A 57395-nucleotide genomic window follows, 5' to 3' on the forward strand; every position below is an offset into this window, starting at 1 on the left:
TTGGCGATAAATCTTTCCCCCGAAGGGCACATACGGTATTACTCTCCGTTTCCAGAGGCTATTCCGTACCAAAGGGTATATTCCCACGCGTTACTAACCCGTCCGCCGCTCACCCCGAAGGGCGCGCTCGACTTGCATGTGTTAGGCCTGCCGCCAGCGTTCGTTCTGAGCCAGGATCAAACTCTCAAGTTGAAAGGCTATTGCTAACCTATCCTTGACGTTCGAACCTCTGCACATCTCATCAGGAGGCTAATCCTGATGAAGTCTTCTGTTTGATGTACACTGGTTTCATCAGAAACCGGTGAACCACTCAAACAGTGAAGCTGACACTAGATCATCGGCCGAAGCCTACTAGCGCGATATACAGACATTCAATCCGTCGAAACGAACCAAACCGCCCACATATCTCTTCAGTTATCCATCAATGTCAAAGAACAAAACACCCAGAGCCAAAAACCAGACCGTTGCGCCAATCCCTCAGCGCGCCCGCCTAAATCCTAACCTCAGATGCCCCCGGTCTCTCCCGAGCGTCTCAACCGTCTTTCCAGTCCGTCAGGCCGTCTCTCCGACCCGTCAGCACCGCCTCAGCAGCGCCGGTGAAGGGGTATTTACGGATTAGGTCTGAGACCTGCAACCCCCATTTTCAAAAAACTTTGCATTTCGCGTCGTTTTCTTGTGTTTGTTAACCAAAACAATAAGTTAACTTAACAAATCAAGAACTCCATGCCGCCTGGAACGTGCGGATATCCCAAGAAGGAACCACAAAACTTGCCCTTGCGGGGGAATCGAGCGGTTCGGCAGACAGAAACGACCTGCAAAACCTATCTGCACCTTTCGTGCAGCCCGGACCCGCCCATCAAGAAAAGGCTGGGTCACGCAAGAAACTGACTTTGGGTCACAGTTGTTTTTTTGCTCCGTTAACGCACTCTCACCGGGAAGGTGGTAACTCTGCCCGACCAGTCAAGAAAACGAAATCGTCGCAAGAGGTGCGCAAGACAGCATGGATTTCGACTATATCATCGTCGGCGGCGGTTCGGCCGGTTCTGTTCTGGCCAATCGCCTGAGCGAAGATCCATCCACACGTGTCTGCCTGCTTGAAGCAGGTGGCAGTGGGAAAAGCCTTTTCGTTAGAATGCCTGCCGCTGTTGTGACCGCACTTCCCGGGCGTCCAAGGATCAACAACTGGGCCTTTGAAACGGTCCCGCAGCCTGGTCTGAACGGGCGCAGAGGATATCAACCTCGCGGCAAGGCACTGGGCGGCTCGAGCGCGATCAACGCCATGTTGTATGTAAGAGGTCAGCGGCAGGACTATGATGGCTGGGCCGATCTGGGCTGCGACGGCTGGGACTGGGACAGCGTATTGCCGTATTTCAAACGGGCCGAGAACAATGAGCTTGGCGCAGACAGCGTGCATGGTGACAGCGGGCCGTTGCAGGTTTCACGGCAAAAAGAGCCTCGTCCAATCACCCATGCGTTCATTCAAGCCGCACAGCAGCTGCAACACCGCCATACCGAAGACTTCAACCGGGGTGATAACGAAGGCGTCGGTCTGTATCAGGTTACCCAGTTTCACGACCCGGCAAAGAATGGGGAACGGTGTTCCGCGGCAGCTGGTTATCTTTTCCCAGTTTCCGGCCGACCGAACCTAACTGTCATCACGCATGCACATGCCAGCAGGCTGCGCTTTGAGGGCAAGCGCGCGACGGGCGTTGTATACCGGGTGAGAGGCAAGGGCGCAGACATCACCGTTCAGGCGAAGCGCGAAGTCCTGCTGTGCGCAGGGGCCTTGAAAACGCCGCAGCTGCTTCAGGTTTCAGGTGTTGGCGCAAAAAGCGACCTTGAACCGCACGGAATCGCGATTCACCACGAACTGCCTGGCGTGGGACGGAACTTGCAGGATCATCTGGATTTCGCGCTGATCTTCAAAACCAAAGACACCGACAATTTTGGTATCGGCCCGACAGGGGCAGCGCGGTTGTTGCGACATATTCAACGGTGGAACAAGACGGGTGTCTCGATGGCGGCTACGCCATTTGCCGAAGGCGCAGCGTTTCTGAAAACCACCCCCGATCTGGAGCGCCCCGACATTCAGCTGCATTTCACCATCGCAATGGTCGATGATCATGCCCGCAAGCTGCACTACGGGTACGGGTACAGTTGCCATGTTTGCAAGCTGCGGCCGGAAAGTCGGGGGACCGTAGGCCTGAACAGCGCAGACCCCACGGCGGCGCCCGCCATCGATCCGGCGTTTCTGTCAGACAAACGCGATCTGCAAACCATGATCAAAGGCGCGCTAATGGCGCGGGATATCCTCAACGCGCCAGCTTTGGCCAAGTACCGGCACAAAGAACTGTTCGGCACCGATACCGCCCAGACCGATCAGGATTGGGAGAAGCACATCCGCGCCCGCGCCGACACGATCTATCACCCCGTGGGCACCTGCAAAATGGGCGTGGACGAAATGGCGGTCGTCGACCCCCAGCTTCGCGTGCGCGGGCTTGAAGGCCTGCGAGTCGTCGATGCCTCGGTGATGCCGACATTGGTGTCGGGCAATACAAACGCGCCCACGATCATGATAGCCGAAAAAGCGGCGGACATGATCAAAGCGGCGGCGATGTAAGGACGCTACTTGCCTTTCATCAGAGCTTCCAGCCCGACACGGTAATTGGGATAGATCAGATCAATACCCAGTTCTTCCTTGATCCGGTCGTTTCGAACCCGCTTGTTTTCGTTGTAGAAACTGCGCGCCATCGGCGTCAGATCGGCGTCGTCGAACCGGACCGCAGGAGGCAGGGGCAAACCCTGCAACTCGGCTGCGTATCCTATGACATCCTGCGGCGGGACCGGTTCGTCGTCACATACATTGTAGATGCTTCCCGGATTCGGCTTCATCATCGAGGCCTTCAAGATCTGCGCGATGTCTTCCACATGAATGCGCGAAAACACCTGCCCCGGTTTGATAATGCGCCGCAATCCACCACGCTTGAGCTTGGAAAACGGACCGCGTCCCGGCCCATAGATACCCGCTAGACGGAAGATGTGAACAGGCAGGCCCGGAATGGCCGACCATTGCTCCTCGGCCAGCATACGCCATCTTCCGCGCTTGGCGGTCGGTGTGGGCGGCGTGTCCTCATCCACCCAACCACCCTGATGGTCGCCATAGACGGCCGTTGTCGACAAGTAGCCCACCCAATCGAACTGACTGGACCGCTTGGCAATTTCATCGCCCAGCGCCGCCAGCACAGGATCACCCGCTTCATCTGGCGCCGTCGAGATCAGCAAATGGGTTACCCCATCAAGGTTCAGTGCATCACCCGGCCAAATCAGCGGCTCGGCGCCAGAGGCCCGGATTGCACCCGTCCCTTCAAGGTCTCGCGTCGTGCCAAAAATTTTCCAGCCCTTAGGGGCAAGTTTTCGGGACAGGGCCTGGGCAGAATAGCCATGGCCGAATGAAAAGAGCGTCTTGGTCATGCCCCTTTGATGATCTGCGTCGTACCGGGATGCAAGCGCCGCATGGACGCACTTGAATCGAATCTTCGATTGCGCCTTTCTGTTGGCCATGAGCAAAAAAACACCTGACCTGCATTCGGCCTATGCGCTGAGTTCTCCGGACGAGAACAGACAGCTCTATGCGGAATGGGCAGGAGATTATGATGACAGTTTCGCCGCGCGCGAAGATTATCAGCTTCACACCCACACGGCACGGGCATTTGTCGGCGCGGGCGGTCAGGGGCCCGTTCTGGATGTCGGAGCAGGAACCGGCCTGTGCGGCGCGGTGTTGTCGGCGCTTGGCGTCGGACCCATTGATGCAACCGACATCAGCGCAGAGATGCTGGATCAGGCGATGAGCAAGGACATTTACCGGGACGTGATCGAAGCGGACCTGACCCGAGGCATTCCGGTGCCCCGTGAAAGCTATTCCGGCATCGTCTCTTCCGGGACCTTCACCCACGGCCATCTCGGCCCCGAGGTCTTTCCCGCGCTTTTGCGTGTCGCACGGCCTGGTGCGCAGTTCGCTCTTTCGATCAATGCCCGTCATTTCAAAAAATTGGGTTTCGCAGAAAAACTGCGTCAATTGGAACAGGGTCAAATTCGAAATCTGACCCTGCCCGAAGTTCGCATTTATGGCGATCTTGCTGCTGGCCCCAACAAAGACGACACGGCGTTCATTGCTTTGTTTGAGCGGGTTTAAACTAAGGCAATCACGCCGAAACCATCAGGTGTACATCTGCTTTTTGTACGCGCGCGTACGCGTTGTCGCCTCAGCCGAGCCATCGTGGTAGGTGCCGAACCACTTGTCGAACGGGATTTCGGACGTGCCGTAGTTGCACTCGAAATACCTGTGATGAAGCTGGTGGAAGAAATCCCCAGCTCGCGCAGCCTCGGTTTCGCCAGCTTTCAGTTTTTCGAACCCTGAATGGGACAGAACCGGGCTGATTTGCTGGAATGAACTGTGAAACAGCAGATGCAGCGGATGAGACGGCACAATCAGGTGGATGAAGTAGGTGGTGAAATACAGCAGGTTTTCATACCAGTGGTTCGAAATCCCAGACCAGGGCCCGATATTGACATTGCGGTGATGCACGGCGTGGACGTGTTTGTAGAGCTTTGGGTGATGCTCTAGCCGGTGCACCCAGTAAAAGTGCAGGCCAGACCACATCGGGATGAACATCATCCAGACCACAAACCAAACCGGAGCTTCAGCCCAGGTGATCGTCGGCGCCCAGCCGTTGGCCATCGCCCAGTAGATGATCCACTGGTAAACAGTGGCAACCGTCATGGCGCTGCCCAGCGTCCACCAGATATTGTCCCAAACCTGATTGCGGAAAGTAAACGTTCCGTTGTTCCGTGTCAGATCCCGGCGGTCGAACTTTTTATACATGCCCTGCCCTTTTCGCATGTAAAGCCACCAATGCAGCCCCCCAGCCACCAGGATTTGCGGCACCATGTTCAACAGCCAGATCCGGAACATCCAGCCGGGGGCAAAGCTCTGCATCGTCTCTAATGCAGGGAAAAAGAAGGCATAGGCAATTATCGCCAGAACCATGCACAAGGTCAGGGACGTGATCTGCAACCACGCGCCGCTGTACCATTTCAGCACTGCCGCGGGGCGCGGTGGCCAGCTGAACAAAGGGTTCAGACCCACGGGACCTTCGGGGTGATAGTGCCAGCGGGCGGTTTCGGGATCCGGGGCGATATCCGTCATGATGCTCTCTTTGGGATGTGCAGTCAGTTTGCGTAGTCTGATTCCTCTGCGTCGAGAATCGCTTTGATCTCACGCAGGTGCGCCTCGGCCTGATCGGGATAGTCATCCAGCTCAAGCGCTGTTTTTTCGGCAATCTCATCCGACAAGACACGCAGGGGCAGCCCGGTCTGCAAGGCACGAATGTAGGTTTCGGCCGCGCGTTCGAAATAATACAGCCTGTTGAAGGTATCCGCAGGGTCGCTGCCGATGACCAGAACACCGTGATTGCCCATGATCATGACCTTCTTCCTGGGATCGGACAGCATCCCTGCGCAGCGCTCACCCTCGCTTTCAAAGGCCAGACCTCCGAATTCTTCATCTACCACGTAGCGGTTGTAAAAGGTCGCCGTGTTCTGATCGATCGGCGGCAATGAACTGTCGGCCAAAGAGGCCAGAACAGTCGCAAAGATCGAATGCACATGCATGACGCAACGCGCATGCGGGCAGTGGCGGTGGATTGAACCGTGCAGCCCCCAGGCCGTCGGGTCCGGCGCGCCAGGTAGTTCCATCACATTCGGGTCATTGGCATCCAGCAACAATAGATCCGAGGCACGAATGCGCGCAAAGTGCACCTGATTGGGGTTCATCAGAAACTGCGTGCCGTCATCATTCACCGCCAGGCTGAAATGGTTGGCAACCGCCTCGTGCATGTTCAACCGGGCCGTCCAGCGGAAGGTGGCAGCCATATCCACGCGCTCGGACCAATGGTCGATATTGGGACGAAGACTGGTGAGGCTCATGCTTGGCTCCTTTCGCGGCTGGTCGTGGCCAAACCTGCATGGGGCCCGGCAGTTTGACCAACGAAAAAAACGCAACTATCCCATTAGCTGAACTTATGCCGAGGTTATGTAGATGCAGAACTCGCTTCCTCCGCTGGGCTGGTTGCGCACTTTCGAAGCCGCCGCACGCCATCTCTCGTTTACCGGCGCGGCACGAGATCTGAACATGACGCAAAGCGCCGTCAGCCAGCAGATTAAATCTCTGGAAGGGCATCTGGGGCAGCCACTGTTTCTGCGCCGCCCCAAAGCTCTGGAACTGACCGAGGCCGGAATCACCTATCTGCCAGTTGTGCGAGAGGCATTCCGGACACTGATGCGCGGAACCCGGGCGGTTACCGGCGCGCAACCAAACGCGGTTCAAGTGCAATGCAACATCAGCTTTGCCGTCAACTGGCTGGCCCCGCGCCTGCCGGCGTTTCGGGCGGAACATCCACATGTTCAATTGAACGTCTTCACCGAGCTTTGGGAACCGCGCGAAATGGCCGAAGGCGCAGCGGTCGAGATTCGGTTCTCGCTCCGCCCGTCCGACACGGTCCGAACTGAAATTCTGCGTACCGAACACTATTATCCGGTCTGCGCACCAGATTATCCGGTATGCTTGGAAAACCTTCAGGAACAGCCACTTTTCGACTGCTCCAACCTGCTGTCCAACTGGCCAAGTTGGGCGGAAGATCAGGGTCTGAATTGGGAAAATCCGCCGATAACCTACGCGACGACCTATCTGGTTTGCCTGACAGCGGTCATGGCTGGCGGTGGTCTTTGCCTGGCACATGACACGATCGCCAGTCATCTGATCAAGCGCGGTCAGCTGGTCGCGCCGTTCAAGCACCGTGCGCGAATGCCCGAGTCCTACTATCTGCTGCTGTCGCCGCAGGCCGAGGACACACCCGGCGCCGTGGCCTTTGCCAACTGGGTGCGGCGTGAGATCGGGTCTGAGGTGTAATGGGAAACGCGCGCGCCAGAACCAAAAGACGTGCCCAACATGTATGAGGAATCCCCAAGACCGAAGAACCGGGGTTGCACCCGCTGGCGCATTCGTGAAAGTTGAGCCATGGAATACACACCTTTCCCAAGCTGGCCCGATGTCGCCCCCAAATTGATCGCAGTTGCAGCCGGACGCGAGGCGGCGGACATGGTCATTCAGGGCGGAATCTGGGTGAACGTACACAGCCGCGAATTGTTGCCCGATCATTCTGTGGCGATTGCTGCCGGGCGCATAGCATTCGTCGGACCGGATGCCTCGCATTGCGTGGGTCCGGATACGGAAATCATCGATGCACAAGGGCGCTACATTTTGCCCGGCTTGTGTGATGCGCATATGCATATCGAATCCGGAATGCTCACCCCAGCCGAATTCGCCCGTGCCGTCATCCCGCATGGAACCACCAGCATGTTCACCGATCCGCATGAGATCGCCAATGTGCTGGGTCTGGACGGCGTGCGCATGATGCATGACGAAGCCATGATGCAACCGGTCAATATTTTCACCCAGATGCCATCCTGCGCGCCATCCGCACCGGGGTTGGAAACGACGGGCTATGAAATCACACCCGAAGACGTGGCCGAGGCAATGAACTGGCCGGGTATCATCGGGCTGGGCGAGATGATGAATTTCCCGGGCGTGATCCACTGCGACCCCAAGATGCTGGCCGAGATTGCAGCCACTCAACGGGCCGGGAAAACGGTCGGAGGGCACTATGCTTCGCCTGATTTAGGGCCTGATTTTGCGGCTTACGTCGCGGGTGGCCCGGCGGATGATCACGAAGGCACATGCGAGGCCGACGCCATTGCACGGGTTCGGCAGGGGATGCGCTCGATGATGCGTCTGGGGTCGGCCTGGTATGATGTGGAAAGCCAGATTACGGCCGTAACAAAAAAAGGGCTGGATCCGCGCAACTTCATTCTGTGCACGGATGACTGTCATTCCGGCACATTGGTGAATGACGGGCATATGAACCGCGTCGTGCACCATGCCATTGCTTGCGGATGTGACCCCCTGGTCGCGCTGCAAATGGCGACGATCAACACGGCGACGCATTTCGGGCTGGAACGCGAGATCGGTTCCGTTACTCCGGGGCGGCGGGCGGATATCATCCTCAGCTCGGATCTGACCGAACTGCCGGTTGAGATCGTGATAGCCCGCGGGCAAGTTGTCGCGGAAAACGGGGCAATCAAAGTGGATTGTCCACATCTGAACTGGCCCGAAAAATCGCGCAATACCGTTCATCTGGGGCATGCGCTGACGTCGGCCGATTTTGAGATCAAGGCACCGGAAGGGGCCAACAAAGTTCAGGCCAACGTCATCGGCGTGGTTGAAAACCAGGCCCCGACCAAGGCGTTGAAGGCCGAATTGCCGATCATTGGCGGGCTCGTCGAGGGCGAAGGCGAAGTGTGCCAGATCGCGCTGGTCGAGCGGCACCAGGCCACCGGGGGCGTCACCAACGCTTTTGTTTCGGGCTTTGGCTATCAGGGAAAAATGGCCATGGCCTCGACCGTGGCGCATGACAGTCATCACATGATCGTCGTGGGTACGGACCGGGATCAGATGGCGCTGGCCGCCAACCGTCTGGCCGAAGTGGGCGGTGGCATCACCTTGTTCCGAGACGGGCAGGAACTGGCACTGGTCGAGCTGCCCATCGCAGGCCTGATGTCCGACAGCCCCGCCGCCGAAGTCGCGGCCAAGGCCGACAGGATGGTGCAGGCGATGCAGGACTGCGGCTGTCATCTGAACAACGCGTACATGCAGCATTCATTGCTGGCGCTGGTCGTGATTCCCGAACTTCGAATATCGGATCTCGGGTTGGTCGACGTACGCACATTCGAAAAAATAGAACTTCTGGAACCATTGGCATGACCACACTCCTGACACCGCAAGCACCCGCGCCAGAACAGTTTACCGATCCCGCCGCCGCTGTTGCACGGTTGGAAGAGCTGTATGTGCAGGCCACCGATTTCCTGTGCGACAGCTTTGCGGACGCCATGGAAAATGGGGCACCTGCCGCACGATTCAGAGCCTATTATCCGGAAATTCGCATCAAAACCTCGACCTATGCCCAAGTCGACAGCCGCCTGAGCTTTGGTCATGTGTCTGAACCTGGTGTTCATGCCACGACAGTGACGCGTCCGGATCTGTTCAGATCCTACCTGACCCAACAGATCGCCCTGTTGATCAAGAACCATGGTCAGCCTGTGACAATTGCGGCGTCGGACACGCCGATTCCGGTGCATTTTGCCGTGGCAAACAATCCCGATCTGGTCGTGCCTCATCAGGGCGCGGCCGACTTCACCCTGCGCGATGTGTTTGATGTTCCGGACCTGACAACCACCAATGATGACATCGTCAATGGCGTGCATGACCATGAAGATGCCGTTGGACCCTTGTCCCTTTTCACCGCCCAGCGCGTGGATTATTCGCTTGCAAGATTGGCACACTACACCGCCACCGACGCTGGTCACTTTCAGAATCACGTGCTGTTTACGAACTACCAGTTCTATGTCTCGGAATTCGAGAACTACGCCCGAGAACAATTGGCGGACCCTGCCAGCGGCTATACCGGCTTTGTTTCAACCGGCAATGCCGAGATCACGGACCCAAAGGCACCTATCGAACAACCGCTGAAACTGCCGCAAATGCCGACCTATCACCTGAAGCGCAAAGATGGTTCGGGAATTACTTTGGTGAACATCGGTGTTGGCCCATCCAATGCAAAAACCGCCACCGACCATATTGCCGTTCTGCGCCCGCACGCGTGGCTGATGGTTGGCCATTGCGCCGGGTTGCGCAATACGCAGGCATTGGGCGATTTCGTTCTGGCCCACGCCTATCTGCGCGAAGACAAGGTCCTGGATGACGATCTGCCTGTCTGGGTGCCGATCCCGCCTCTGGCCGAAGTTCAGGTGGCGCTGGAACACGCCGTGGCCGAGGTGACGAAATTGGAAGGGTATGAGCTGAAACGGATCATGCGGACCGGTACCGTGGCTTCGGTCGACAACCGAAACTGGGAATTGCGCGATCAGTCCGGCCCGGTCCAGCGACTCAGCCAATCCCGGGCAATCGCGCTGGATATGGAAAGTGCCACCATTGCCGCGAACGGCTATCGGTTCCGCGTTCCGTACGGCACTTTGCTGTGCGTGTCGGACAAACCCCTGCACGGAGAATTGAAGCTGCCGGGCATGGCGTCTTCGTTCTATACCACTCAGGTCAGCCGACATCTGGCCATCGGCATCAAGGCGATGGAGCATCTGCGCGGCATGCCGTTGGAGCGTTTGCACAGCCGGAAACTGCGCTCCTTCGACGAAACGGCCTTCCTCTGACGCAAAAAAGCAACGTTTTCCCCATATTTTTAGGGGTTTCAGCGCTACTATTCGTTGTGTTTGGCCACAATATCCCGTTACAGTTACGCGGTGAGGCCCTATAGATCGGGCACGTTAAGGAGACCAAGAAATGGCAAAGCCTATGACAAAGACTCAGCTGGTTGCTGCTCTCGCTGAGGAAATGGGAACCGACAAGAAATCCGCGAACTCCGCGCTGGAGGCCATCACCGGCCTGATCACCCGCGAAGTTTCGGCCGGTGGCGCAGTGACCCTGCCCGGCGTCGGAAAAATCTACTGCCGCGAACGCCCCGAGCGTCAGGTTCGCAACCCGGCCACTGGTGAGACCTTCACCAAAGAAGCCGACAAGGTTGTGAAAATGACCATCGCCAAAGCGCTGAAAGACAGCGTGAACGGCTGATTTCAGCTTTTCGGAACAACGATAAAGGGCCGCCTGTGGGGGGTCCTTTTTCTATCGTCTTGAATATGTTGTGCCTGTCGGGTTTGAACCCGTTTCACACAGCACGTTTCGGCCCGGAATTCACCACCCAAGTGAAAATGCGACTTCAGGGTCAGAGAACTGGCAAAATCTTGCCGTGGCGTTGGCGGGCCTCTTTTCAAAGCTTGTCCGATCACCTTACAACTTCGTCAATCTTCGAACCGGCAATGAAGTATCTTGCAAAACAGCGTCTGTAGAAAGAGAACGACTTGGCCGCGCTTGTCTGGCAGCACCCGTTCCGCGATTGCGGTGGGTCTTATCACTCTTGTCTCTGCCTGCGCGCAAAGCACCACCAATGAAAATCTCGACCCTGAACGTCAGTTGATGGCGCTGCAAGAGGTCTCGAAAAAGCGGGCCAGAGGGCAAAGAGTATGGTGCGTGCCCTACGCCCGAGACCTCAGCGGTATTGAAATTCGCGGCAACGCGAAGGACTGGTGGGGAAGGGCGCAGCAAGTGTTTGAGCGCGGCAAGGAACCGGTTGTTGGTGCGGTTATGTCGTTTCGGGCGACCCGCGGAATGCCCCTGGGCCATGTGGCTGTCGTATCCGATATCCTCACCAACCGGGAAGTCATCGTGAATCATGCCAACTGGCACCGAAACAAGGTGTCGTTGAAGATGGGCGTCAAAGATGTCTCAAAAAACAATGACTGGACGTTGGTTCGGGTTGAAAGCCAACCGGGCCGCTACGGCAATCCCTACCCGGTAAACGGGTTCATCTATCCGGCGGTTGACGAATAGCCTTGCCCAACTTCATTTCACGGGCGGGTTGATTGCAACGCGGGCAACATTCCTTTTGATCGTGCCGTAAAGGCAGCCGCCGTCCGGGTTGGGATGTCGCGTGGTTGAAAAGCCCGCAGATTGTCCAAAGCTGCAATATTGTCGGTAAAAACAGAAACGGGCACCAGAGGTGCCCGTTTCTGTTTTGTGTCTCTGGTCCGGTCAGTGGACCGTTTCAACCTTGTGGAAGTCCAGATCACGATCTTCTGGCATCGAGTCGATGCTCAATACCTCCTGGCGTTTGGTGATCAGGATATAGACGACACAAGCCAGATACAGTCCAACTACGACCGCTCCGATCCACTGGATTTGCAGCCACTGGCTTTGGAACAGCAGGGTCAGGACAAACAGCAGCGCGACGTTGCCCGCCACATAGATCGCCTTTCCGAACCGCTCGACGGTCAGGTTCAGGTTGTCGGTGTACAGACGGATCAGCGAGTCCAGAGAGTTGATCACGAACGTTACACCTACGATCACCATCGCAATGTTGGTGATGCCAGCGGTACTGATGCCGTTCAGGTGGTAATAATAAAGTACAGTGAACCAGATCCCCAGCGGGATCGACGGGAAGATCAACAGCGCGGCCAGCAACTGCCATGTGGTCAGACCACCCACAAAGCGCGACGTAAACTGTCCGATCATGATCGACCATGCAAACCACCAGAACAGGTAGAACGCGTGATAGTCGGTCAATGGCAGGACGAACTTGTGCAGGTTGGCGAAATAGGCGCCGATATTGCTGCCGGTTTCCACGAACCCGGTCACGCCCATACCTGCGGCTGCCCACATGCCCAGAATCAGGGCAAGGAACAGAAAGGTCGAACCGACGGACAGGATGCGAACGTATTTCAGATCGGTCGAGGAATAGGCCGCCGCCAGAATGACGACAAACACGATGATGTAGAAGGTGGTAACGACGGATTCACCATCTCCGACCTCGGGCAGATAGCCGGGCAGGTAGATCAGGAACAGGCTGGCGGTGAAGGCGCATGTGCCAATGATCACCACGTTGTTGATCAGCTTGACCAGCGGGATCTCAAAGAACTTCACGCGGGGTTCTATCACGCAGAAGTAGAAGGCCGTCAGGAAATAGAAGGCCCAGATCAGAAAACCCCAGAATCCGAATTCGATCGCCAGCGGGTTGGCAAAGGCATAGGCCGGGTCCTCGGCGTATCCTCCGAATTCGGTCAGTGGAAACATGATCAGGCCGACATCCAGGCCGGATGTGAACAGAATCGCGATGAACGTGAACAGATGAACCGGTGTCACGCCGACACAGCGCAGGTTCCACCATTTCACGACGAAGAAAGCGACCAGCCCCAATGCCAGCAGGACGCCGAACGATAGAATGTACTCCAGAAGCACCGACAAACCTCCCTTGATATGTCAGGTCCTGCCGCCGATATCTTTAATTGGCCAGTCAATCAATAAAATCATGCGCAAGACTTTTCTTGCATCACGCATGTGTCTTTTTTGACGCGCACCGCTTGCGACCGATCCCAAAATCAGGAACAGTCCGCGCAAAGTGACAGGGGGTCTCCATGGATCTGCGCGCCATAGCCATGGGGCTGACATTTGCCCTGATCTGGTCATCTGCCTTTACCTCGGCGCGTATTATCGTGGCGGATGCGTCCCCTCTGTTTTCGCTGGCCTTGAGGTTTCTGATCTCCGGTGTTCTGGGGGTCATGATAGCTCGCGCGATGGGGCAAAGCTGGCACCTGACCCGAAACCAATGGCGCGCAACGATATTGTTCGGAATCTGCCAAAATGCCCTTTATTTGGGTCTAAATTTCTATGCGATGCAAACGGTCGAGGCTTCGGTCGCGGCCATAATCGCATCCACCATGCCCTTGTTGGTGGCGCTGGCGGGGTGGTTGATTTTCGACGAAAAGCTGCGGCCACTGGGTGTTTTGGGTCTGTTCGCCGGTTTCGCCGGAGTCGCCCTTATCATGAGCAGCCGGATCAGCGCGGGTGTTGATATGTTCGGGGTCGCGCTTTGCGGTTTGGGTGCTCTTGCCTTGACCTTTGCAACCTTGGCCGTTCGCGGTGCAACATCCGGCGGGAACTTCATGATGGTCGTCGGCTTGCAGATGCTGGTTGGTTCAGCCGCGCTGTTTGCGGCTGCTCCGGTCTTTGAAACCATCTACATCCACCCGACGCTGCCACTGGCGCTGGCCTTTACCTACACAACCCTTTTCCCCGGTTTGCTGGCGACACTGATCTGGTTCCTGCTGTTGGACCGGATCGGAGCCGTTCGGGCCGCCACCTTCCACTTTTTGAACCCCGTGTTCGGGGTCACCATCGCGGCGATCCTGCTGGGCGAGAAGCTAGGCGCCATGGATGCGGTTGGCGTCACGGTTACAACCCTTGGCATTCTTGCGGTTCAGCTTTCACGCCAGCCCGCTCAGGGCAGCAGGGCTTCGACCTGAGACAGCAGTTTGCGGGAATCGGGTTTTACATTTGACCCGAAAGTCGCCGCGACTTCACCCTCAGGATCGATCAGGATTTTGTTGAAGTTCCACTTGGGCGTGAACCCGGTCTGCGCGGCAACGGCCTTGTAGAACGGGTGAGCGTCAGCCCCTTTGACCGGAGTGATATCCGTCATCGGCAGGGTCAGCCCATAGTTCATCTCACAGAACTGTTTCACCTCTTCCGCGGACCCAAGTTCCTGATTGAACGAATCCGACGGAACCGCAAGAACGACCAGCCCTTTGCCGGAATAGGCCTCATGTACCTTTTGCAGAGCCTTGTATTGCCCGGTAAACCCACATTGTGACGCGGTGTTGACCACCAGGATGGGTTGGCCGCGCCACTCTTCGATGGCCAATGTGCCTCCGTCGATCGAGTCGAACTCACCGGTCAGCGGTGCCGCCTGAACGGCGCGGCCCAGCAAGATCAGGGCAGTCAAAAGCAGCAATCTCATCATGTCTTGTCCTCCCTTTAATTCAGATACGCGTGACTCTGTTGTTCAGATCACTTGCACGACTGCGAGAGCGGTTTGAAATATCGCTTTGCTTTCCACCCCGCAGCCCCCAGATAATGGCGCAAACACTATTTCAGCCGGAGGATCCATGACTCGCTATACCAAAGACCCCACGGCCATTGCTGCGCTTTCGCCCGAAGAGTTTCACGTCACCCAGCGCAGTGGTACAGAACGTCCGGGCACCGGGAAATACCTGAACAACAAGGAACCCGGTATTTATGTGGATATCGTATCGGGTGAACCGCTGTTTGCCTCGACCCACAAATACGAATCCGGGTGCGGCTGGCCCAGTTTCACCAAGCCGATCGTGCACGAACATGTCGAAGAGTTCCGCGATACCACGCATGGCATGATCCGGACCGAGGTTCGTTCGAAACACGGCGACAGCCATCTGGGGCATGTCTTCCCGGACGGTCCGCGTGAACATGGCGGTTTGCGGTACTGCATCAACTCTGCCTCGCTTCGGTTCATTCATCGGGATGAGATGGAAGCCGAAGGTTATGGCGAATACCTGATTCATGTGGAGGATATTTGATGACCGAGCAACGCGCTGTACTGGCCGGGGGCTGCTTCTGGGGGATGCAGGACCTGATCCGCAAACTGCCGGGCGTGTCACGTACGCGTGTCGGCTATACCGGCGGTGACGTGCCCAACGCGACCTATCGCAATCACGGCACCCACGCGGAAGGGATCGAGATCTGGTTCGATCAGTCTCGGATCAGCTATCGCGACCTGCTGGAATTCTTCTTTCAGATCCATGACCCGACCACGGTCAACCGTCAGGGCAACGATATCGGCATGAGCTATCGATCTGCGATCTACTACGTGGATGACTCGCAGAAACAGGTGGCCCTGGACACCATCGCCGACGTGAATGCCAGCGGCTTGTGGCCCGGAAAAGTCGTGACCGAGGTCGAACCTGTCGGAGAGTTCTGGGAAGCCGAACCAGAGCATCAGGATTATCTGGAGCGGATTCCGAACGGCTATACCTGCCACTTCCCGCGTCAGGATTGGGTCCTGCCCAAACGCTCAAGCGCAGCAGAATAAAGCACCACCTGCCCGGCCCCTCTGAAGCTTTCAGGGGGGCTAGCCCGCGGCCACCCGTGGACGTCCGCTTGCCTCGACCGTGATCAGGGCCTCGACAAAAACGTCCTTTGCCTCGACTCGCGCGGTTTTGATGTCACGATCCACGATCACGCGAATGTCTTCTGCGCCGGCTTCTCGTACTGCACCCTCTGCTTCGGACATCAAAACCTTTTCCAACAGGGCCAGGGCTTCCTCTGACGCGGCGAAGTCCTTCGGGCCATCCTCCAGATGCACACGATATCGCCCTTCCGCCGGGGATGTGACGGTGCCCGAGCGACGCAGGGTCAGCCGCCCCACGACAGCACCAATCGCATTTGCCACGCCCGCATGTTCCGGCAGGATCATTCGGCAGTGCAGCCGTTCACCCACCGCAGGGTAATAGCTGGGGGCCGACGCCCCAAGGCCAACCACATCCACATTCAAAGCAGCGCTCAGCGACAGCAACCCACGGTGTTGTGCCAACCCGCGCTGTGTCAGCACATGACGCGCCAAGTCTTGCGAAGGCAGACCAAAACCAACCTGCTCTTCGTCAAAAGCAGCCTCTAACAAGGTCAAACTGGTCTGTTCCGTCAATTGATCCACGATCATCTGGGCCAACGCTTCGGGAGAGTTTGCCAACATATCCCCTGACCCGACCCGTTTGCGTGCCATCAGTTCCAATGCCTTGCGCGCCGCATCGACATCCCAGGCACGAACCCGCCCCAACACGTGGCTGGCATCAGATGGCGTAACCCCAGACACCTGGATGATTCCGCGATCGACCAGGCGCATCAGCGCCCCGTTCTCCATCCGCGAACGCAGCAAGGAGCTCAGGGGCAGAACGCGATCTCCCAGCCTCTCCAGCAGGCTTTCTTCCCGCGCGCCGACTCCTTCAGCATGGATGCCGGGCACGCGGCGGGCAAAACGCGTATCATGCTCGCCCACGGTCGTGGCCCGCAATTGTTCATCCAGTACAGAATGCACAACGTCGGGCGCTTCTGATGCGATCAGCGAAACGGGCAACACGCGACGCGGGCCCAGGAAAACACCGCCCCGCAACCCTTCGGTCGCAACATGAACCTGACTGTCGCCGCCCAGACCGTGGGTTCGCATCGCCACGGCCTCGACCATGGTGCGAAACCCACCCACCTGCGCCCCGGCCGGGTCGATCGCGGGCTTTCCGTCCCGGATAAGTGCGACATCAGTGGTCGTTCCCCCGATGTCCGAGACCAGCGCATTGTCCGCTCCGGTAAGCCATCGCGCCCCGACGATAGAAGCCGCAGGCCCGCTCAGAATAGTCTCGATCGGTCGTTCCCGGGCCTGTTCCGCGCTCATCAGGGCGCCATCGCCGCGCACCACCATCATCGGCGCCGAAATTCCCAGCGCATGCAGTTGATCCTGTGCACGCCCGATCAATCGGTCGATCATCCCGATCAGCCGCGCATTCAGCACAGCCGTCACCGCGCGTTTCGGACCATTGAGCTTGGCGGACAAGTGATGCGAACAGGTCACCGGCGCCCCGGTTCTTTCCGAGATTATGCGCGCCGCTTCCAACTCGTGCGCCGGGTTGCGGGTGGCGAACTGAGCAGCAACCGCAAAGCCGGAAATTCCGTTATGCGAATCCAAAAAGGCCTCAAGCGCTGCGACATCCAAGGCGGCAGCCTGCCCGCCGGAATGGGTATGCCCACCGGCAATCACCAAGGCCGGATCGCCCTTCAGCGCCTCTTTCAGCCCGTGTTTTTCAAGATCACTGTCCTTGAACCCGATATAGATCAACGCGACACGACCACCCTGCCCCTCGACCAGAGCATTCGTGGCCAGCGTCGTCGACAATGACGCCATCGAGATCTGATCCGGCGTAACCTGCGCCTCTGCCAGCACAGACGAGATCGCCTTGCCCACACCAATCGCCAGATCCGCCCGGGTGGTCAGCGACTTGGCCGAGGCGATGACCTCTTTCTCATCCCTGATCAGCACCGCGTCGGTATAGGTCCCGCCCGTATCTACCCCCAAAGACAACGTCATCGGGTCCTCCTGTCTGTTCGCTGCGGATGGGTTTAGCGGTTATGCACGACACGTCCAGCCTGTTTGCGGCAATTATGACAGTTGTTCCACCGCCCAGCGCGCCGCCTCTGCCACGGTCTCATCCGGGTCTTCCAACAGACGCTGAGCCACTGTTTTCAGTTTCGGCTGTCCCGAGTTTCCAACGGCATACAGAACGTTGCGCACGAACCGGTCCCGGCCGATGCGTTTGATCGGCGAGCCCGAAAACTTTGCACGAAAAGCGGCATCGTCCAGCGCCGCCAATTCTTCCAAACCGGGCGCTTTCAGATCGTCCCGGGCGGCATAGCGCATATCGCTCGCTGCGACGGCAAACTTGTTCCATGGACAGGCCGCCAGACAATCGTCGCAGCCATAGATCCGATTGCCCAACTTTCCGCGCAACTCATGGTCCACCGGGCCTTTATGCTCAATGGTCAGGTATGAAATGCACCGCCGTGCATCCAGTTGATAGGGGGCCGGAAACGCATCGGTCGGGCAGCTGTCCAGACAGGCGCGGCACGATCCGCAATGATCGATCTCTGAATTGTCCGCCGGTAGGTCCAGAGTAGTGAAAACAGACCCTATAAAGGCCCAGTTTCCCCATTCGCGGCTTACAAGATTGGTGTGCTTGCCCTGCCAACCCAGTCCGGCGGCATATCCCAGCGCCTTTTCGGGAACCGGCGCGGTATCGACAAATACCTTTACCTCACCTCCGGCTTCGGCAATCAGCCATCGCGCCAACCGCTTCAGCCGCTTCTTGACAAGATCATGATAGTCCTTGTTCTGCGCATAGACCGAAATTGCACCACGATCCGGGTGTTTCAGGATCTCCGTCGGGTCATGTTCCGGCGTATAGCTTTCGGCCAACATGACCACCGATTGTGCCTCGGGCCAAAGGGCGGCAGGATCGCCGCGCCAATGCGTACGCTCGGCCATCCATCCCATTTGCCCGTGGTACCCGGCGTCCAGATAGGCCCGCAATCGTTTCGGCACCTGTGGAACATCCCAAGGGCGGCACACGCGGCAGGCAACAAACCCCTCTGCCTGGGCTTGTTGCACCAGCTTTTCCTTAAGATCCGATCCGCTCTTCATCTGGCCAAAACATCCTCGGGGGGAATCGCGCCCTTGGCGCGATGGGGGCAGACAGCCCCCCTTGCGCACGCTATCAGAAATCCAGATCAGCGTAATGGGGCGGCGGTCGGAACCCTGGCACCTGATCCGCCAGAATTGACCGAAATGCCGGTCGAGACTTGATCTTGGCATACCAGTCCTTGACCACCTGGCTACGGTTCCAGTCCACGTCCGAGATGTAATCCAGCGAAGACAGATGCGCCGCGGCCGCGAAATCCGCCAATGTCATCTGATCCCCGGCCAACCAACGGCGGTGATCCAGCAGCCACGCCATGTAATCCAGATGGTACTTGATCGCCTTGGCACCCTGTTTGACGTTCTTGCTGTCCGGATACCCCTGTCCTGTCACCTTTTTGTTCACTCGCTCATACAACAGCTTTGATGTCACCTCGTGGTGAAACTTGTCGTCGAACCAACCGACAAGGCGTCTTACTTCAAACCTGGCTTCGGGGGTTTTCGGCATCAAAGCTGGCTCTGGGCGGGTTTCTTCGATGTATTCGCAGATCGCCGCGCTTTCCGACATGATCTGCCCGTCCAGACGCAACACGGGTACTTTTCCCGCCGGGTTGCGCCGCAGAAAATCAGGATCCTGTTCCCAGTATCGCTCTTCTACCAGCTCAACCTCGATCTTCTTCTCCGCCAGCGACAGACGGACCTTGCGACAATACGGAGAGAGGGGAACGTGAAACAGACGCGCCATGGACTTCCATTCGAACCAGTGAATACCCGACAGATTTAGCCTTGGCAGATAGCGGGTTTCAATCCTCGAAACAATCCGCGCGACCATCTGCGCGGATGGTGGCCGCCCCATCGAGGATCGAAGCCGCCCGTCTGCGGGTGCGCGCAGTCGGATCCGTGACCGACCGGTTGCGCGGGGACGGCAGGATTGCGGCAATCCGCGCCGCTTGAACCGAAGTCAGCTTTGCCGCGCTGGTGTTGAAATAGCGTTGCGCCGCAGCTTCGACCCCGAATACGCCATTTCCGGTTTCGGCGACATTCAGATACACCTCAAGAATACGCTGTTTGCTCCAGAATATTTCAACCACCGGCGTGATCGAGGTTTCCAAAGCCTTGCGCACCCAGCTGCGGCCCTGCCAGAGGAACACATTCTTCACCACCTGTTGCGTGATGGTCGAGGCACCACGATTGCCGCCATCCTCAAGCGCGTCGCGGATGGCTTCGACGTCAAAGCCCCAATGCAGGCAGAAATTTGCGTCCTCGGCTGCAACAACTGATCTTGCCATGATCGGTGCCATGTCTTCGATCGGAACCCATTCGCGTTCAACCTTTCCCAGCCGGCGCCATTCCGACCAGATGGTGTGGGTGACAGGAGGGTTCACCACCGAATAAATCAGGACCAGAGCAGCCACAAGGCCCAGAACCGCCATGACCGCTCGCGTTGCCCAGCGGCGAATCTGCCGCGCCACTGGTTCCTTCTTTCTGGATGCCTTGCGTTTTTTACCGCCGGATTTGCGGGCTGCTTTCTTCGCCATGTCTCAGCTATACGACGCAAGGTTCCGGTTTGAAACGGCCTAAATCGCGAAAGCTCGCGCCTCGCGCGGATGAACGATCGGGCGCGCGGTTTTCAGCGACATTGGATCAAGCCCGGTCAACTCGGGAAACAAGTGCAGGACTTCGCTTTGTGTTTCACGATCCGAAGCTGACAACGCGTGCCCGGGATAATAGCTTTCGCTCTTTGCTCCGTTGGCGAAAACGATCTCATGCTGTTTGAACAACAGGTGGAAATATTCAACCTCACCGCCCTCGACCCGTTTCACGGTGTCATCGTTGACCAGAGTATGCGCCGGAACCAGCGCTTCGGTATGGCCGAACAGATAGGACGCCTGCCAGTCTTCGATCAGCATCCGGTGCTGCGGTGAAACCAGCAATGGGCGATCCAGACCAAACACCCCGGCATCGAAACGGATTGGGGCCAATTTGCCTTCGGCTGCGACGGTTGTACACCCGACCCAGATCAAGGGTTGTGGCCCGTGATCCACCGTGATGACCAGATCACCAGCCTTCAAACCCTCAACCGCGCGCTCACCTTCCGGCGTCGCGATCATGGTCCCTGCCGTAAAACACGGCGGTCCCAGATTTCCGACATTCAGGGGGCCTTGTGTGTTGACGAAAGTGGTCGACACCAGCGTTCCGGGCTGAAGCACCTGGCCGTCTGTGGGGGTGAAAGCCCGAGACCCATCGGCCAGGTAGAAAGTGGTTCCTGTATAGGTCACGTTCCCAACGCCTGACACGTTGATCGTTACAGTATCGCCTGGCCAGGAATTTGTAACGTCTTGACCGTTGACCGTGTCACCACTGGGCGCGTCAATAAGATTGTCATCATTCGCATCAGTCAGGGTGAAATTGCTGACCGCGACGGCCGTTCCCGCTGGTGGCGGGCTTGCGGGATCAAAGGTGAAGAACTGATCGCGATATGTCGTTGGCATCCTGTTGCCCCTACTCTGTCACCATTAGAAACCGAAACAGGCAATGGCTATCACTACAAGGTAAAAAAAGCATGGCGAAATTCGGAAGAACAGGCAAGAATCCCACCGAAACCGCACAAAAACTGTGGCCCCGCGTGCTGCAAATGGCACGCGGGGCCGGTTTTTTGGTGGAATTTCGGCTTACTCCGCCGGAACTGCCGTGGCTTCTTCGCTCAGCGGGTGGCTGAGTTTGTTGAGCATTTCTTTGGGACAAACCTGTAAGAAGTTGCCCTTTTCCACATCCCAATGCTGGAGAATATCTGCAGCCTTGCGGCTGTAAGTCTCCTCGGCGTGACGCGTGATCAGGGCTTTCAATTGATCCACCCAATGGTCCACGGTGACCGGGCAGGTAACAAGCGTTTCCTTGTTCATCAACGCTTCGGCCTTGCCTTCAGGATCATACAGATATGCCATGCCACCGGTCATCCCGGCACCGAAATTGGCCCCGATATCACCAAGAATCACGGCCACACCGCCGGTCATGTACTCACACCCGTTCGAGCCACATCCTTCAACCACAACTTTGGCGCCCGAGTTGCGCACGGCAAACCGTTCACCCGCGCGGCCGGCCGCAAACAGATGGCCGTCAGTTGCACCGTAGAGAACCGTGTTGCCGATGATTGTGTTGTCGTCTGCCTTCAGCGGGCTGACCTGCGGCGGGCGCACAACGATCGTGCCGCCAGACAGGCCCTTGCCCACATAGTCATTGGCATCCCCCGACACTTCCAGCTTCAGACCCGGGGCAGCGAAAGCCCCCAGAGACTGACCGGCCGAACCCTGGAGTTTCACGTGCAGGTGGTCATCCTGGAACGTGTTCCGCATGCCGAAGTTCTGCACAATGTGGCTGGAAATACGGGTTCCGACGGTCCGGTGCGTGTTCTGGATGGCATATGACAACTGCATCTTCTCGCCGTCCTTCAGGAACCGCGCCGCATCGCGCACGATCTCGGCATCCAGCGTGTCGGGCACGGCGTTGCGGTCCTTGTCGCGATTGTACACGATGTTATGCGCACCATCGACGGTGATCAGCAGCGGGTTGAGATCCAGATCGTCCAGATGCGCCGAGCCACGGCTGACCTGAGCCAGCAGGTCGGCACGGCCGATGATCTCATCCATCGAGCGGGCACCAAGGCTGGCCAGAAGCTCGCGCACTTCCTGAGCGTAGAAGGTGATCAGGTTCACCACCTTGTCCGCGTTTCCGGTGAACTTGGCGCGCAGGCTTTCGTCTTGCGTGCATACACCAACCGGACAGGTGTTCGATTGGCACTGACGCACCATGATGCAGCCCATCGCAATCAGCGCAGCGGTGCCGATCCCGTATTCTTCGGCCCCCATCATCGCAGCCATGACAACGTCACGTCCGGTCCGCAGACCACCATCGGTGCGCAGAGTCACACGATCACGCAGGTTGTTCATCGCCAGAACCTGATGCGCCTCGGTCAGGCCCATCTCCCATGGCAGACCGGCATATTTGATGCTGGTCGCGGGTGAGGCACCCGTACCGCCATTGTGACCCGAAATCAGGATAATATCCGCTTTCGCCTTGGCCACACCGGCAGCAATCGTGCCAACGCCCGAAGACGCCACCAGTTTAACCGTCACCTTGCAGCGCGGGTTGATCTGTTTCAGGTCATAGATCAGCTGCGCTAGATCCTCGATCGAGTAGATGTCATGATGCGGCGGCGGAGAAATCAGCGTCACGCCCTTGGTCGAATGCCGCAAACGCGCGATCAGGTCGGTAACCTTCATGCCCGGCAGCTGACCGCCCTCGCCCGGTTTCGCACCTTGGGCAACCTTGATCTCCAGCTCTTCGCACTGGTTCAGGTATTCGGCGGTCACACCGAACCGGCCCGAGGCCACCTGCTTGATCTTGGCCGAGGGGTTGTCGCCATTCGGCTCGGGCACGAAGTGTGCAGGATCTTCACCACCTTCACCCGAGTCGGATTTCGCTCCGATCCGGTTCATGGCCACGTTCAGCGTCTTGTGCGCCTCGGGGCTGAGCGCGCCCAGTGACATGCCCGGCGTGACGAACCGTTTGCGGATCGAGGTGATCGATTCCACCTCTTCGATCGGGATCGGCTTGGCCAGCGGTTTGAAATCCATCAGGTCGCGCAGATGGATCGGCGGGTTCGATTGCATCTTGGCAGAATACTGTTTCCACAGCTCATAGGACGCCTTGTTGCAAGCCATCTGCATCATATGCATCGAGGTCGCTTCCCACGCGTGGGTTTCACCCGATTGCCGCGCCTTGTAGAAACCACCGATCGGCAACACGTCCAGACCACTGTTCCAGCCCTTGGCATGGATTTCTTCGGCCTTTGCCTGAATGCCGGTGACGCCGATGCCGGAAATCCGGCTGGTCATACCTGGGAAATACTCTGCCACCATCGCGCGGCTCAGTCCAACAGCCTCGAAGTTCAGGCCTCCGCGATAGGACGAGATCACCGAGATGCCCATCTTGGCCATGATCTTCAGCAGGCCCTGGTCGATGGCCTCGCGATAGCGGGCAACATTTTCGGTCAGGGTGCCATCCAGCAACCCGCGTTCGATCCGGTCGGCCAGCGAGTCTTCGGCCAGATAGGCGTTCACAACGGTCGCGCCACAGCCGATCAGAACCGCAAAGTAATGCGGATCGACACATTCAGCCGAGCGTACGTTCAAGGAACAGAACGTCCGCAGGCCCTGACGGGTCAGGTGCGAGTGCACTGCGCTGGTGGCAAGGATCATCGGCATCGCCACACGATCTTCACCCGAGTTCATGTCGGTCAGCACCAGATGCCCTGCGCCAGACCGGACAGCCTCTTCAGCTTCGGCTCTGACACGGGCCAAAGCAGCGCTCAGCGCGCCTTGACCAGGCTCAAAGCTGCAATCGATCTCGGCCAGCGGAGCATTGAGGTTCCCAACCAGTTCATCCCATTGCGCGTTTCCAACAAAGGGGCTTTCCAGAACGATGATCTCGGTCTGGCTGCTGTCCTCATCCAGCACGTTTTTCAGGTTCCCGAACCGGGTTTTCAAGGACATGACGCGGTATTCGCGCAAACTGTCGATCGGCGGGTTGGTGACCTGAGAGAAATTCTGCCGGAAGAAATGGCTGAGCGGGCGGTATTGCTTGGACAGAACCGCCGAGGGCGTATCGTCACCCATGGACGCCAGCGCTTCTTTGCCATCTTCAGCCATAGGCGCAAGAATCTGCTCCAGCTCTTCGACTGAATAGCCTGCCGCGATCTGGCGTTTGCGCAGATCTTCGCCCGAGAATATCGGCTTTTCGGTCACACCTGCCAGCGCCTCGTCCAGATCGTTGATCTTGCCGACCCACTCGCCAAACGGCAATGCGCTCGCCAGCTTGTTCTTGATCTGGGTGTCGCGATACAGCTTGCCTTTTTTCATGTCGACAGCCAGCATCTGACCGGGGCCCAGCGCGCCTTTTTCGGTCACTGTGGACTCATCAATCGGCACCATGCCGGCCTCGGATCCTGCAATGACCAGACCATCGCCAGTCACGACGTAACGCATCGGACGCAGGCCGTTGCGGTCCAGCCCAGCACAGACCCAGCGGCCATCCGTCATGGCCAGCGCGGCGGGGCCGTCCCACGGCTCCATCACTGAGTTGCAGTAAGAATACATGTCGCGCCACGCCTGCGGCAGTTCCACCGCCTGCTTGGACCAACTTTCCGGAACCAGCATGGTTTTCGCCATCGGGGCCGAGCGGCCCGCACGCACCAGAACCTCAAAAACCGAGTCCAATGCTGCGGAATCCGACGATCCTCCGGCGATAATCGGCTTGATATCCTCGGCATAATCCCCAAATGTCGAGGACGCCATGCGGATCTCGTGGCTTTTCATCCAGTTGATGTTGCCTTTCAGCGTGTTGATCTCGCCGTTATGCGCCAACATGCGGAAGGGCTGCGCCAGCCACCATTGCGGGAAGGTGTTGGTGGAATAGCGCTGGTGGTAGATTGCGAAGGCGGATTCAAACCGTTCGTCCATCAGGTCGGGATAGAAGACGGCAACCTGCTCGGCCAGCATCATGCCCTTGTAGATGATCGAACGGCAGGACAGCGACGCCAGGTACAGCCCGGAAATACCCGCTGCCGAGGCGGCCTTTTCAATACGGCGACGAATGACATAGAGCTCGCGCTCGAAGGTCTCTTCGTCCACTCCTTTGGAATTCGAGATTAGGATCTGCTCGATCTCGGGCCGGGTGGCGTTGGCTTTTTCACCCAGACAGGTGACATCGACCGGCACGTGACGCCAGCCATAGATGTAATAGCCCATGCGCAGAACTTCGCTTTCCACGATGGTCCGGCACTGTTCCTGTGCGCCAAAGTCGGTGCGCGGCAGGAAAACCTGACCAACAGCGATCAGTTCGTCCAATTTGGGCTCGTGGCCTGTGCGCCTGATCTGATCGTAGAAAAACGAGACCGGAATCTGCACGTGAATGCCCGCGCCATCACCGGTCTTTCCGTCCGCATCAACCGCGCCGCGGTGCCAGATCGCCTTGAGCGCGTCGATACCGGCGTCCACAACCTTGCGCGACGCTTTCCCATCCACGGACACAACGAGACCCACACCACAGGAAGAATGCTCTTCTTCCTCGGAATAGAGACCATTTTCAGCCATCCATTTGCGCTTGGCTTCTTCGGCCCGCACCCAATCGGCATCATATTTGGTCATTGGCTGTCTCCTTCGTCAGAGGGGGCGTACATGGCTTCGACCTCGGCTTTGGTCATCTGCCGGCGTTCGCCTGCGAACGCGTAGCCCTGGGGCTTTTTGTCGATGTAAAGTTCAAGTTTCAGCGGGTTGCCTGCGGCGTTGTCAAACAGACCTGCCGCCATTTGCGTCTGGCCGTGCATCTCGCCCGGGAGCGTGATCCGATACCAAAGCGCCGAGCCGCAATCGGCGCAAAAGGCGCGCTCGGCCCAGTCAGAGGAAGTGAAGGTTTTGACCGGTCCAAGCGCGGCATAGCCTTCTTCGGCCTGAAACGTCACCAGCATGGAACTGGTCCAGCGCCGGCACTGGTCGCAATGGCAGGCCCCCAGCGCATCCCGCGCCGGAGTTGCCGTCACCGTAACCGCGCCACACATGCATTGGCCTTGCAATTCAGGCATTTCGAAGCCTCCTAATCGCCGGGATTATTCGGCCGCAACGGCAGATTTGGCATTGAAGCGTTCGATGATCGCATCAGCGCAGTCACGACCGTCCCGGATCGCCCAGACCACCAGCGAGGCACCGCGCACGATGTCACCGATTGCATAGACTCCGTCCATTTCGGTCTCGCCGGTTTGGAACGCCGCCTTGATCGTACCCCAGCGGGTGACCGGCAGATCAGGTTGTCCGAACAGCGTCGGCAGGTCTTCAGGTTCGAATCCAAGCGCCTTGATCACAAGATCGGCGTCTTCGACATAGTCCGCGCCTTCGATCACTTCGGGGGCCTGACGACCGGATGCGTCTGGCTGTCCCAGGCGCATCTTCTGAACGATGACACCATTGACCGTGTCTTCACCCGTGAACCCCTTGGGCGCGCTGAGCCATTCGAAGATCACGCCTTCTTCCTCGGCATTCTGCGTTTCACGCTGTGACCCCGGCATGTTGGCCCGGTCCCGGCGATACAGACATTTGACAGAAGTCGCGCCCTGACGGATCGAAGTGCGCACGCAATCCATCGCAGTGTCACCGCCGCCAATCACGACGACTTTTTTGCCGTCGGCGTTCAAGCGACCGTTGTCGAATTCTTCGACCTGGTCGCCAAAGCTTTTCCGGTTCGAGGCTGTCAGGAAGTCGATCGCCTTTTCGATCCCGGCCAGACCGCTGCCCGGCATTGCCAGGTCGCGCGACTTGTAGACACCGGTCGCAATGATAACGGCATCATGCCTGGCCCGGATTTCTTCGAACTTGGCCGCATCCACGTCGCAATTCAGAACAAACTCGACCCCACCATCAGCCAACAGGTCATTGCGGCGCTGAACAACGTCTTTTTCCAGTTTGAACCCCGGAATGCCATACATCAGCAGGCCACCGGCCCGGTCATAGCGGTCGTATACCGTGACCTGGATACCAGCCTGGCGCAGCATATCCGCAGCGGCCAATCCACCGGGGCCAGCACCAATGATACCCACGCTTTCAGCGCGTTCGGCCGATGGAGCAACCGGCTGGACCCAGCCTTTTTCCCATGCGGTATCCGTTATGTATTTCTCGATCGAACCAATCGTGACCGTTCCATGGCCCGACTGTTCGATCACGCAGTTGCCCTCGCACAGGCGGTCCTGCGGACAGATGCGCCCGCAGATCTCGGGGAAGGTATTGGTGGCCTGACTTACCTGATAGGCTTCTTCCAGGCGCCCGGTCGCAGTCAGGCGCAACCAGTCTGGAATATTGTTGTGCAACGGGCAATGCGACTGGCAGTACGGAACACCACATTGGCTGCACCGACTCGCCTGCTCGGCTGCTTTTTCGGCGGCGAACTCGGAATAGATCTCGTCAAAGTCGTCCTTGCGGTCATTGGCAGCACGCTTTTCCGGCATGACGCGGTCGATCTGCACAAATTTCAGCATCGGTTGCTTGGCCACGGGTCAGACTCCATGAATTGGCTAGGTTCCGTTTCTTTACGGGATGCGCTTTTGGATGAAAAGTCAATTATGCTGACCTAAATTGAAAAAAAGCAGCGCGCCTTTAAGAAAAGTGGATAATAATTGGAAATTTTAGATCCGATTCGGACCTATATGCGCGCTTTCCTTTTTTCCATCGCCCTTATACCCATAACCCACAAAGAACACGTGGCAGCAGCACGGCAGGGCAGATGAGTTTGTTTCACCTGATTCTCGTAGCAATCATTCAGGGAATCACTGAGTTTTTGCCCATATCCTCATCTGGTCACCTGATCCTGCTGCCCAACCTGTCGGGGTTGCAGGATCAGGGTCAAGCCATTGATGTCGCGGTGCATGTGGGAACCCTGGGCGCCGTGGTGCTGTATTTCCGGTCAGATGTAAAACAGGCCCTTGCCGGATTACCGCGCGCATTGACCGGACGGGCGGATACACCGCAGGCCCGGCTTGCTCTGGGCCTGATCGTTGCAACTGTTCCTACCGTGATCGCGGGCCTCATTCTGCATGTCACCGGGTTGAGTCAGGCCATGCGTTCGATCACGGTCATCGGATGGACAATGCTGGGATTCGGTCTGCTGCTGTACTGGGTGGATCAGAAGGCTCCTGAAACCAAAGAGGCCGAAAACTGGGGAATACGCGACGCGTTCATCATGGGTCTGTGGCAGGTTCTTGCCCTGATCCCAGGCACGTCCCGTTCCGGGATAACTATAACCGGCGCGCGGCAATTGGGATATACCCGTGAAGACGGCGCGCGGATCGCGATGTTGATGTCGATCCCGACAATCCTGGCGTCGGGCACACTGCTGGCATTGGATGCCGTGCGCGGGGCCGATATGCAACTGGCCCGGGATGGGGCCATTGCGGCGCTGTTTGCCTTTCTTTCGGCCCTGCTGGCGCTCAGCCTGATGATGCGGCTTCTGCGCAGCGTCAGCTTCACACCCTACGTCATCTACCGCGTCATTCTAGGTGTGATACTTTTGATCATGGCCTACAGCTGATCAGATACGCAGGTTTTTGGCCGAGTTCTGAATGTCGTCATACTGACCCGAGGGGCGGAATTTCCACAGGTATTCCGGCAGTACCGATTCCAGCGTGGTCGGCACGATACCAAGGTCTGTAAAAGACTTTGCGCCCTCGGCGACAACATTGTCGTGACGCAGGTTCTTAAGCTGATCGCGCGTCAGAATGTTGTTGGGGAACAGCTGGAAGCTGACAAATTTAACGATATCCAGCACACCCGCCATAATCCGCGCGGCAAAGAACGGCAGGCCGATGATGACGCGGCGACGGTGAATCACTTCAAGCATCTGCTGCATCAAGGCACGAAAGGTCTTAACCTCGGGGCCGCCAAGCTCGTAAACACCCGGCTCTGCCTGCCCCAGAACGCCTTTGACGGCAGCCTGCGCCACATCGTCGACGAAAACGGGCTGGAATTTTGTCTCGGCCCCGACCAGAGGCAGGAACGGTCCCATGCGGGTCATTCCGGCGAAACGGTTGAAGAACTGGTCTTCGGTGCCAAAGATCACCGAAGGACGCAGGATCACGGCATCTGGCATATGTTTCAACACGCCCGCTTCACCATGTGCTTTGGTCCGGGAATACGCGCTGGCTGAATTCGCATCCGCACCGATGGCCGAGATATGAACCATCCGCTTGATGCCCTGCTCGGCCGCCAAACGCGCGATGCGTTCAGCTCCTTCGGCCTGAACGGTATCAAACCCGTTCTTGCCAAGCTCGTTCAGCACACCCACGCAGTTTACAACCGCATCGGCGCTCTGCATCGCCAGCGCCACCGAGGCGTCATCCCGGATATTGCACAGCACCGGTTCGACCTGACCCACGGCACCATAGGGTTTGACGAACATGGCCTCGTTCGGGCGACGTACAGCCACCCGGACACGCCACCCCTCTTTCGCCATGCGCCGCGCGATGTAGCGACCGACAAATCCCGATCCGCCAAAAATCGTCACCAGTTTCGACATGAGAGGGCTCCTGCTGAGAAATTGCGCCCTAGAACTAGCGCCCGCAGGCCAGTCAAACAAGGCGCTAATTCGCCGCGACGGCGTTGAAAACCATGCGTGGAAAACACCGGCCGGGAACCGAATTCAAAAAACTTAAAAAAATCTCACCGAATCTGGTTGACGCCCCCCGCGACTAGGCTTAAACGCCCCTCCACGACACCTGCCCAGGTGGCGGAATTGGTAGACGCGCTAGCTTCAGGTGCTAGTGTCCGTATGGACGTGGAGGTTCGAGTCCTCTCCTGGGCACCAAACATCCCCACAAGATGTTGAAACACAAAAATTTTCTTTGCAGGCATCAAAATACCCCCTGATTTATCTCCCGATTTCTCGCTGATAGACCTGTAGGTATTGGTTGGTATCGCGCAGCTTCCAAGCTTCGACAGAATCGTCCGCTGACTGCAGCTGAGTTGTTAGGTTTAGTTATGGTTGTTCCGCCCGTTCCTATGGTCCTAATGATCAAAGCCAAGGCTGCGCAATCTACAACGAGACGGATAGCCAAAATCGATTATGAGTCGTATCCTCCGCTCAACCGGCGCAAGCGGGTCACTGACGGAAAAGTACCGCAAAGCAGTCGTGCATCTCAGTCGAGCAAATGTCCGATCCGGCCCCAAAGCCGGGTGCTGCAGTCCGCGCTAACGACGTCAACGCGCAGAAACCTGGCATTGCAAAATCCGGCGTGCGGCCCACAGCAGAACTTGACTCTTACTTCGAACAACGGCGGCTTTGAACCACACCAACTCAAAAAGAGAATTGGGCTCAATTCTCATTCTGCCACAAGCGCGACGACGGCTTCGCGTGGTTCGGAATGGCGGTTATTGGCCGGACGTTGTTTGTTGATTGATCTACGAAACACCAAAGCGAACACGGGAGGAGTGAAGTAGAAAGATACAACGGTTGACAACAGAACGCCGCCTGCGATTGCTACGGCGAATGGTGGCCAAAATGCACCTCCACCCAAAATCAGGGGTAGGAAGCCGCCAAAGGTCGTGACCGTTGTCGAAATAATGTGACGGCTGGAACCACTAACTACGCGAGCCATGGCTGCGCGATCTCCCTGGCTGGCCTCTCGGTCTTGTTGTAACCCGGTCAAAATAATGATCGCCGCGTTGATCGAAACCCCTATTGAGCCGATGACCCCGATGATTGCTGTTATTCCGAACGGGAATTGCATGACTGCAAGCGACAGCAGTGAAAGGCCTGCAGACAACACGCACACGACCAAGGTCACAAGGGTCAGCCGGAACGAGTTGAAGGTCAGAACGATCGTCGCGATGGAGAGTGTGACGATCAATCCGACAGAGGCGAGCAAATTTCCCACGGTACTGGATCGCGCATCACTGTCGCCGCCTAAGGACATCGAATAGCCTTGCGGCAACACAAACCCGGACGCATCAAGCGCTTCCAATACGTCCTGCAAAGCCTCTTCGGGTAAAACACCAGGTACGATAAACGCCTGTATGGTGTTTTCTCGCACGCCATCCGTTCGAGTTATGACGCTTTCTGCAGGTTCGATTATGGGTCTGGCTAGTTCTGACAACGGCACAGCAGGGAAAATTCCTGTCGCGGATATTTCGGCAGCGTTCGGCAGTAGAATGGGCATACTGACAATCGCGCTTAGATCTGATCGCACCTCGTCACCCAAACGAACGCGCACCGGCAACTGCTCAGTCCCTTCGATCAGTGACCCACCGGTGATGCCAACAAGCGCCGTGTCCAGCTGACCCGCTATATCCGCCAAGTCCAGCCCCAGCAAACGGGCTTTGACCTCATCAATCTCGAACCGGATTTGAGGGTTGCCGCCGTTCACACTGGCGCGCGCCTGCGTCACCAGATCGAGATTGGCCATTACTGAACGCACCTCGTCGCCCAGATTACGTAATACCGAGATGTCCTGCCCCTGAATTTTGACTTCAACCGGTGCGGCGACCGGAGGACCCTGAACAAGATTGCGCACGATGATCTGCGCGTCAGGAAAGTCGATATCCAGACGGCTCTGCAACGCTCCGACAAGGCGGGCCGCATCGTCGGCCGTGTTGGTCGTGATCATGGCCTGTGCAAAACCGGGCTCGCGCGAACGGTTGCCAACGATGTTGTAGTAGAATGCCGGGCCGGACTCTCCGACGGTCCAGTAGACACTTTTGACGCCGTCGTCAGCCAGCAGCATTTCATCGATCTGGCGGGCGGTTGCTTCGGTGGTGGCAATTGACGTTCCACCCGGCATATCGGCTTCGATATAGAATTGGTTGCGGTCGACGCCCGGGAAGAATTGCGCGGTCAGCGTTGGAAAGGCCGCAAAGCCAAGCACGGGCAAGATCAATGCCAACACGATGGATCGCACCGGATTAGCGACTGACAATCGAATTGAGGCCTCGAACATTCGGGCAAGCGGCGGGATGCTGATGCCGCGGCTCAGCATTCCTGCGTCGGGGCGGTCCGACAGTAGCCAGCCCGCAATCGCCGGGGTCACCGTCAAGGCCACAACAAGGGACCAGACAAGCATAAGCACCACGGCGATAGCGATGGCACCGACAAAGTCGCCTGCGGGTCCCGGCAGCAAGATCATCGGCGTGAAGGCAAGCGCCGTTGTCACGGTCGATGCCAGCAGTGGCGCGGCTAACCTGCGAACAGCATCCCGTACGGCTGCTAGCCGATCCATCCCATCCTGCAGACGACGTCGAATTTCATCGGTCATGACGATGGCTGCGTCAACGAGCAGACCAAGGGCAACAATCAGGCCCGTCACGGACATCTGATGAATTGGCAATCCAATCATGTTCATCGTCGCCAGAGTTGCCAATGAGACAACCGGCAATACCAAAGCCACAATCCCAGCTGCCCGAACCCCCAACGTAACAAACAAAACTGCCACGACCAGTGCCACGCCAATGGCCATGTTGATCCCAACCTCTGACAAACGATCCGTCGTGTACTCGCTTTGATCAAACAGCAGTATTTCCTGCATGCCCAAAGGTACCGATGCGGCGCCGGCCTCAAGCTCATCCCGAAGAAAGCCCGTCCAACGGTCGATCTGTACCCCGTCCTGCGCCAGAACTCCTATCAAAACCGAGGGCTTTCCGTTGGCAAACGCGATTGAGGGCTGCGGTTTGCGCGCGCCCCGGTCTACGCTGGCAATATCTCCGAGCTGCACCACGGCACCGTCTGCATTTTCTCGCAGGACGATGCTTCGAATGCGGTCCAAAGTCTCAATTTCTCCGCTTATGCCTATTGTCAGGTCGACATCGGACTGCAACCGCCCGGATTGAACCTTCCCATCTGCTTCTGCAATCCGCTGGGAGATCTCGGCAGCGCTGAGCCCAAGCGCAGCGGCCTTGTCCATATCGACATTGACGAGCACTTCTTCTTCCGGCTGACCGAAATAGTCCACGGCTCGCGTAGAGGGTATCGCGCGCAGCCTGTCACCCAGAGCTTCGGCATGCCGCGACAGCAAAGTTAACGGGAAGTCCGGATCCTCGGCCGCAACGGCAATGACAGCAGAATAGGCAGAAATACCCTCGGCATCGAATTCCGGCGGCAACACTCCACTCGGAAAGTTCTGTCGAGCATCTTCAACGGCATCCCGAGCTTCGGCCCAAACCTGCTCAATGGTTGCTTCATCCAGCGTCTCCAGCAACTCTACCGAAACGACCGATACGCCCGACCGGGATACAGAGCTGATTTCATCCACCTCGGCAATTTTCCGAAGCTCTTCTTCGATTTCTGCGGTAACCAACGCTTCGACCCGTTCAGGGTCTGCACCAGGGAACTGCGTCGTCACAGTTGCGAAGAGGTTGGTAATCGTTGGGTCTTCCTGCCGTCCCAGCGACAGGAACGAAGACAGACCTGCAGATACAAGCACCAAAATGATGAGGGCAACCAGCCGGGGGTGGCGAAAGGTAAGGGTTTCCATCAAATCGCTCCGTTACTCGCCAGTGTTGAAGGCGACGCGCTGACCAACGGTTACGCGTTGCGGCCCCTGATCGATCAGGACGGTGCCTTCCGGAAACGTGCCACGCACAAAGACACGGTCATCTTCAGCATGCAGAACTTCGACCGTTGCGAGGCGCACAATCTTCTGCGCGTCAGCAACCAGCAGTGTCCATTGCCCACGCGTACCTTCTTTCAAGGATGTCGTGGGCACCCAGGTTCCCGCACTCTGTACGGGATCAATTATATGCACACGAGCGGTCTGCCCGAAGGCAACGTCCGGCGCGTTCCTCAGATCGAAAAGTGCGGTTCTGGTGCGGGTTACCGGATCAATGTCGGGCCGCAAGGTTGCAAGGTTAGCCCGATAGCCTTGACCAGCGATCTCGATTTCAACATCTGTCAGAAGCGCCGGGTCAACGTCGAGTGGGATACCAATTCGAACCTGCGGCGCCACGACCTCGACCATACCCAGAACCAGTTCGCCCGAGCGCAGAGTTTCACCGCCGTCCACGTGTCGCGCGGTTATTTGACCAGAAAACGGAGCCTCAATGCTGGATTTCTCGATCCGAACGGTTACGTCCCGCAGCGCTGCATCCAGTTCCCCAATTCTAGACAACAATTCATCTTGTCGGGAAACTGCCTCATCTAAGCGAGCTTGACTGGTAAAGCCTTGTTCGATGAGTTTCGCGTTTCGCTCGACCGTTTTCTCGGCAAATGAAAGCTGGGCTGCAATGGCATCACGAGATGCCGTCAGTCGGTCGCGTTCAACTTCCAACAGAGCTACGTCCAACGTTGCGAGAAGTTGGCCCTTAGCAACCTCGTCACCCTCATCCACCAGAATTTGATCAAGCGTCCCATTCAATTCGAAAGAGATATCTGCCGAACGCTGAGGCTCGACCTGACCGATGAACACACGGTCGACTGTGTAGGCGCTTTCGGACGTGATTGGTGTGGCGGAGACCGGGGTTACAGCAGCGGCATCTGGCGCCGGTACAGCATCTGCTCTGCGCGTCAGCTCCGATGCACCGAAGTAAACTGCGGCCGCTGCAACACCTATGAAGCTAACGGTCACCCCGACACGCACGGTACCGCGTAAAACACGCAAAAAGAGGCTCGGCTTGGTCTCTTCAGTAAAGTATTTCGCGGGACTTGGCATTTGCGGACCTCATCAAGTTAGCATCTCTAACATATGTTAGAAGTTCTCACTTTGACAAGGGATACGTGATCTGGCACATGTTGGATCATGACCAGCATAGAAAAAAGTCACTCAACAATCAGCCAGGCGACAGGTCAATCGGTGAGCAAGAAAGCCTATCATCACGGCGATCTCCGCGCTGCACTGATCGAAGCAACCCGACAGTTGGTTGAAGAAAAAGGTCCGGACAGTTTTTCCGTTTCCGAGGCCTGTAGAAGGGCTGGCGTATCAACCGCGGCACCTTACAAGCACTTCAAAGACAAGACAGAAATGTTGGTCGCCACTGTCCTTGAAGGAATGGATCGGCACCGAGACAAAATGCTTGCCGCACTGCAAGGCGTTCCCGAAGGATCTCCCGAGCGCATTACTGCCATCGGGATGGAGTATGTTGCCTTCGCGTTAAATGAGCCTGGGATCTTCAGACTGAAATTTGGCGGCTTCACAGATCGCATCGCGGATCCCCGGTTGGAGGAAGGTGGCCAGCAAAGTTTCGGGATTCTCTTGACTGAGGTAGCAAAGTGTCTCGGTGAACCGGGAATCACAGACGAAGTTCGCCGCCGTGGTTTTTTGTTGTGGAGTTTCGTGCACGGGCTGTCCTTCATTCTGCATGACAAAGGGCTTGCTGAGAAAGGCGAAGATTTCGATCTTCATACCCTTCTTGAGGACGTTTCGGAAAGAATGCTGAATTGAGCGTTCTCACGCCAAAACGAACTTGACCAAGCGCAGATAGCAGACAATCTAAGCCGCTATCACGCCTACGCGTAAACGATTGCTCTGGTTCACATAGAAGACATTTTTGGACAGCGCAGCGAATGTCCGCTATCCACAATCGCAAGGTCTCATCGTGAATGCCGGCTTGGGATTGAGCTAGTGTTACCAGATAGGGTCTATAGCAGAGTTTTCAGTCCAATACTTCCGTTTCTCAACCTGGAATTATATAGGCGCGTTTGTTAGCTGGGAACTTCTGCAGGCACCAAGATCGTCATTCCTGCTCGGTCTGCTACGGCCATGATTGCCGGAATGTCTGGCGGTCCATCTGGCGCCGGAATTTCTGTCGTACCATCAGGCATTGCTTCACCAGCTTCAGTAAAGAAAGTGTCATGCATCGCGCCAGGGGCGTTTATGCAAAGTAGCCGGCCAGGCCGTTCCCCAGTACACGTAAAGGCGTGCACTGCGCCGTCCGGAACTTTGACGAAGTCACCACTTTTTGCGCTGATTGTCTCACCATTCACAAAGAACTCGAATTCACCATCAAGCACATAGAAGCTTTCGTCTTCGCCAGCATGATGATTGGGTGGCGCACCGGCACCCGGCGCCGTCTTTATCTCAACGATTGTGCAACGATCTCCGGTCTCACTGGGAAAGGCGTGAAAGGTTAGAAGGTTTCCTAGAAGATGATAAATTCGCGGACGAGGTTCAGCCATTACTTCAACTCCCTTTACTTGAAACACACTGCCCTTATGATACATATATCTACTAATGAGACAAGTGTATCACAAAAGGCTTGGTATTGGCGTCGCGTACAAATCAAATTAATCGAACACGAGAAGCACTTCTTTCAGCTGCACGTGACTTGATGTCGGAAGGCAAAGAAGTCACGCTGGCAAAAGTCGCTGAGCGTGCCAAAACCAGTCGTGCGACGGTCTATCGTTACTTTTCTGATCCAAGTGTCTTGGCTTTGGATGCGACGCTCGATCTTGAAGTTACTCCAACTTCAGAACTTCTCGAGGGGCTGAAAAACGTCAGGAGCCGCGTACACGCCGTTGCGCGCTACTATCTGGATTTTTCTCGGGTTCATGAGGCGCACTTCCGGCAGTTTCTAGCTGAATCACTCAAGGCATCACTTGAAGATGGAACTGTCAAAATGCGTGGCGCCAGAAGAGTGGCGGCTTTTTCGGAAGCACTTGCACCAGTTCAGCCATTGATGAAGCCGAAGGAAATCGACGACCTGGCAAAGCGATTGTCCATGACGACGGGCATGGAACAACTTATTATTCTGGAAGACATTTTGCGAGTGGACGAAGCAACCGGTTACCAACTTCAGGAAGGGTTGGTCGATGCTCTGTTGGATCGGTACTTACCAAAAAACTGAGACAGAATTCAGATGCCGACTTCATCCCAAAACTGCTGGAAAATAGACACCAGTTAAACGTCCGCTTTGCATTGACTGTGTACTTCGCGACGAAGAACGCGAACGGCCGTTTTGACCGCATCTCGGACGTTAACTGCGCCTTTTTTTGAACGGCTGCTTTGCGGAGGAAGCGGCCAACACAGCCTGTAAGTGCAACAGGCCGCCAACGCGTCGACAAGCCGCTGAGAGAGGCAAAAAAGCACGACCCTTCGGACCGCTGGCGTCCGGTTTGGCTTCACCAAAAAGCGCGGCGTCGCATCAATCTCAATGAGTGTAAGCAGGCAAAAACAGACGTTGCAGGGCTCAGGCCTGCTTTTGAACCTCGGCTTCGTCTGCCACCTCTGCCGACTTTGGTGTCACTTCGACCACATCATCCTCGTCCGCGGGCTCCATGACTTCAGGCTCTTCGGATTGATCTTCGAGCGCACCAACGATCAAAGGCAACATATGTACGCCGGTCGCGCTTGCGATTTCGGGTGTTTGTGGTGTCTGCCAGCTGAGCGTGTCGAAGCTGCCGCAGTTCTGGCAGACCGGTCCCCATTCAGGTTGGATATCATGGCAATTGGTGCACACCCATTGCGGACCACGCGGCGCATTCAGCGCTTTGGCCAACCAGCCTTGCACAATGGCGTCCGAGGCCCCTTCGCCCCGTTCGATAGCGGCCATCAACGTATAGGCGCGCGCATCACCCTGCGTTTCGACCACATCGCCCAGCGCACGGCGGGCTTCGGGGAAGTCCTCGGCCACGATGTTCAGTTCGGCCAATATCAGACGCGTTTCCATGTTCTCGGGGTGAATCCGGGTCAGCGCGGTGAACCGCTTGATCCGTTGGTCTGGGGTTTCATCCGGCACGATGTCGGCAAAGGCATGGGCCAGATCCGGATGCGGCTGAGCCTCCCATGCTTTTTTCAGAATCTTGGTTGCGGCCCGCGGTTTGCCTTTGGCGATATACGCGCGGGCCGCCATGGCAGCGGCTGGCACCAGATCAGGCGACAGGCGATTGGCTTCAATCGCGCGCTCCTGCTGTTCGACCGTCGCACCTTCGTCCAGAATTCCCTTGGCTTCGGACAAGGCCAAAACCGCATCACGCCGTTTGAAGACATCGCGCGGCAAATACCCGGCTTTCAGCTTGGCCGTCAGGGTCGAACGGGCACCGGCCCAATCCTGCGCCTTGGTTTGCAGGTTCAGCAGCACGTCCTGCGTTTCTTCATGACGTGGTTTGATCGCCAGGGCCTTCTCGGCCAGTTTGCGGGCCGTTTCATCATCACCTTCGGCCAGCTTCTGCTTCATGATCCCGCGCACGCCGACGAAACGGGTGGCGCTGGTGGTCACCAGTTTTTTATAAGTGTCCGATGCCTTTTTCGTATCCCCGGTCATCTCGGCGGCCTGTGCCACCAGCAGGTCGGTAAGCTCGGGCTTGTTCAGCAGTTTCTCGGCCTTGCTGGCTTTGGTCATTGCCACGCGCCCTTCGCCCGAGGCCAGCGCCAACAGACCATCAGCCAGCGCCTGGTATCCCTTTTGCTGGCGATTGCGGTCAAAATACCGAGACAGCGCCGTTTCGTCACCGTTCAGGAATTTCAGCGTTGCGATCAGCAGGCTGAGCAACTTGAAAAACAGCCAGACCGCAAAAACCAACACAGCCAGCGCGATCACTGACTGAAGCGGCCCGAGCGTGAATTCCGTGCCCGCGACGGTGATCTGAACCCCGCCACTGGTTTGCATCAGGAAGTGACCGCCCAACGCCAGCAGGCTGATAATCGCAACAAAAACGAGGATCTTAAACAGTGACCACAGCATGGCAGGTCCTTCAGTTCGAGTTCAGGCTGGAAGCCAGTGTATTCGCCGCATCGACGGCGGCGACCCGTGTTTGGGCCACCTGTTCCCAATCGGACATTGCAGCCTGTGCCGCTTCGGGAAGTGATTTCAGTTCGCTCAAGGCTTTGGCCAGATCTCCGTCCGCAAGCGCAGCCTGTGCCCGTGACAGGATGGCATCTGGCCCATCCCCTTCCTGGGGCGTGACCGAGCGCGCGCCCGTTTGACGTTGCAGGAACGCGATCAGGCCGGTGCCCTTGTCGGCTTCACGGGCTTGGGCCAGCGCGGTTCGGGCCGCAGGCGCGAAACTGTCGCGCAGAGAAGAGAGTGTTTCAACACCCTTCTCAGCCGGCCCGGACAGGGCATCCGGCACATCCACACCGCCTGCTTTCAGTTCTGCAACCAGATCGGAATAGGGCTGACCCGCATCCAATTGCCCATGCAATCGCGACAGAACGGCGGCATTGGCCGCAGCCTGCGCATCGGCTGATGCTTTCGCCTCCAGCGCCTGAGCGTCGGAAACCATTTTTTCAACCTCGGCCCGTTGCGAGGCAAGCGAGTCCTGAAGCTTCTTCAGCTCAGCTTCGAAGGCGGCCATGGATTCGGGCGACACGCTGGATTCGATCGGGGTTTTCTCAAGCGTCGCAATGCGGTCTGACAATGGTCCGATCTGGCCTGACAGCGTATCCACAGTGGATTTGATCGCACTCAGGTCACTTTCCACGGGTGTCAATTTGTCGGACAGCGCTTTGACCTGATCCGTCAGACCAGCATCATCCGGACTGTTTGCAAGCGCCTGAGAAAGCTTGGCAATCTGATCGGACTGGTCTGCCAGTTTGGATTCCAACGCCGCCAAGGTATCCGAGCTGTCCGAGCCAGTTGACAACAGCCCGCCATTGCCCAGCGCAAACCCGGCGGCGGCAGCGATGGCACCGCCCAGCAAAGCGGGAACAAATCCGCCACGCTTTTCAACAACACGCTCGACCACTTTTTCTTCGACCGGGGCAGTATCTTCAGTCGACGCTTCGGCTTCGGCTTCGGCTTCGGCTTCGGCTTCGGCTTCGGCTTCGGCTTCGGCTTCGGAAAGTTCTTCTTCTACGGTCTCAGTTGGGTCAACAGGTGTATCTTCCTGTTGCAGTTCGGGTTCGACGACGTCATCTGCCTTTGGGGTTTCCACCGGCTTTTCTTCGGACTTTTTCTTACCAGCCACCGCAATATTCCCCTTATCGAATCCAAATTCAGATGAATAACAGCCCCAGTCAAGTTAATCGGGGACCGCGCCGCCCTCAACCCGCAACGCATGTTTCACAAGCTTTTTGACAGCCTTACGCATTTTCTTTGGTGTCGGCTTCTTTGCGATCTTCAGGCGTGCATAGTCCAATGAATAAAGGGGATCCGCCGTGGCCTGGCTGATTGCGGCCAACCACAAAGGCGCGGATCCGGTCCAAATATCGGCAAAATGTCGCGCCGTTCTTGGCGAAAAAATCGGTGCGATTACCGGCGAATCCAGATCTGCCACCCGGGTCGCTTCGGATGTTAGCGGCAACAGCAATTGCTGGTAGACTGGCAGTTCCCCCACGGTCAGGCCGGATTCGGTCAGTCGACCGGCAACATTGCCGCGCGTGTTCTCACCCCTCAAATGCAACAGCGGGCTTTTGGGCCTCCGCTTGAGCAGATGTCCCACCAGTTCTTCCGCCGTGGCCCCGACCAGTTCGGCCCGCCAGCCGCAACCCTTCGCTGTGCTGGTCGTTGTCGGTCCGACGCAGAAAGCGGGCAGGTTGCGGTCCACACCTTTCAGGGCTGCCGCATTCACCGCATTGGCCGACGTGAAAATCAGTCCCTGCACACCCTCGGTCTCAACCTCGACCGGCAACGGCCGGATTTCCATGATCGGAGAATAGATGACCTGAACCCGGGATTTGGCGCGGGTCGGCAGCTGCGCGACGAACCGTTCAGAGGCGGCGCGCGGGCGGGTCATCAACAAATACAACGTGCGGCCCCTTGGCCCTTCAGGATTGTTTGCATCCGCGCAGGGTGATACCCCGCCGTTAGATCATGATGCAACGGATCAGGGTGATGGTGCAAACACTTACCGTACTGGGATTGGAAAGCAGCTGCGACGATACCGCCGCGGCCATCGTGCGCCAAACGACGGGCGCCAAGGCCGAAATCCTGTCATCCGTGGTGCATGGCCAAACCGAACTGCACAGTCCTTTTGGTGGCGTCGTGCCCGAGATCGCGGCCCGGGCGCATGCGGAAAAGCTGGATGTCTGCGTTCTGCAAGCACTGGACACCGCTGGTCTTTCCCTGAAAGACGTGGACGCCGTTGCGGTCACCGCCGGGCCGGGTCTGATCGGAGGGGTCATGTCGGGCGTCATGTGCGCCAAGGGGATCAGTGCGGCAACCGGTCTGCCACTGGTGGGTGTCAATCACCTTGCCGGTCACGCGTTGACACCACGACTGACGGACAACATTGCCTTCCCCTACCTGATGCTTCTGGTGTCTGGCGGCCACTGCCAGTTCCTGATCGCCCACGGGCCCGAACACTTTACCCGCCTTGGCGGCACCATCGACGATGCGCCGGGCGAGGCCTTCGACAAAACCGCCCGCCTTCTGGGCTTGCCGCAACCTGGTGGCCCTTCCGTCGAAGTTGAGGCGCGCACCGGTGATCCCAAACGATTCCGGTTTCCAAGGCCGCTTCTGGACCGGCCCGGTTGCGATCTGTCCTTTTCGGGATTGAAAACGGCCTTGATGCGGATGCGCGACCAGATCGTGAATGAAAAGGGTGGCTTGACGCGCCAGGACCGCGCAGATCTGTGCGCCGGATTCCAGCAGGCTATTGTGGACACATTGGCCGAAAAGACCCGGCGTGCGATTGATTTGTATCTGGAAACCTCTCCGTCTGAACCCGTGATTGCCGTTGCCGGAGGGGTTGCCGCGAACTCGGCCATTCGGTCCGCATTAGAGTCTGTTTGTGCTGAAAAAAATACCCAATTTACCGCCCCCCCGTTGGCGTTGTGCACGGACAATGCGGCGATGATTGCCTATGCTGGCCTGGAACGCTTTCGTGCCGGCGCGCGGGATGGGCTGGACCTGACCGCCCGCCCTCGCTGGCCTCTGGATCAGCACAGCCCGGCCATGCTGGGCGGTGGCAAGAAAGGGGCCAAGGCATGAGCGTATCCGTCCTGGGTTCCGGTGCGTTTGGCACTGCTCTGGCTATCTCGCTGGCAGGCAACGGGCCAGTGACACTGTGGTCAAGAAACGCCGATCGGGCGCAGCAGATGCGCGAGACGCGCGAAAATGCAACCCGACTGCCCAACATAACCTTGCCCGGGGACATCAATGTGACTGGGGATATCGCCAAGGCGCTCAGGGCTGCCACGCTTTTGTTGGCCGTGCCAATGCAGAAATTGCGCAGCGCTTTGCAAGATCACGCACCGGCCCTGCGCGGCAAGACTCTGGTGGCCTGCTGCAAGGGAATAGAACTGACCTCGGGGCTTGGACCTGTCGCGGTCATCAAAGAGAGCATCCCGGATGCCCGCGTCGCGCTGCTGACCGGGCCCAGTTTTGCAGATGACATTGCACATGGCCTGCCCACCGCTCTGACGCTGGCTTGCGAGGATACGGAACTTGGCAAGGCGCTTCAGGCCGAACTGACGACGGCGAACCTGCGCCTTTACCGCACCACAGACACGATCGGCGCCGAACTTGGCGGCGCGCTGAAGAATGTCATGGCCATTGGCTGCGGTGCCGCCATCGGCGCAGGTCTGGGAGACAGCGCCCGAGCGGCCTTGATGACCCGCGGGTTTGCCGAGATGCAGCGCTTTGCCGCGATGCGCGGCGCGCGCCCCGACACCCTGATGGGCTTGTCCGGGTTGGGGGATCTTGTGCTGACCTGCTCTTCCGAACTGTCCCGAAACTATCGTTTTGGCCTCAGTTTGGGTCTGAATCAGCCCTTTGACAGCCAAACAACGGTCGAAGGCGTCGCCACCGCTCGTGCCATGTCGGACATTGCCGCCAAGGAAGGGCTGGATATGCCCATCAGCGCCACGGTGGCGGACCTGAGCCATGGCGCCTACAGTGTCACCGAGGCCATTCAAAACCTGCTAAATCGACCCCTCAAGGAGGAATAACATGCTGATCGCCCTCATCGCTCGTGACAAACCAGACGCGTTGCAAACCCGATTGGACAACCGCTCGGCCCACCTTGCCTATATCGAAGAAACCGGCGTCGTGTCACAGGCCGGACCGTTGCTGAACGGTGACGCCATGATCGGCTCATTGATAATTCTCGATGTGGAGGACCTGGCCGCCGCACAATCGTGGGCCGATGGCGACCCTTACGCAAAGGCAGGATTGTTCCAATCGGTTGAGCTGATCCCGTGGAAAAAGGTGATCGGTTGATGGCCTATTGGTTATTTAAATCAGAGCCGTCGACCTGGAGTTGGGGTCAGCAAGTTGCAAAGGGTGACGCGGGCGAGGAATGGGACGGTGTGCGCAATTATCAGGCGCGCAATTTCATGCGTCAGATGAAGGTTGGGGACCGGGGGTTCTTCTACCATTCGCAAAAGGACAAGTCCGTTGTTGGCATTGTCGAGGTCTGTGCCGAGGCCCATCCCGACAGCACCACCGATGACGAACGGTGGGAGTGTGTAGACATCAAGGCCGTGCGGCCCTTTTCCAAACCCGTAACGCTGGACCAAATCAAGGCGGACGAGCGTCTGGCCAACATGGTGCTGGTGAAGAACTCTCGCTTGTCGGTGCAACCCGTAACCGAGGATGAATGGCGGGTGATTTGCTTGCTGGGTGAAACCCAGCCTGACTGAAAGGGAAAGTGGCACCGGGCGCAGAACTTCTCAAACCCCTGGCAAGATGCTATCTTTCCATGGGCTTTGCCGGGTGAGAACATGTCGGTCGCGTTTTTCCGCGATTGAAATTGCTTGGTGGTGTTCGAGTAAAGATCGGTCTTTCTTGAAAGCAAAAACCCATGTCTGACGACGAAGGCGGCAATGGGATATTCGAAGACGCCGTTGCTGCAAAGAATTCAAAAAATTGGGAAGCGCGCCTGAAAGAGGCGCGTGAAAAGCGTGCCAGAGTGCTCAGCGGGGCGCAGGGTGAAGCGCAGGAAAAACCCGCCCTGAAACCTTCCGAGACAGAGCACCTACCCCGACCGGACGAATCCAAAATCGAAGAGATCGTATCAGACCGGGTCCGTTCCCTGCATTTGGAAGAACCAAAAACCCGGAAAAAACCCTTGGTTAGAGCAGGAATTATTCTGGCCGCCTTGGTTTGCGGCGCGTTCCTGCAATGGGCGGTCACACATATTGCCGGAACTTTGCGCTCCACCGGTGGAACGCCCCCAGCCAGCCTGGATGCGGCGACTGAAACTCTTCCTGAAATCGAGGAGCTGCTTTCAGACAGAGCCCCCACCGTCGGAATCGCTGAGTCACCGGCCCCACGAGACACACAAGCAGAAGAGGACCCCGCCGATTCAGCGTCTTCCGAAGTCGCACCCGTTTCCAACCCGGCAATCATCGAAGAGGCCGAGGATGCGATCACAGGCGCACCTCTCGACCAGAGCGTCTCGGTTGAAGCGCTCGTGACGCCACCCGTTCCAGCCGAAGACATTTCGGCTAGGGATGACCAAGACAGGGTGGAACCAAGACCCCCAAACCCAGAAGCGGAACCGGCCGTGTCTTTGTCCCCGCCAGCCATATTCATTCCGCCACAGCTCGAACCCATCTTGGCCGCCGCTTCTTCTGCGGATATTCAAACCCTGTTTCCAGCTTCTGCCGAACCGCCGTGGCGCCACACCAACCGGTCGAACAAAGACAGCTTTTCGCAGACATACTTGATGGTTTTGGACCCTGTCCAGCAAGAGATCACTTTATCTACGGCCCCGTCTTATGCAGAGGTAAAACCGCTTTCGCCCGCACAATCCCCCATTGATCTGGAAGTCTCGCTTTTTGTTCCGTTGAGAGTGTCACAAGACGCCAGCAGCCGGGCTTTGGAACTGCTTACACAGGGCCGCGCGACGGTTGTGTCAACAGACCGCGTGGGTTTTCGGGTCAGAGAAACACAGGTTCGTTTCTATCATCCAAGCGACGCTGAAAACGCGGCGCTGGCAGCTGATGCTCTTGACGGAATATTGAGGGATTTCACGAATTCGGGCAGCAAGACCCGTCCGGGGCGGATAGAAGTCTACCTGGCAGGCAGCGGTGGCGCGTCATCCAGGAATTCGGACCCGAGGCCCACGGAATTCGACAATTTCATTGCGCGTATTCTTGGCGAACTCAGATAAGAAACGAGGGAAGGCTCTGACGATACAGAACCTTCCCTACCCCCGCGTGCTCCCTACTCACCACACGCGTATGGAAATATCTGGTTCTGACCGTCCTGGTCACAGGTTGAACTTAGCCCAGCCGCACCCTTGGTTTCAATTGCCAAGTCTTTAAATTGAAACTCAAATTAAGTACGCCCGCCAGAATCTCGGCGGGCGCTTGGTAAATTTCGACCGGGTCAGCTGTAAACGGATTCTTTTCCGAAATGCTTGGTCAAAATATAATAGACAACGGCACGGTACTTGTTGCGCTCGGACATGCCATAGGTTTCCAAGGCTTTGTTGATCCCTTCCATCAGCTCGGGGCCATCTGCCAGACCCAGCTTTTTGATCAGGAAGTTGTTCTTGACGGTTTCCAGTTCCGAGTCCTGGCTGGCCGCGACAGTTGCCGCATCTGCGTCATAGATCGCCGGACCACAACCGATGGTGACCTTGGTCAGCAGGTCCATATCGGGGTCCATCCCGCATTTGGTTTTCAGGTCTTCTGCGTATTTGGCGATCAGCTCGTCGCGCTTGCCCATATCCTAGTCTCCTTGATCCGTTTACCCGGCACCTTTTACCGATGATCGAAAGACTAGCCGCGTCGCAGGCTTTTCCAAAAGGAAAAAAAACCGCGATTTCTCCCCCTTGGTCGCAGCCTGCACGTTTCTTGCTGAAAAGCCTAGCGGCAATAGCCCCACCCCGGGCCTTGCAAGTGGTAATGATCCGCGTGCAAACGATTGAAATCGGGTCCAAGAACCACGCGAAACCAACCGCAGGCCCCGCGCCAGATCCGCCGAAAAAAGGCGCCTTCCGGTCCCGAGCCCTGCCAGTTTGACAACAAGGTCAGCGTCCGACCGTCAACGGTATCCACACCGACGATATCTATCGAATCCGCGCGGGCATGGCTGCTCCACCCACTGTTTTCACCCTGCGCGGTGCGCATGGGGCGGCAATTGTAACTGCCGATGTGGCGCAATCGGGAAACGTTGGCCCCAAGCAGATCGCGTGCGGCGGGCTGTACGACGTGATGTTCCCACATGGTCAGGCGCAACGCCGTGGCACAACTGGTTTCAACATCCTCGATCCCTGATGTCACCAATTTGGTAAGACGACCCCGACCGGCGATACCGCAGTTCTGATCGACGACCAGGTCCGCCATCGCCTCAAACCGAACACCTGCGTCTTCCAAAGCGGCCCTGCACTGTGCTTCGCTGGCCAGTGCGCGGTTCAGTTGGAGCTTGGTGACGGGTGTAATCGGGGCGGTTACCTTCAGATCACGCAACGGGTTCCAGTGTGAGGGTATCGGCGTTTCGGGATGCGCCAACACCCACCAGACACCACCGCCCAAAAGGATCACAACAACCGCCAGCCTGAAAAAGAAAGACGCCGCCAGGCACAAATACCGGCGGCGCCCAGATTTCTGCGTCATACCCAGACGGCGATCAGTAGCGGTAGTGTTCCGGCTTGTACGGACCTTCCGGTTTGACACCGATGTAAGCGGCCTGATCCGCATCCATCTGGGTCAGCTTCACGCCGATGCGATCCAGATGCAGGCGGGCCACTTTCTCATCCAGATGCTTGGGCAGGATGTAGACCTTGTTCTCGTACTGGCCACCCTTGGTGAACAGTTCGATCTGGGCCAGAACCTGGTTGGTGAACGAGGCCGACATCACGAAGGACGGGTGCCCGGTGGCGTTGCCCAGGTTCAGCAGACGGCCTTCGGACAGCAGGATGATGCGGTTGCCCGAAGGCATCTCGATCATGTCCACCTGTTCCTTGATGTTGGTCCATTTGTGGTTCTTCAGGCTGGCCACCTGAATTTCGTTGTCGAAGTGGCCGATGTTGCCGACGATGGCCATGTCCTTCATCTCGCGCATATGCTCGATGCGGATCACGTCCTTGTTGCCGGTGGTTGTGATGAAGATATCCGCAGTGGCGACTTCGTCGTCCAGAAGGGTCACTTCGAAACCGTCCATCGCGGCTTGCAGGGCGCAGATCGGGTCGACTTCGGTGACTTTCACACGGGCACCAGCACCGCGCAACGACGCTGCCGAGCCTTTGCCCACATCACCGTAACCGCAGACCACTGCAACCTTGCCGGCCATCATCGTGTCGGTGGCGCGGCGGATACCGTCGACCAGCGATTCCTTGCAGCCGTATTTGTTGTCGAATTTCGACTTGGTGACGCTGTCATTCACGTTGATCGCGGGGAACGGCAGGTGGCCGTCCTTGACCAGCTGATACAGGCGGTTCACACCGGTGGTGGTTTCCTCGGAAACACCCTTGATCTGGTCACGCATCTTTGTGAACCAGCCCGGGCTTGCCGCCATACGCTTGGCGATCTGCTTCTTGATCACCTCTTCCTCTTCCGAACCCGGAACAGGGATGATGTCCTCGCCCGCTTCGGCACGGGCACCCAGCAGGATGTACAGCGTTGCGTCGCCGCCATCATCCAGGATCATGTTCGGGCCTTCCTCGAACAGGAAGGATTTGTCCAGATAATCCCAGTGCTCTTCCAGTGTCTGGCCCTTGACGGCGAAGACGGGAATACCCGCCTCGGCAATCGCGGCGGCGGCGTGGTCCTGGGTCGAGAAGATGTTGCACGACGCCCAGCGCACATCCGCGCCCAGCGCCACCAGCGTTTCGATCAGAACGCCCGTCTGGATGGTCATGTGCAACGACCCGACGATGCGCGCCCCTTTCAACGGCTTGCTGTCGCCGTATTCCGCGCGCAGGGACATCAGGCCCGGCATCTCGGTTTCGGCTATGTCCAGCTCTTTGCGGCCAAAGCCAGCCAATGAAATGTCTTTAACGATATAGTCCCCGGCCATCAGGTGCTCCATTTTCCGGTAATTCACAGTCCTCGCTGCCCCTAGCATTCCTTGGGGCAGGTGGCAACTTTGAAGACTGTGGTCGGAAACGATATGGCCAATATCAGCTTGGTGTGCCTTCAATTTCGATCTTTGGTATCGCTTCAAAAAAATCGGTGCCAACGGCAACAATACAGCTGATACCGTTCGCATTGGTTACCAAAACGGTATAACTTCCCGTTTCTTTCGAGGTCCAAACCTCCATCACCGATTGCGCGCCGCGTGTTTTTTGCAGGCCGCCAAAGGCCAATTCTTCGGCATAGTTCTCCTGCAATTTGGATATGATGTGATCCCGTGTCGCGCAATTCTGGGCAAAGGCAGGTGGCGCGGTGGCGGCCATTCCGAAGGTCAGTGCGATTGCGAATAAACGTTTGAACATAGGGTGCTCCTTTTCGATACGTGTTTCAGTTCGAGAGGGGCACACTGGGAGGAGAATGCACCCCCCTCAGTCTTCAATGTCGGGATCTTACCGCGCCGTTTCAAAGCACGAACGCTCAAGAAAATGTTGGCAGCGTGTGATCCAGACAGGTACATCATACCATAAAAACGCGAATTGAACGTGGCCAACTTCACAAGGCATGGCAGAATGGCAACACAACCCAGAGCGTGGCAAAGGATGCTGTCGGGCCGTAGGCTGGACCTGCTGGACCCGACACCGGTGGATATCGAGATTGAAGACATCGCACACGGCCTTGCCTTTGTCGCTCGTTGGAACGGTCAGACAAACGGCGATTTCGCTTATTCCGTGGCCGAACATTCCCTGCTGGTTGAAGAGATTTTTGGCCGTATTGCCCCCAAAGCACCCATGAAATGGCGTTTGGCGGCCCTGTTACATGACGCGCCCGAATATGTGATCGGCGATATGATCTCGCCCGTGAAATCCGCCGTCGGCCCAGACTATGGCGCGTTGGACGACCGGCTGGCGGCAGCAATCCATATACGGTTTGGACTACCTGCTGAGGTGCCAAAAACGGTGAAACGCCAAATCAAGAAGGCCGACAAGATCAGCGCCTGGATGGAGGCGACACAGATTGCCGGGTTTTCCGAGGCCGAAGCCACGAAATTCTTTGGCCGCCCGGACAGGGGGATCGTGGCGGGTTTACAGATCAGGCTGCGCCCCCCGGTCGAGGTGCGGCACGCCTTTACGGCGCGGCACGCAGAGTTGATTGCACAGGTCTGAGAGGCGCTTTCCGAATGCGGTGAGTGGTACGGGGGAACGGGTGGAAGAAAGATGAAAAAAAAGACCGGAACCCGAGTTTTGCTTGTCGTCAATGTCGTGCTGACTGTTGGTCTTGCGGCAGCGTTGGTCGAAACCGGGTATGTCTCGAAGGCGCTCAGAAAAATCTCGGGCACACATGTCCCGGTCACGGAAACCGATCACTACAAGCTCATGGTCTGGCTGCACGAGCGGCCGACTTCTCAGGCGCTCGCCTCACCGGATATTCAGATCGCTTTCATCGGCGATTCCATAATCGAAGGGTGGTTGACCAGCAACATCCTGCCCAACTCGCTGAATCTTGGGATCAGCCGCGACACCACCCCGGGCCTGATCGCACGGGCAAAACCGGAACTGATTGCCCATGTTCCGACATGGTATCTGGGAATCGGGGTCAATGACGCTCTGACCGCCACACCGCCAGAGAAGATTGCAGAGTATGTCGCACAGTTGAAGGCCCTGTTCATGCCTGCTGACAGGTTGATCTGGCGTGCTGTGTTGCCCGTCACCGGTGTAAACTGGACCGCGGAAAAAGAGGCGTTTCGAACGGCCTTCAATTCGGCTGCACAACAGGCCTGTCAGGATATGTTGAACTGCACGTTTCTGACCCCGCCGGACGGGTTCGCCGAGAACACCGCCGACTGGACATCGGACGGGTTGCATCCCAACGCAATCGGATATCGACAGCTGGCGCGGCAGCTCTGCGCAGAAATCTCCTGCTCACCCTGAAGGTACTGAATGGGTACGGTCAGCACCGCTGCCCGCAGACCTGTCTGAAACTTGGGCAGGGTTTGTGTTCACGCCGTTTCAGCCAAAGACGTAGAAGCACAGTTTGTTGCCATCCGGGTCACGCACATAGGCACCATAGAACCTGTCAGGGACGCGTTGACCAGGTTCGCCTTCGTCCACTGCACCCAGGCTGATTGCCTTGTCATAAAGTTCCTTGACCTCATCCTTGGAGTCGGCTGCAAAGGCGACCATGTTACCATTTCCGGCGGCACAGACATCACCGTCGTAGGGCTCGCACACAGCCAGCATCGGCGCGTCGGGTTTGTTGCCGATGAACGCGATCCGGCCTGCGTCTATAACCACTTTCGCGCCCTTGTCCGCAAAAAGTTTGGTATAGAAGTCCTTGGCGCGCTCCATGTCCGAAACGCCAACGGTTACATATCCGATCATAAAGTGGTCCTGTTCTGACAAAAGATTCCAGATGTGCCGAACAGTCCTCGACAGGGTCCAAGGTTACAAGTCACTAAACCGTCATCGAGCGGCCGGCCGACCTAACGAGGGCTGCGTTTCGCCAGTATCCGCTGCAACGTCCGCCGATGCATATTCAACCGTCGCGCGGTTTCCGAAACATTCCGGTCACACAGCTCATAAACGCGCTGGATATGTTCCCAGCGCACACGGTCCGCGCTCATGGGGTTTTCCGGCGGCGGGGGCATCTCGTCACCCTTTGCCAGCAATGCGTTCGTGATGTCGGTGGCATCGGCTGGCTTTGACAGATAGTCGGTCGCGCCGATCTTGACAGCCGCGACGGCGGTCGCGATCGCACCATATCCGGTCAGAACAACGACACGGCTGTCAGGGCGTTTTTCCCGCAATACCTCGACAACGTCCAATCCGTTGCCATCCTCCAGCCGCAGATCGACGACGGCATAAGCCGGGGGTCGGGCGGTGGATATCGCGCGCCCTGCCGCGACGGATCCTGCGGTCTCAACCTCGAAGCCGCGCTTTTCCATGGCCTTGGCCAAACGTCTCAGAAACGGCTCGTCATCATCAACCAAAAGCAGGGATTTGTCAGGGCCGATGTCAAGCTGAGAAGTGTCTGCCATATGTTAGGTCTTTCGCTATTTCATGCCTTTGGCTCGAACATGAGTAATAGCAGCGCGGGAACAAAGGTCAAACAACCTTGTTACGACGCGGCCTGCTTCAGGAAGCATTCAACCTTGTCCGCCATCTGTTCGGCCGTGTCTTCGCGCTTGAAGAACTCCAGAAATCCATCTTCGGGTGTAACCAGATAGGTAAAGGTGGAATGGTCAACCAGATAGAATTCATCGCCCTTGTCATGCGCCTTGTAATAGGTCTTGTAGGCCTTGCTGGCCGCCTTGACCTGTTCGGGCGAGCCGGTCAGGGCGATCGTCTTGTCCCCGAGATTGAAAGCATAGTCGGCCATGACTTCGGGCGTATCGCGATCCGGGTCAATCGAGATGAACAAAGGTGTCACCGACAGCCCGCGTTCGGCCAGAATATCGACAGCGTCGGCGTTGCGGGACATGTCGAACGGGCAAACATCCGGGCAGAACGTATATCCGAAGTAAACCAGCGTCGGTTCGGTAATCACATCTTTGTCCGTAACCGTCTCGCCTTTGCCGTTCACCAGTTCAAATGGTCCACCAATTGCGGCGGCACCCCCAGCAATCTGGCTGGACCGGCATTGCGCGAATTTGTCATCGGACCCGCCGCCCCGCGTCAGAACCCACATGGCCCCAAGTCCGATAGCCAGAACAACAGTTGCGAGAATTGCGAGAAGGCGGGTCATTTCGATTATCCGGTCTCAAGGGGTTGTTGATCGTTCCGGCCGGGACACCTATCAAGATGACCAGCCGATGCAACAGGACATAAGCGACCGATGGCAGAATCCAATCAGACTTTTTGGCGCGGCCAGGAACGCAGCAGCTGGATTCGTCTGCGAACCCTGATTCTTTTGCGATGGGTGGCCATCATCGGCCAGCTCACCGCAATCACGGTGGCCCAGCGATACTATGACGTGCAGCTGGAACTGGGCCTGTGTTACCTGGCCATCGGAATCTCGGTCATGGGCAACCTGACTGCCATATTGCTGTTTCCGCAAAACAAGCGCCTGACCGAGTTTGAAAACTTCCTGATGGTTCTGTTCGACCTGCTGCAATTGTCAATTCTGCTCTATTTGACCGGCGGGCTGAACAATCCGTTTGCGCTGCTTCTGCTGGGCCCGGTCACGATTTCAGCCAATGTCATGAGCACACGATCGACCCTGATTGTCGGCGCCGTCGCAATCGTTCTGACAACTGTGCTGGCGGAATTTCACCTTCCGTTGCGGACAAGTCTCGGGCTTGTTCTGGATATCCCCGATATCCTTCTGTTTGGAAACTGGGCCGCGATCATAATCGCCATCGTCTTCATCGGCGCCTATTCCCACCGCGTCAGTTCCGAAGTCCAATCCATGTCCGAAGCGCTGGCCGCCACGCATATGGCGCTGGCGCGCGAGCAGAAACTGACCGATCTTGGGGGCGTCGTTGCCGCTGCCGCGCATGAACTGGGCACGCCTCTGGCGACGATAAAACTGACCAGCGCGGAACTGATCGAAGAACTGGACGACCGCCCGGACCTGAAAGAAGACGCTGCTTTGATCCGCGAGCAGGCAGACCGTTGCCGTGACATTCTGCGCGACATGGGGCGGGCGGGCAAAGATGATCTGCACCTGAGGCAGGCACCGCTTTCGACAGTGGTGAACGAAGCGGCCGAACCACATGTCGGTCGCGGCAAAGAGGTTCATTTCTCTGAAGGCCCCGCGCAGGACGGGGATGTTCAGCAGCCCTCGATCCTGCGCAAACCCGAGATCATTCACGGTTTGCGCAACCTGATTCAGAATGCCGTGGATTTCGCCCGCGCAAATGTCTGGGTCGAGGCCGAATGGACCGACAGCAGGATCACCGTCAGCATCATGGATGACGGGCGGGGATATCCGCCCCACATGATCGGGCGCATCGGCGACCCGTTTATGCGCCGCAGACGGGCGGAATCCGATCAGAGAGCACGCCCGGAGTACGAAGGGATGGGCCTGGGATTGTTCATCGCCAAAACCCTGCTGGAACGCAGCGGCGCCGAACTGGAATTCGCCAATGGTTCGGACCCCTACCAGCATCTGACCGACAATCCGGAACGGCGCGGGGCAATCGTCAAGGTGACCTGGCCACGCAAGCTGATTGATGCGCAGAAAGGTGACACCCCGGTCCCGTCGGGATCCAACACGCGCATCCAGGTGTGAATTAAGAGACCGTTAACCAATCGCACACATAGTCTGTCCTTGTATCGTTCAGGCTTGGGGAATTTGATGGCCGATTGGATTATTCTGGCCGCGATCAGTCTTGTTTCGTGCTGTTTCGCCGTTCTGTGGCTGCTGCCGCGCCGGGCGCAGCGCGACAAGGCTTTTGGTCTGTTTTCGAACACCTCGCTGTTTGACGCCGTATTCCTGTTCGATGGCGACCAACTGATCAGCCATTCTGATTTCGCACTGGCCGGGTTTGAGCATGTTGAAAACTGGCTGGATCTGCGGCGCTTGTTGCAAAGGGACTTCCCCACCTTTCCCGAAACTTCCGACAAAGTGCGCGATCAGGGCAAAATCGTGGTATCGGCCATTGACTGCACGATCGAACGAGAAGTCGTGTGTGAGTGGATCGACGGTATCGTCCGCGTTCGACTTTGCGAATGCGCCAGGACCACCTCGGCCGGATCGGTTACCCCAGGCGAACCGACTCGTCTGGCAATGGATCTGGCCCCTTACCCGGTATGGTTGGCGGATAACGACAATCGGGTGCAATGGTGCAATGCCGCCTATGTCGCACTTGTTCAAAAGGCACGTGATCAGGACGCCGATCTGACTGCGCCGCTTTTTGAAAGCCCGGCGGATGCCACAAGACCTACCGGAAAAACCCGCGTGTCGGTGGATGTGGCAGATACTGATCGCAAGCTTTGGTTCGATTTGACTCGGATCGAACATGAGAACGGGCATCTATGCTATGCCGTTGACGTCAACGCGATTGTCGAGGCGGAAACCGCCCAGCGCAAATTCGTGCAGACCATGACCAAGACCTTTGCCCAATTGTCCATTGGTCTCGCCATTTTTGACCGCAATCGGCAATTGGCCCTGTTCAACCCGGCCTTGATCGACCTGACCACCTTGCCGCCCGATTTCCTCAGTTGCCGCCCCAGCCTGAGCAGTTTCTTCGACCGCTTGCGGGATCAACACATGATGCCCGAACCGAAGAATTACCGCAGCTGGCGGCGTCAGATGAACGACCTTCTCGAAGCGGCTGAAGATGGAAACTATCACGAGACGTGGTCGCTGCCATCCGGGTCGGTCTATTCCGTCAGCGGCCGCCCTCACCCGGACGGCGCAGTGGCGTTTCTATTCGAGGATATCACCGCCGAAATCACCCTGACGCGGCGCTTTCGATCAGAAATGGATCTGATGCAGTCCATCCTGGACAAACTGGCGGACGCGATTGCCGTCTTTGCGGATGACGGTACGCTGGCCTTCACCAACTATGCGTATCAGAAGCTGTGGGGAGACGCGCACGAAGTCGGGTTCCAAAGCGAAACGGTCACCGACGTCACGCGACGCTGGCAAGACCTCTGTATTGCGACGCCGGTTTTGGGTGAGGTGCGGGATTTTATCGAAATGCGGGAAAACCGCGCCGAATGGACAGCTGAAATCCAGATGAGAACCGGCATAACCGTGGATTGCACCGTCACACCGGTTCATAACGGCGCGACAATCGTGCGGTTTACGCAATCCGAATTTCCCTCAAAATCCACCGCGATAGAACAGATCAGCGCCTGAACCGGGTTGCAGCCGGTCAGGCGCAAGGCCATTGTGGCGGCATGACACAGACCGCCCGATCTCTGACTTTCAAATCGCCCGAAGAAACCGCAGTTTTCGCACGGCAATTGGGAACATCACTGCGCCCGGGCGATGTTGTTTTGCTGGAGGGCCCGATCGGCAGCGGCAAGACGCATTTCGCGCGCAACCTCATTCAGTCATTGATGGATGAACCCGAAGATGTGCCCTCGCCAACATTCACTTTGGTCCAGGCTTACGACACGCCATCAGGGGAAATATGGCATTGCGACCTGTATCGTCTGAGCGCGGCCGAAGAAGTTGACGAACTGGGCCTGACGGACGCTTTCGATACGGCAATCTGCCTTGTGGAGTGGCCGGACAAGCTGGGCCCGTTGGCGCCCCAAGGTGCGTTGACGTTGGCATTTGAAACAGATCCTAACACTATCGATTTCCGCTGTGTGACCCTGTCTTGGACTGCTCCGAAATGGGCGGAAAAACTGGAGAGAACTGCATGACCAACAGGACGGTCCTGGCCGAAGCCCTGATTGCACGAACACCCTGGGCCGGAGCAACACGCACGCCACTGGCAGGCGATGCCTCGAACCGGCGATACGAACGGCTAATTGATCCAACCAACGGGCGCACTGCGGTTTTGATGGACGCGCCACCTGAAAAAAGTGACGATGTTGAACCCTTCGTGCGGGTTGCCGAATACCTCCGATCGGTTGGTCTGAGCGCGCCGGAAATCTATGCCGAAGATACCCAGTACGGTTTTCTGTTGCTGGAAGATCTGGGTGATGATCTTTTTGCGCGCGTCCTGAAAAAAGACCCGGGCAAAGAGCGTGAATTGTACCGGGCCGCCACCGACGTGCTGCTCCACCTGCATCGGGCGCCTTCTCTTGCCTTGCCGTCTTATGATCCATCCCTGATGACGGAACTGGCGGCATTGGCTTTCACCAAGTATGCGGCCGGTATCCTGGGAACATGTGATGAAGACGCTATGTCCCGGTTCGAGCACCGGTTCGCGGACATCCTGCATCGTGAAACATCCGGTTCGAAAGTCGTCGTTCTCAGGGATTATCACGCGGAAAACCTGTTGTGGCTGCCGCAGCGCGAAGGCGTGAAGCGCGTCGGGTTGCTGGACTTTCAGTTGGCCATGCTGGGGCACCCGGCCTACGATCTGGTGTCTCTGCTACAGGATGTACGCCGAGATGTCTTGGCCGGGATCGAAATGCAGATGATCAACCACTACATCTCTGCGTCAGGTATGGACGACCATGATTTCCGCACGGCCTACAGTGTTTTGGGGGCCCAGAGAAACCTGCGTATCCTTGGCGTCTTCGCACGTCTGGCGACGGAATATGGCAAACCTCACTATGTGGACATGATCCCGGCCGTCTGGGCACATCTGATGCGCGATCTGGATCACCCTGCCCTGGTTTCGGTGGCGTCCCTGCTGCACGAAGCTTTGCCCAGACCCACACCGGAAAACCTGGCCAAGTTGAGAACGCAATGACCGGATCGCCATTTGCCGCAATGCTGTTCGCAGCCGGGTTTGGCACCCGCATGGGTACGCTGACCAAAGACCGGCCGAAGCCATTGATCGAAGTGGCGGGGCGACCACTGATTGATCATGCGCTGGATCTTGTCAAAGATCTTGATCCCGTCCGTACCGTTGCCAACTTGCATTATCACGCTGATCAGCTCGCGGCGCATCTCGGTCCCAAAGGCGTTCTGCTGTCTCGGGAAGACCCTGAAATCCTGGAAACAGGCGGCGGATTGCGGGCGGCTTTGCCGATGCTGGGCACCGACCCCGTATTCACGTTGAACACGGACGCGATCTGGTCAGGGCCAAACCCTTTGACCCTGTTGCAGCACGCCTGGGACCCGGGTCGTATGGATGCGCTGCTGACGTGTGTTCCAGTTGCGAGAACCGTTGGTCATATTGGATCGGGTGATTTCACCGCTGGAAAAGATGGACGGATCACGCGCGGTCCTGGTCTGGTTTACGGCGGGGCCCAGATCCTCAAGGCCCAAGGTTTGCATTCGTTCTCGCAAACTGCGTTTTCAATCAACCTGCTCTGGAACCAAATGCTTGATAAGGGTCGGCTTTTTGCGATCGAATACCCGGGACGCTGGTGCGACGTAGGTCGTCCGGAAGGCATCGCGCTGGCCGAGGGTTTGCTGGCTGATGTTTGAATCCGGCACCCTACCCCGTGTATTTGCCGTGCCACCCGGTACGGATTTCCCCAAGGCATTGGTCGATGGCCTGCGGCAGCGCTGTTCGGGCCCACCCGAAGCTTTGGCGCGGGTAGAGTTGATCCTGAACACACGACGCATGGAACGGCGCGTCCGCGATCTGTTCAATCAGGGGCCAC

General features: G+C 57.5%; 53 protein-coding genes, 1 tRNA gene and 1 rRNA gene (2 of these 55 only partly in view). 27 read left to right on the forward strand and 28 right to left on the reverse strand.

Annotation, left to right across the window (positions count from 1 at the left end):
* Positions 1-192, reverse strand: a 16S ribosomal RNA gene (locus GS614_RS17065); it reaches 1270 nt to the left of the window's first position.
* A gap of 808 nt (positions 193-1000) precedes the next feature.
* On the opposite strand from GS614_RS17065, the gene GS614_RS17070 reads away from it, so the two are divergent.
* Positions 1001-2620: a GMC family oxidoreductase gene (locus GS614_RS17070; RefSeq protein WP_171726883.1), complete on the forward strand. Its 1620-nt coding sequence runs from the start codon at positions 1001-1003 to the stop codon at positions 2618-2620.
* A gap of 5 nt (positions 2621-2625) precedes the next feature.
* Here the strand turns inward: GS614_RS17070 and GS614_RS17075 are convergent, their stop codons facing one another.
* The gene (locus tag GS614_RS17075; protein ID WP_171206534.1) at positions 2626-3471 is read right to left on the reverse strand and encodes an SDR family oxidoreductase; all 846 of its coding nucleotides are present in this window, start codon (positions 3469-3471) and stop codon (positions 2626-2628) included.
* 88 nt (positions 3472-3559) lie between these two features.
* Between GS614_RS17075 and GS614_RS17080 the strand changes: the two genes are divergently transcribed.
* Positions 3560-4192 carry a class I SAM-dependent methyltransferase gene (locus tag GS614_RS17080; RefSeq protein WP_171726884.1) on the forward strand — a complete coding sequence of 211 codons (633 nt, stop codon included), beginning with the start codon at positions 3560-3562 and terminating at the stop codon, positions 4190-4192.
* A gap of 24 nt (positions 4193-4216) precedes the next feature.
* On the opposite strand, the gene GS614_RS17085 is transcribed toward GS614_RS17080, so the two are convergent.
* Together GS614_RS17085 and GS614_RS17090 are read right to left on the reverse strand one after the other, a co-directional pair.
* Entirely contained in the window at positions 4217-5206 is a 990-nt protein-coding gene (locus GS614_RS17085; RefSeq protein WP_171330739.1) for a sterol desaturase family protein, read from the reverse strand.
* A 23-nt stretch (positions 5207-5229) separates the two neighbouring features.
* Complete coding sequence (locus GS614_RS17090; protein WP_171726885.1) at positions 5230-5985, reverse strand: class II aldolase and adducin N-terminal domain-containing protein; 756 nt, start codon at positions 5983-5985, stop codon at positions 5230-5232.
* Between the two features lie 112 nt (positions 5986-6097).
* Here GS614_RS17090 and GS614_RS17095 point away from each other — a divergent pair, with 112 nt between their 5' ends.
* The 5 genes from GS614_RS17095 (at position 6098) to GS614_RS17115 (ending at position 11572) form a co-directional block, all read left to right on the forward strand.
* Complete coding sequence (locus GS614_RS17095; protein ID WP_171726886.1) at positions 6098-6967, forward strand: LysR substrate-binding domain-containing protein; 870 nt, start codon at positions 6098-6100, stop codon at positions 6965-6967.
* Between the two features lie 108 nt (positions 6968-7075).
* Complete coding sequence (gene ade, locus GS614_RS17100) at positions 7076-8878, forward strand: adenine deaminase (RefSeq protein WP_171726887.1); 1803 nt, start codon at positions 7076-7078, stop codon at positions 8876-8878.
* A complete protein-coding gene (locus GS614_RS17105; protein WP_171726888.1) occupies positions 8875-10338 on the forward strand; it encodes an AMP nucleosidase in 1464 nt (487 codons plus the stop codon). Before ade ends, GS614_RS17105 begins: the two co-directional genes overlap by 4 nt.
* A gap of 130 nt (positions 10339-10468) precedes the next feature.
* A complete protein-coding gene (locus GS614_RS17110) occupies positions 10469-10756 on the forward strand; it encodes an HU family DNA-binding protein (protein ID WP_117871130.1) in 288 nt (95 codons plus the stop codon).
* 297 nt (positions 10757-11053) lie between these two features.
* Positions 11054-11572 (forward strand): CHAP domain-containing protein, encoded by a 519-nt coding sequence (locus tag GS614_RS17115; protein ID WP_253282583.1) that lies wholly within the window; start codon positions 11054-11056, stop codon positions 11570-11572.
* A gap of 201 nt (positions 11573-11773) precedes the next feature.
* On the opposite strand, the gene GS614_RS17120 is transcribed toward GS614_RS17115, so the two are convergent.
* Entirely contained in the window at positions 11774-12970 is a 1197-nt protein-coding gene (locus GS614_RS17120; RefSeq protein ID WP_171117252.1) for a BCCT family transporter, read from the reverse strand.
* A 182-nt stretch (positions 12971-13152) separates the two neighbouring features.
* Here GS614_RS17120 and GS614_RS17125 point away from each other — a divergent pair, with 182 nt between their 5' ends.
* Complete coding sequence (locus GS614_RS17125) at positions 13153-14040, forward strand: DMT family transporter (RefSeq protein ID WP_171726889.1); 888 nt, start codon at positions 13153-13155, stop codon at positions 14038-14040.
* Here the strand turns inward: GS614_RS17125 and GS614_RS17130 are convergent.
* Positions 14016-14537, reverse strand: a complete 522-nt coding sequence (locus tag GS614_RS17130; protein ID WP_152459672.1) for a glutathione peroxidase — start codon at positions 14535-14537, stop codon at positions 14016-14018. The genes GS614_RS17125 and GS614_RS17130 overlap by 25 nt on opposite strands.
* A gap of 145 nt (positions 14538-14682) precedes the next feature.
* Here GS614_RS17130 and msrB point away from each other — a divergent pair, with 145 nt between their 5' ends.
* Complete coding sequence (gene msrB, locus GS614_RS17135; protein WP_170345953.1) at positions 14683-15129, forward strand: peptide-methionine (R)-S-oxide reductase MsrB; 447 nt, start codon at positions 14683-14685, stop codon at positions 15127-15129.
* A complete protein-coding gene (gene msrA, locus GS614_RS17140) occupies positions 15129-15641 on the forward strand; it encodes a peptide-methionine (S)-S-oxide reductase MsrA (protein WP_171171613.1) in 513 nt (170 codons plus the stop codon). Before msrB ends, msrA begins: the two co-directional genes overlap by 1 nt.
* 39 nt (positions 15642-15680) lie before the next feature.
* Here the strand turns inward: msrA and GS614_RS17145 are convergent, their stop codons facing one another.
* The 8 genes from GS614_RS17145 to GS614_RS17180 form a co-directional block, all read right to left on the reverse strand.
* Complete coding sequence (locus GS614_RS17145) at positions 15681-17684, reverse strand: hydantoinase/oxoprolinase family protein (protein ID WP_171726890.1); 2004 nt, start codon at positions 17682-17684, stop codon at positions 15681-15683.
* A 72-nt stretch (positions 17685-17756) separates the two neighbouring features.
* Positions 17757-18794: a tRNA epoxyqueuosine(34) reductase QueG gene (gene queG, locus GS614_RS17150; RefSeq protein ID WP_171330723.1), complete on the reverse strand. Its 1038-nt coding sequence runs from the start codon at positions 18792-18794 to the stop codon at positions 17757-17759.
* Positions 18795-18867: 73 nt separating this feature from the next.
* Complete coding sequence (locus GS614_RS17155; RefSeq protein ID WP_152459944.1) at positions 18868-19533, reverse strand: glutathione S-transferase family protein; 666 nt, start codon at positions 19531-19533, stop codon at positions 18868-18870.
* Positions 19534-19591: 58 nt separating this feature from the next.
* On the reverse strand, positions 19592-20326 hold the full coding sequence (mtgA, locus tag GS614_RS17160) for a monofunctional biosynthetic peptidoglycan transglycosylase (protein ID WP_171726891.1): 735 nt from the start codon (positions 20324-20326) through the stop codon (positions 19592-19594).
* 39 nt (positions 20327-20365) lie between these two features.
* Positions 20366-21280 carry a Hint domain-containing protein gene (locus tag GS614_RS17165; RefSeq protein WP_171116607.1) on the reverse strand — a complete coding sequence of 305 codons (915 nt, stop codon included), beginning with the start codon at positions 21278-21280 and terminating at the stop codon, positions 20366-20368.
* 180 nt (positions 21281-21460) lie between these two features.
* Positions 21461-25993 carry a glutamate synthase large subunit gene (gltB, locus tag GS614_RS17170; protein ID WP_171726892.1) on the reverse strand — a complete coding sequence of 1511 codons (4533 nt, stop codon included), beginning with the start codon at positions 25991-25993 and terminating at the stop codon, positions 21461-21463.
* The gene (locus GS614_RS17175) at positions 25990-26427 is read right to left on the reverse strand and encodes a GFA family protein (RefSeq protein WP_152459664.1); all 438 of its coding nucleotides are present in this window, start codon (positions 26425-26427) and stop codon (positions 25990-25992) included. Before GS614_RS17175 ends, gltB begins: the two co-directional genes overlap by 4 nt.
* A 24-nt stretch (positions 26428-26451) precedes the next feature.
* Positions 26452-27885, reverse strand: coding sequence for an NAD(P)-dependent oxidoreductase (locus GS614_RS17180; RefSeq protein WP_171206524.1), 1434 nt, complete (start codon positions 27883-27885; stop codon positions 26452-26454).
* A 230-nt stretch (positions 27886-28115) separates the two neighbouring features.
* On the opposite strand from GS614_RS17180, the gene GS614_RS17185 reads away from it, so the two are divergent.
* A complete protein-coding gene (locus tag GS614_RS17185) occupies positions 28116-28919 on the forward strand; it encodes an undecaprenyl-diphosphate phosphatase (protein WP_171726893.1) in 804 nt (267 codons plus the stop codon).
* On the opposite strand, the gene GS614_RS17190 is transcribed toward GS614_RS17185, so the two are convergent.
* Entirely contained in the window at positions 28920-29903 is a 984-nt protein-coding gene (locus GS614_RS17190; RefSeq protein ID WP_171616691.1) for a complex I NDUFA9 subunit family protein, read from the reverse strand. It lies immediately after the preceding gene.
* A 201-nt stretch (positions 29904-30104) separates the two neighbouring features.
* Here GS614_RS17190 and GS614_RS17195 point away from each other — a divergent pair.
* Positions 30105-30191: transfer RNA gene (locus GS614_RS17195), tRNA-Leu, on the forward strand.
* Positions 30192-30705: 514 nt separating this feature from the next.
* Here the strand turns inward: GS614_RS17195 and GS614_RS17200 are convergent.
* Both GS614_RS17200 and GS614_RS17205 read right to left on the reverse strand, forming a co-directional pair.
* The gene (locus GS614_RS17200; RefSeq protein WP_171726894.1) at positions 30706-33849 is read right to left on the reverse strand and encodes an efflux RND transporter permease subunit; all 3144 of its coding nucleotides are present in this window, start codon (positions 33847-33849) and stop codon (positions 30706-30708) included.
* Positions 33850-33861: 12 nt separating this feature from the next.
* Positions 33862-35022 (reverse strand): efflux RND transporter periplasmic adaptor subunit, encoded by a 1161-nt coding sequence (locus tag GS614_RS17205; protein WP_171726895.1) that lies wholly within the window; start codon positions 35020-35022, stop codon positions 33862-33864.
* Positions 35023-35109: 87 nt separating this feature from the next.
* Here GS614_RS17205 and GS614_RS17210 point away from each other — a divergent pair, with 87 nt between their 5' ends.
* Positions 35110-35751: a TetR/AcrR family transcriptional regulator gene (locus GS614_RS17210; protein ID WP_171364065.1), complete on the forward strand. Its 642-nt coding sequence runs from the start codon at positions 35110-35112 to the stop codon at positions 35749-35751.
* A gap of 260 nt (positions 35752-36011) precedes the next feature.
* Here GS614_RS17210 and GS614_RS17215 read toward each other — a convergent pair whose 3' ends face one another.
* Positions 36012-36485: a cupin domain-containing protein gene (locus GS614_RS17215; protein ID WP_253282584.1), complete on the reverse strand. Its 474-nt coding sequence runs from the start codon at positions 36483-36485 to the stop codon at positions 36012-36014.
* A gap of 86 nt (positions 36486-36571) precedes the next feature.
* Here GS614_RS17215 and GS614_RS17220 point away from each other — a divergent pair, with 86 nt between their 5' ends.
* The gene (locus GS614_RS17220; RefSeq protein ID WP_256368887.1) at positions 36572-37153 is read left to right on the forward strand and encodes a TetR/AcrR family transcriptional regulator; all 582 of its coding nucleotides are present in this window, start codon (positions 36572-36574) and stop codon (positions 37151-37153) included.
* Positions 37154-37495: 342 nt separating this feature from the next.
* Here the strand turns inward: GS614_RS17220 and GS614_RS17225 are convergent, their stop codons facing one another.
* From GS614_RS17225 to GS614_RS17235, 3 genes are read right to left on the reverse strand one after another with little or no spacing between them, the layout of a single operon-like run.
* Positions 37496-38989, reverse strand: a complete 1494-nt coding sequence (locus GS614_RS17225; RefSeq protein WP_171726896.1) for a heme biosynthesis protein HemY — start codon at positions 38987-38989, stop codon at positions 37496-37498.
* Positions 38990-38999: 10 nt separating this feature from the next.
* A complete protein-coding gene (locus GS614_RS17230; protein WP_171726897.1) occupies positions 39000-40214 on the reverse strand; it encodes a COG4223 family protein in 1215 nt (404 codons plus the stop codon).
* Between the two features lie 54 nt (positions 40215-40268).
* Entirely contained in the window at positions 40269-40994 is a 726-nt protein-coding gene (locus GS614_RS17235) for a uroporphyrinogen-III synthase (RefSeq protein WP_253285414.1), read from the reverse strand.
* A gap of 86 nt (positions 40995-41080) precedes the next feature.
* On the opposite strand from GS614_RS17235, the gene tsaD reads away from it, so the two are divergent.
* The 5 genes from tsaD (at position 41081) to GS614_RS17260 (ending at position 45305) form a co-directional block, all read left to right on the forward strand.
* On the forward strand, positions 41081-42178 hold the full coding sequence (tsaD, locus tag GS614_RS17240; RefSeq protein ID WP_171726950.1) for a tRNA (adenosine(37)-N6)-threonylcarbamoyltransferase complex transferase subunit TsaD: 1098 nt from the start codon (positions 41081-41083) through the stop codon (positions 42176-42178).
* On the forward strand, positions 42175-43137 hold the full coding sequence (locus tag GS614_RS17245; protein WP_171116636.1) for an NAD(P)H-dependent glycerol-3-phosphate dehydrogenase: 963 nt from the start codon (positions 42175-42177) through the stop codon (positions 43135-43137). Before tsaD ends, GS614_RS17245 begins: the two co-directional genes overlap by 4 nt.
* A 1-nt stretch (position 43138) precedes the next feature.
* Positions 43139-43408 (forward strand): YciI family protein, encoded by a 270-nt coding sequence (locus GS614_RS17250; protein WP_171116638.1) that lies wholly within the window; start codon positions 43139-43141, stop codon positions 43406-43408.
* Entirely contained in the window at positions 43408-43830 is a 423-nt protein-coding gene (locus GS614_RS17255) for an EVE domain-containing protein (protein ID WP_171364072.1), read from the forward strand. Before GS614_RS17250 ends, GS614_RS17255 begins: the two co-directional genes overlap by 1 nt.
* Before the next feature lie 161 nt (positions 43831-43991).
* Positions 43992-45305: a hypothetical protein gene (locus GS614_RS17260; protein WP_171726899.1), complete on the forward strand. Its 1314-nt coding sequence runs from the start codon at positions 43992-43994 to the stop codon at positions 45303-45305.
* Between the two features lie 218 nt (positions 45306-45523).
* On the opposite strand, the gene GS614_RS17265 is transcribed toward GS614_RS17260, so the two are convergent.
* The 4 genes from GS614_RS17265 to GS614_RS17280 all read right to left on the reverse strand — a co-directional run bounded on the left by GS614_RS17265 (position 45524) and on the right by GS614_RS17280 (position 48575).
* Positions 45524-45865 (reverse strand): DUF2853 family protein, encoded by a 342-nt coding sequence (locus GS614_RS17265; RefSeq protein WP_171726900.1) that lies wholly within the window; start codon positions 45863-45865, stop codon positions 45524-45526.
* Between the two features lie 140 nt (positions 45866-46005).
* Complete coding sequence (locus tag GS614_RS17270) at positions 46006-46755, reverse strand: extensin family protein (RefSeq protein ID WP_171726901.1); 750 nt, start codon at positions 46753-46755, stop codon at positions 46006-46008.
* Between the two features lie 13 nt (positions 46756-46768).
* The gene (ahcY, locus tag GS614_RS17275; protein ID WP_171726902.1) at positions 46769-48157 is read right to left on the reverse strand and encodes an adenosylhomocysteinase; all 1389 of its coding nucleotides are present in this window, start codon (positions 48155-48157) and stop codon (positions 46769-46771) included.
* A 103-nt stretch (positions 48158-48260) separates the two neighbouring features.
* Complete coding sequence (locus tag GS614_RS17280) at positions 48261-48575, reverse strand: hypothetical protein (RefSeq protein ID WP_171116648.1); 315 nt, start codon at positions 48573-48575, stop codon at positions 48261-48263.
* A 207-nt stretch (positions 48576-48782) separates the two neighbouring features.
* Between GS614_RS17280 and GS614_RS17285 the strand changes: the two genes are divergently transcribed.
* A complete protein-coding gene (locus GS614_RS17285) occupies positions 48783-49376 on the forward strand; it encodes an HD domain-containing protein (protein WP_171171570.1) in 594 nt (197 codons plus the stop codon).
* 51 nt (positions 49377-49427) lie between these two features.
* Positions 49428-50141, forward strand: a complete 714-nt coding sequence (locus GS614_RS17290) for a GDSL-type esterase/lipase family protein (protein WP_171726903.1) — start codon at positions 49428-49430, stop codon at positions 50139-50141.
* 78 nt (positions 50142-50219) lie between these two features.
* Here GS614_RS17290 and GS614_RS17295 read toward each other — a convergent pair whose 3' ends face one another.
* From GS614_RS17295 to GS614_RS17305, 3 genes are all read right to left on the reverse strand, one after another.
* Positions 50220-50591 (reverse strand): VOC family protein, encoded by a 372-nt coding sequence (locus GS614_RS17295; RefSeq protein WP_171171565.1) that lies wholly within the window; start codon positions 50589-50591, stop codon positions 50220-50222.
* Positions 50592-50692: 101 nt separating this feature from the next.
* The gene (locus GS614_RS17300) at positions 50693-51247 is read right to left on the reverse strand and encodes an ActR/PrrA/RegA family redox response regulator transcription factor (RefSeq protein WP_152459641.1); all 555 of its coding nucleotides are present in this window, start codon (positions 51245-51247) and stop codon (positions 50693-50695) included.
* An 80-nt stretch (positions 51248-51327) separates the two neighbouring features.
* Positions 51328-51954 carry an SCO family protein gene (locus GS614_RS17305; protein WP_171171563.1) on the reverse strand — a complete coding sequence of 209 codons (627 nt, stop codon included), beginning with the start codon at positions 51952-51954 and terminating at the stop codon, positions 51328-51330.
* Between the two features lie 90 nt (positions 51955-52044).
* On the opposite strand from GS614_RS17305, the gene regB reads away from it, so the two are divergent.
* The 6 genes from regB to addB all read left to right on the forward strand — a co-directional run.
* The gene (regB, locus tag GS614_RS17310) at positions 52045-53442 is read left to right on the forward strand and encodes a sensor histidine kinase RegB (protein WP_171116656.1); all 1398 of its coding nucleotides are present in this window, start codon (positions 52045-52047) and stop codon (positions 53440-53442) included.
* A 66-nt stretch (positions 53443-53508) separates the two neighbouring features.
* Entirely contained in the window at positions 53509-55017 is a 1509-nt protein-coding gene (locus GS614_RS17315; RefSeq protein WP_171726904.1) for a PAS-domain containing protein, read from the forward strand.
* Positions 55018-55058: 41 nt separating this feature from the next.
* Complete coding sequence (tsaE, locus tag GS614_RS17320; RefSeq protein ID WP_171726905.1) at positions 55059-55532, forward strand: tRNA (adenosine(37)-N6)-threonylcarbamoyltransferase complex ATPase subunit type 1 TsaE; 474 nt, start codon at positions 55059-55061, stop codon at positions 55530-55532.
* Positions 55529-56533, forward strand: coding sequence for an aminoglycoside phosphotransferase family protein (locus GS614_RS17325; protein ID WP_171726906.1), 1005 nt, complete (start codon positions 55529-55531; stop codon positions 56531-56533). Before tsaE ends, GS614_RS17325 begins: the two co-directional genes overlap by 4 nt.
* On the forward strand, positions 56530-57216 hold the full coding sequence (locus GS614_RS17330) for a nucleotidyltransferase family protein (protein WP_171726907.1): 687 nt from the start codon (positions 56530-56532) through the stop codon (positions 57214-57216). Before GS614_RS17325 ends, GS614_RS17330 begins: the two co-directional genes overlap by 4 nt.
* Positions 57209-57395, forward strand: partial view of a double-strand break repair protein AddB gene (gene addB, locus GS614_RS17335; protein WP_171726908.1) — the 5' portion only. It continues 2738 nt past the right edge of the window; the window shows 187 of its 2925 coding nt (coding positions 1-187); it begins with the start codon at positions 57209-57211; its stop codon lies beyond the right edge, outside the window. Before GS614_RS17330 ends, addB begins: the two co-directional genes overlap by 8 nt.

The organism is Ruegeria sp. HKCCD6604 (genome assembly GCF_013110635.1).
Taxonomy (GTDB): Bacteria; Pseudomonadota; Alphaproteobacteria; order Rhodobacterales; family Rhodobacteraceae; genus Ruegeria.

Excerpts from the sequence above, each read along its gene's own strand:
- GS614_RS17070 (WP_171726883.1), top strand. The coding sequence starts at position 1,001 with ATGGATTTCGACTATATCATCGTCGGCGGCGGTTCGGCCGGTTCTGTT.
- GS614_RS17075 (WP_171206534.1), bottom strand. The coding sequence starts at position 3,471 with ATGACCAAGACGCTCTTTTCATTCGGCCATGGCTATTCTGCCCAGGCC.
- GS614_RS17080 (WP_171726884.1), top strand. The coding sequence starts at position 3,560 with ATGAGCAAAAAAACACCTGACCTGCATTCGGCCTATGCGCTGAGTTCT.
- GS614_RS17085 (WP_171330739.1), bottom strand. The coding sequence starts at position 5,206 with ATGACGGATATCGCCCCGGATCCCGAAACCGCCCGCTGGCACTATCAC.
- GS614_RS17090 (WP_171726885.1), bottom strand. The coding sequence starts at position 5,985 with ATGAGCCTCACCAGTCTTCGTCCCAATATCGACCATTGGTCCGAGCGC.
- GS614_RS17095 (WP_171726886.1), top strand. The coding sequence starts at position 6,098 with ATGCAGAACTCGCTTCCTCCGCTGGGCTGGTTGCGCACTTTCGAAGCC.
- ade (WP_171726887.1), top strand. The coding sequence starts at position 7,076 with ATGGAATACACACCTTTCCCAAGCTGGCCCGATGTCGCCCCCAAATTG.
- GS614_RS17105 (WP_171726888.1), top strand. The coding sequence starts at position 8,875 with ATGACCACACTCCTGACACCGCAAGCACCCGCGCCAGAACAGTTTACC.
- GS614_RS17110 (WP_117871130.1), top strand. The coding sequence starts at position 10,469 with ATGGCAAAGCCTATGACAAAGACTCAGCTGGTTGCTGCTCTCGCTGAG.
- GS614_RS17125 (WP_171726889.1), top strand. The coding sequence starts at position 13,153 with ATGGATCTGCGCGCCATAGCCATGGGGCTGACATTTGCCCTGATCTGG.
- GS614_RS17130 (WP_152459672.1), bottom strand. The coding sequence starts at position 14,537 with ATGATGAGATTGCTGCTTTTGACTGCCCTGATCTTGCTGGGCCGCGCC.
- msrB (WP_170345953.1), top strand. The coding sequence starts at position 14,683 with ATGACTCGCTATACCAAAGACCCCACGGCCATTGCTGCGCTTTCGCCC.
- msrA (WP_171171613.1), top strand. The coding sequence starts at position 15,129 with ATGACCGAGCAACGCGCTGTACTGGCCGGGGGCTGCTTCTGGGGGATG.
- GS614_RS17145 (WP_171726890.1), bottom strand. The coding sequence starts at position 17,684 with ATGACGTTGTCTTTGGGGGTAGATACGGGCGGGACCTATACCGACGCG.
- queG (WP_171330723.1), bottom strand. The coding sequence starts at position 18,794 with ATGAAGAGCGGATCGGATCTTAAGGAAAAGCTGGTGCAACAAGCCCAG.
- GS614_RS17155 (WP_152459944.1), bottom strand. The coding sequence starts at position 19,533 with ATGGCGCGTCTGTTTCACGTTCCCCTCTCTCCGTATTGTCGCAAGGTC.
- mtgA (WP_171726891.1), bottom strand. The coding sequence starts at position 20,326 with ATGGCGAAGAAAGCAGCCCGCAAATCCGGCGGTAAAAAACGCAAGGCA.
- GS614_RS17165 (WP_171116607.1), bottom strand. The coding sequence starts at position 21,280 with ATGCCAACGACATATCGCGATCAGTTCTTCACCTTTGATCCCGCAAGC.
- gltB (WP_171726892.1), bottom strand. The coding sequence starts at position 25,993 with ATGACCAAATATGATGCCGATTGGGTGCGGGCCGAAGAAGCCAAGCGC.
- GS614_RS17175 (WP_152459664.1), bottom strand. The coding sequence starts at position 26,427 with ATGCCTGAATTGCAAGGCCAATGCATGTGTGGCGCGGTTACGGTGACG.
- GS614_RS17185 (WP_171726893.1), top strand. The coding sequence starts at position 28,116 with ATGAGTTTGTTTCACCTGATTCTCGTAGCAATCATTCAGGGAATCACT.
- GS614_RS17190 (WP_171616691.1), bottom strand. The coding sequence starts at position 29,903 with ATGTCGAAACTGGTGACGATTTTTGGCGGATCGGGATTTGTCGGTCGC.
- GS614_RS17200 (WP_171726894.1), bottom strand. The coding sequence starts at position 33,849 with ATGGAAACCCTTACCTTTCGCCACCCCCGGCTGGTTGCCCTCATCATT.
- GS614_RS17205 (WP_171726895.1), bottom strand. The coding sequence starts at position 35,022 with ATGCCAAGTCCCGCGAAATACTTTACTGAAGAGACCAAGCCGAGCCTC.
- GS614_RS17210 (WP_171364065.1), top strand. The coding sequence starts at position 35,110 with ATGACCAGCATAGAAAAAAGTCACTCAACAATCAGCCAGGCGACAGGT.
- GS614_RS17215 (WP_253282584.1), bottom strand. The coding sequence starts at position 36,485 with ATGGCTGAACCTCGTCCGCGAATTTATCATCTTCTAGGAAACCTTCTA.
- GS614_RS17225 (WP_171726896.1), bottom strand. The coding sequence starts at position 38,989 with ATGCTGTGGTCACTGTTTAAGATCCTCGTTTTTGTTGCGATTATCAGC.
- tsaD (WP_171726950.1), top strand. The coding sequence starts at position 41,081 with ATGGTGCAAACACTTACCGTACTGGGATTGGAAAGCAGCTGCGACGAT.
- GS614_RS17245 (WP_171116636.1), top strand. The coding sequence starts at position 42,175 with ATGAGCGTATCCGTCCTGGGTTCCGGTGCGTTTGGCACTGCTCTGGCT.
- GS614_RS17250 (WP_171116638.1), top strand. The coding sequence starts at position 43,139 with ATGCTGATCGCCCTCATCGCTCGTGACAAACCAGACGCGTTGCAAACC.
- GS614_RS17255 (WP_171364072.1), top strand. The coding sequence starts at position 43,408 with ATGGCCTATTGGTTATTTAAATCAGAGCCGTCGACCTGGAGTTGGGGT.
- GS614_RS17260 (WP_171726899.1), top strand. The coding sequence starts at position 43,992 with ATGTCTGACGACGAAGGCGGCAATGGGATATTCGAAGACGCCGTTGCT.
- GS614_RS17265 (WP_171726900.1), bottom strand. The coding sequence starts at position 45,865 with ATGGGCAAGCGCGACGAGCTGATCGCCAAATACGCAGAAGACCTGAAA.
- GS614_RS17270 (WP_171726901.1), bottom strand. The coding sequence starts at position 46,755 with ATGACGCAGAAATCTGGGCGCCGCCGGTATTTGTGCCTGGCGGCGTCT.
- ahcY (WP_171726902.1), bottom strand. The coding sequence starts at position 48,157 with ATGGCCGGGGACTATATCGTTAAAGACATTTCATTGGCTGGCTTTGGC.
- GS614_RS17280 (WP_171116648.1), bottom strand. The coding sequence starts at position 48,575 with ATGTTCAAACGTTTATTCGCAATCGCACTGACCTTCGGAATGGCCGCC.
- GS614_RS17285 (WP_171171570.1), top strand. The coding sequence starts at position 48,783 with ATGGCAACACAACCCAGAGCGTGGCAAAGGATGCTGTCGGGCCGTAGG.
- GS614_RS17290 (WP_171726903.1), top strand. The coding sequence starts at position 49,428 with ATGAAAAAAAAGACCGGAACCCGAGTTTTGCTTGTCGTCAATGTCGTG.
- GS614_RS17295 (WP_171171565.1), bottom strand. The coding sequence starts at position 50,591 with ATGATCGGATATGTAACCGTTGGCGTTTCGGACATGGAGCGCGCCAAG.
- GS614_RS17300 (WP_152459641.1), bottom strand. The coding sequence starts at position 51,247 with ATGGCAGACACTTCTCAGCTTGACATCGGCCCTGACAAATCCCTGCTT.
- GS614_RS17305 (WP_171171563.1), bottom strand. The coding sequence starts at position 51,954 with ATGACCCGCCTTCTCGCAATTCTCGCAACTGTTGTTCTGGCTATCGGA.
- regB (WP_171116656.1), top strand. The coding sequence starts at position 52,045 with ATGGCAGAATCCAATCAGACTTTTTGGCGCGGCCAGGAACGCAGCAGC.
- GS614_RS17315 (WP_171726904.1), top strand. The coding sequence starts at position 53,509 with ATGGCCGATTGGATTATTCTGGCCGCGATCAGTCTTGTTTCGTGCTGT.
- tsaE (WP_171726905.1), top strand. The coding sequence starts at position 55,059 with ATGACACAGACCGCCCGATCTCTGACTTTCAAATCGCCCGAAGAAACC.
- GS614_RS17325 (WP_171726906.1), top strand. The coding sequence starts at position 55,529 with ATGACCAACAGGACGGTCCTGGCCGAAGCCCTGATTGCACGAACACCC.
- GS614_RS17330 (WP_171726907.1), top strand. The coding sequence starts at position 56,530 with ATGACCGGATCGCCATTTGCCGCAATGCTGTTCGCAGCCGGGTTTGGC.